This is a genomic window from Nocardia sp. NPDC057272 (genome assembly GCF_042668615.1).
Lineage (GTDB): Bacteria > Actinomycetota > Actinomycetes > Mycobacteriales > Mycobacteriaceae > Nocardia.
In genome coordinates this window covers 1-57,421 of record NZ_JBHUYK010000037.1, presented here as the reverse complement: position 1 = coordinate 57,421, position 57,421 = coordinate 1, and the positions used below count along the sequence as shown (strand labels likewise).

Annotated in this window: 53 protein-coding genes and 2 tRNA genes (1 of these 55 cut by a window edge); 24 read left to right on the top strand and 31 right to left on the bottom strand. The window is 67.5% G+C overall.

Features of this window, described 5'->3' with window-relative positions; all coding sequences use genetic code 11:
* The 23 genes from murA to argS form a co-directional block, all read right to left on the bottom strand.
* On the bottom strand, positions 1–249 hold the start of the coding sequence (murA, locus tag ACFULV_RS31875; RefSeq protein ID WP_378663203.1) for a UDP-N-acetylglucosamine 1-carboxyvinyltransferase. The gene continues 1,032 nt to the left of window position 1, outside the view; the window shows 249 of its 1,281 coding nt (coding positions 1–249); its start codon is at positions 247–249; its stop codon lies off the left edge, out of view.
* A gap of 91 nt (positions 250–340) precedes the next feature.
* A complete protein-coding gene (locus ACFULV_RS31870; protein ID WP_378639398.1) occupies positions 341–919 on the bottom strand; it encodes a cob(I)yrinic acid a,c-diamide adenosyltransferase in 579 nt (192 codons plus the stop codon).
* The gene (locus ACFULV_RS31865; RefSeq protein WP_378639396.1) at positions 916–1,344 is read right to left on the bottom strand and encodes a DUF2550 domain-containing protein; all 429 of its coding nucleotides are present in this window, start codon (positions 1,342–1,344) and stop codon (positions 916–918) included. The genes ACFULV_RS31870 and ACFULV_RS31865 overlap by 4 nt, the downstream gene beginning before the upstream one ends.
* Before the next feature lie 186 nt (positions 1,345–1,530).
* On the bottom strand, positions 1,531–1,908 hold the full coding sequence (locus tag ACFULV_RS31860) for a F0F1 ATP synthase subunit epsilon (RefSeq protein WP_378663200.1): 378 nt from the start codon (positions 1,906–1,908) through the stop codon (positions 1,531–1,533).
* Positions 1,909–1,914: 6 nt separating this feature from the next.
* The gene (atpD, locus tag ACFULV_RS31855) at positions 1,915–3,363 is read right to left on the bottom strand and encodes a F0F1 ATP synthase subunit beta (protein ID WP_056817894.1); all 1,449 of its coding nucleotides are present in this window, start codon (positions 3,361–3,363) and stop codon (positions 1,915–1,917) included.
* 25 nt (positions 3,364–3,388) lie between these two features.
* Positions 3,389–4,360 carry a F0F1 ATP synthase subunit gamma gene (locus ACFULV_RS31850; RefSeq protein ID WP_378663198.1) on the bottom strand — a complete coding sequence of 324 codons (972 nt, stop codon included), beginning with the start codon at positions 4,358–4,360 and terminating at the stop codon, positions 3,389–3,391.
* A 59-nt stretch (positions 4,361–4,419) separates the two neighbouring features.
* Positions 4,420–6,060, bottom strand: a complete 1,641-nt coding sequence (gene atpA, locus ACFULV_RS31845; protein WP_101464193.1) for a F0F1 ATP synthase subunit alpha — start codon at positions 6,058–6,060, stop codon at positions 4,420–4,422.
* Between the two features lie 67 nt (positions 6,061–6,127).
* Complete coding sequence (locus tag ACFULV_RS31840; RefSeq protein ID WP_378663195.1) at positions 6,128–6,940, bottom strand: F0F1 ATP synthase subunit delta; 813 nt, start codon at positions 6,938–6,940, stop codon at positions 6,128–6,130.
* 19 nt (positions 6,941–6,959) lie between these two features.
* Positions 6,960–7,517 carry a F0F1 ATP synthase subunit B gene (locus ACFULV_RS31835; protein ID WP_378635774.1) on the bottom strand — a complete coding sequence of 186 codons (558 nt, stop codon included), beginning with the start codon at positions 7,515–7,517 and terminating at the stop codon, positions 6,960–6,962.
* Between the two features lie 5 nt (positions 7,518–7,522).
* Entirely contained in the window at positions 7,523–7,771 is a 249-nt protein-coding gene (locus ACFULV_RS31830; RefSeq protein ID WP_378635771.1) for an ATP synthase F0 subunit C, read from the bottom strand.
* A gap of 78 nt (positions 7,772–7,849) precedes the next feature.
* Positions 7,850–8,575, bottom strand: coding sequence for a F0F1 ATP synthase subunit A (atpB, locus tag ACFULV_RS31825; protein ID WP_378663206.1), 726 nt, complete (start codon positions 8,573–8,575; stop codon positions 7,850–7,852).
* A 383-nt stretch (positions 8,576–8,958) separates the two neighbouring features.
* Entirely contained in the window at positions 8,959–9,417 is a 459-nt protein-coding gene (locus tag ACFULV_RS31820; protein ID WP_378635768.1) for a hypothetical protein, read from the bottom strand.
* 28 nt (positions 9,418–9,445) lie between these two features.
* Positions 9,446–10,576, bottom strand: coding sequence for an MraY family glycosyltransferase (locus ACFULV_RS31815; protein ID WP_378635767.1), 1,131 nt, complete (start codon positions 10,574–10,576; stop codon positions 9,446–9,448).
* A 13-nt stretch (positions 10,577–10,589) separates the two neighbouring features.
* A complete protein-coding gene (locus ACFULV_RS31810; protein ID WP_101464199.1) occupies positions 10,590–11,255 on the bottom strand; it encodes an L-threonylcarbamoyladenylate synthase in 666 nt (221 codons plus the stop codon).
* A gap of 249 nt (positions 11,256–11,504) precedes the next feature.
* Positions 11,505–12,383 (bottom strand): peptide chain release factor N(5)-glutamine methyltransferase, encoded by an 879-nt coding sequence (gene prmC, locus ACFULV_RS31805; protein ID WP_378663192.1) that lies wholly within the window; start codon positions 12,381–12,383, stop codon positions 11,505–11,507.
* Positions 12,384–12,420: 37 nt separating this feature from the next.
* A complete protein-coding gene (prfA, locus tag ACFULV_RS31800; RefSeq protein WP_062984459.1) occupies positions 12,421–13,491 on the bottom strand; it encodes a peptide chain release factor 1 in 1,071 nt (356 codons plus the stop codon).
* 95 nt (positions 13,492–13,586) lie between these two features.
* A complete protein-coding gene (gene rpmE, locus ACFULV_RS31795; protein WP_067447685.1) occupies positions 13,587–13,823 on the bottom strand; it encodes a 50S ribosomal protein L31 in 237 nt (78 codons plus the stop codon).
* A 221-nt stretch (positions 13,824–14,044) separates the two neighbouring features.
* The gene (rho, locus tag ACFULV_RS31790; protein ID WP_378663190.1) at positions 14,045–16,207 is read right to left on the bottom strand and encodes a transcription termination factor Rho; all 2,163 of its coding nucleotides are present in this window, start codon (positions 16,205–16,207) and stop codon (positions 14,045–14,047) included.
* Positions 16,208–16,474: 267 nt separating this feature from the next.
* The gene (thrB, locus tag ACFULV_RS31785) at positions 16,475–17,401 is read right to left on the bottom strand and encodes a homoserine kinase (RefSeq protein WP_378635758.1); all 927 of its coding nucleotides are present in this window, start codon (positions 17,399–17,401) and stop codon (positions 16,475–16,477) included.
* A gap of 25 nt (positions 17,402–17,426) precedes the next feature.
* Complete coding sequence (thrC, locus tag ACFULV_RS31780) at positions 17,427–18,518, bottom strand: threonine synthase (protein WP_378635756.1); 1,092 nt, start codon at positions 18,516–18,518, stop codon at positions 17,427–17,429.
* Positions 18,515–19,855: a homoserine dehydrogenase gene (locus ACFULV_RS31775; protein WP_358071802.1), complete on the bottom strand. Its 1,341-nt coding sequence runs from the start codon at positions 19,853–19,855 to the stop codon at positions 18,515–18,517. The genes thrC and ACFULV_RS31775 overlap by 4 nt, the downstream gene beginning before the upstream one ends.
* On the bottom strand, positions 19,852–21,273 hold the full coding sequence (lysA, locus tag ACFULV_RS31770) for a diaminopimelate decarboxylase (protein ID WP_378663188.1): 1,422 nt from the start codon (positions 21,271–21,273) through the stop codon (positions 19,852–19,854). The genes ACFULV_RS31775 and lysA overlap by 4 nt, the downstream gene beginning before the upstream one ends.
* 34 nt (positions 21,274–21,307) lie before the next feature.
* Positions 21,308–22,969 carry an arginine--tRNA ligase gene (argS, locus tag ACFULV_RS31765; protein ID WP_378663186.1) on the bottom strand — a complete coding sequence of 554 codons (1,662 nt, stop codon included), beginning with the start codon at positions 22,967–22,969 and terminating at the stop codon, positions 21,308–21,310.
* Positions 22,970–23,058: 89 nt separating this feature from the next.
* On the opposite strand from argS, the gene ACFULV_RS31760 reads away from it, so the two are divergent.
* The 8 genes from ACFULV_RS31760 to ACFULV_RS31725 all read left to right on the top strand — a co-directional run bounded on the left by ACFULV_RS31760 (position 23,059) and on the right by ACFULV_RS31725 (position 30,978).
* Positions 23,059–23,946 carry a DUF3105 domain-containing protein gene (locus tag ACFULV_RS31760; RefSeq protein ID WP_378635748.1) on the top strand — a complete coding sequence of 296 codons (888 nt, stop codon included), beginning with the start codon at positions 23,059–23,061 and terminating at the stop codon, positions 23,944–23,946.
* Positions 23,946–24,668 carry a DUF305 domain-containing protein gene (locus ACFULV_RS31755; RefSeq protein ID WP_378635746.1) on the top strand — a complete coding sequence of 241 codons (723 nt, stop codon included), beginning with the start codon at positions 23,946–23,948 and terminating at the stop codon, positions 24,666–24,668. Before ACFULV_RS31760 ends, ACFULV_RS31755 begins: the two co-directional genes overlap by 1 nt.
* A 113-nt stretch (positions 24,669–24,781) precedes the next feature.
* Positions 24,782–24,854 (top strand) — tRNA-Arg (locus ACFULV_RS31750).
* A 359-nt stretch (positions 24,855–25,213) separates the two neighbouring features.
* On the top strand, positions 25,214–25,840 hold the full coding sequence (locus tag ACFULV_RS31745) for a hypothetical protein (protein ID WP_378635744.1): 627 nt from the start codon (positions 25,214–25,216) through the stop codon (positions 25,838–25,840).
* Between the two features lie 57 nt (positions 25,841–25,897).
* Positions 25,898–27,253, top strand: coding sequence for a metallophosphoesterase (locus ACFULV_RS31740; protein WP_378663184.1), 1,356 nt, complete (start codon positions 25,898–25,900; stop codon positions 27,251–27,253).
* A gap of 93 nt (positions 27,254–27,346) precedes the next feature.
* Positions 27,347–28,369, top strand: coding sequence for an iron ABC transporter substrate-binding protein (locus ACFULV_RS31735; protein ID WP_378663182.1), 1,023 nt, complete (start codon positions 27,347–27,349; stop codon positions 28,367–28,369).
* A gap of 15 nt (positions 28,370–28,384) precedes the next feature.
* Positions 28,385–29,923 (top strand): ABC transporter permease, encoded by a 1,539-nt coding sequence (locus ACFULV_RS31730; RefSeq protein ID WP_378663180.1) that lies wholly within the window; start codon positions 28,385–28,387, stop codon positions 29,921–29,923.
* On the top strand, positions 29,920–30,978 hold the full coding sequence (locus ACFULV_RS31725) for an ABC transporter ATP-binding protein (protein WP_378663178.1): 1,059 nt from the start codon (positions 29,920–29,922) through the stop codon (positions 30,976–30,978). The genes ACFULV_RS31730 and ACFULV_RS31725 overlap by 4 nt, the downstream gene beginning before the upstream one ends.
* Before the next feature lie 104 nt (positions 30,979–31,082).
* Here the strand turns inward: ACFULV_RS31725 and ACFULV_RS31720 are convergent, their stop codons facing one another.
* Positions 31,083–32,516: an RNA-guided endonuclease TnpB family protein gene (locus tag ACFULV_RS31720; RefSeq protein WP_378663176.1), complete on the bottom strand. Its 1,434-nt coding sequence runs from the start codon at positions 32,514–32,516 to the stop codon at positions 31,083–31,085.
* Positions 32,517–32,631: 115 nt separating this feature from the next.
* On the opposite strand from ACFULV_RS31720, the gene ACFULV_RS31715 reads away from it, so the two are divergent.
* The 3 genes from ACFULV_RS31715 to ACFULV_RS31705 all read left to right on the top strand — a co-directional run bounded on the left by ACFULV_RS31715 (position 32,632) and on the right by ACFULV_RS31705 (position 34,406).
* Positions 32,632–32,702, top strand: a tRNA-Cys gene (locus tag ACFULV_RS31715).
* A 38-nt stretch (positions 32,703–32,740) separates the two neighbouring features.
* Positions 32,741–33,328 (top strand): MarR family winged helix-turn-helix transcriptional regulator, encoded by a 588-nt coding sequence (locus ACFULV_RS31710; protein ID WP_378663174.1) that lies wholly within the window; start codon positions 32,741–32,743, stop codon positions 33,326–33,328.
* A 25-nt stretch (positions 33,329–33,353) separates the two neighbouring features.
* Positions 33,354–34,406, top strand: a complete 1,053-nt coding sequence (locus tag ACFULV_RS31705) for a hypothetical protein (protein WP_378663171.1) — start codon at positions 33,354–33,356, stop codon at positions 34,404–34,406.
* Here ACFULV_RS31705 and ACFULV_RS31700 read toward each other — a convergent pair.
* The gene (locus tag ACFULV_RS31700; RefSeq protein ID WP_378663168.1) at positions 34,403–35,197 is read right to left on the bottom strand and encodes an enoyl-CoA hydratase; all 795 of its coding nucleotides are present in this window, start codon (positions 35,195–35,197) and stop codon (positions 34,403–34,405) included. The two genes, ACFULV_RS31705 and ACFULV_RS31700, sit on opposite strands and share 4 nt — an antisense overlap.
* A gap of 140 nt (positions 35,198–35,337) precedes the next feature.
* On the opposite strand from ACFULV_RS31700, the gene ACFULV_RS31695 reads away from it, so the two are divergent.
* Positions 35,338–35,889: a hypothetical protein gene (locus ACFULV_RS31695; protein ID WP_378663165.1), complete on the top strand. Its 552-nt coding sequence runs from the start codon at positions 35,338–35,340 to the stop codon at positions 35,887–35,889.
* Positions 35,890–35,921: 32 nt separating this feature from the next.
* Here ACFULV_RS31695 and ACFULV_RS31690 read toward each other — a convergent pair whose 3' ends face one another.
* The gene (locus tag ACFULV_RS31690; protein ID WP_378663162.1) at positions 35,922–36,881 is read right to left on the bottom strand and encodes a DUF2157 domain-containing protein; all 960 of its coding nucleotides are present in this window, start codon (positions 36,879–36,881) and stop codon (positions 35,922–35,924) included.
* Between the two features lie 135 nt (positions 36,882–37,016).
* Here ACFULV_RS31690 and icmF point away from each other — a divergent pair, with 135 nt between their 5' ends.
* The 3 genes from icmF (at position 37,017) to ACFULV_RS31675 (ending at position 41,836) form a co-directional block, all read left to right on the top strand.
* The gene (icmF, locus tag ACFULV_RS31685) at positions 37,017–40,226 is read left to right on the top strand and encodes a fused isobutyryl-CoA mutase/GTPase IcmF (RefSeq protein ID WP_378663159.1); all 3,210 of its coding nucleotides are present in this window, start codon (positions 37,017–37,019) and stop codon (positions 40,224–40,226) included.
* Between the two features lie 81 nt (positions 40,227–40,307).
* Positions 40,308–41,375 carry an amidohydrolase family protein gene (locus ACFULV_RS31680; protein WP_378663157.1) on the top strand — a complete coding sequence of 356 codons (1,068 nt, stop codon included), beginning with the start codon at positions 40,308–40,310 and terminating at the stop codon, positions 41,373–41,375.
* A gap of 53 nt (positions 41,376–41,428) precedes the next feature.
* The gene (locus ACFULV_RS31675) at positions 41,429–41,836 is read left to right on the top strand and encodes a DUF3224 domain-containing protein (protein WP_378663154.1); all 408 of its coding nucleotides are present in this window, start codon (positions 41,429–41,431) and stop codon (positions 41,834–41,836) included.
* A 38-nt stretch (positions 41,837–41,874) separates the two neighbouring features.
* Here ACFULV_RS31675 and ACFULV_RS31670 read toward each other — a convergent pair whose 3' ends face one another.
* Both ACFULV_RS31670 and ACFULV_RS31665 read right to left on the bottom strand, forming a co-directional pair.
* The gene (locus ACFULV_RS31670) at positions 41,875–42,624 is read right to left on the bottom strand and encodes an SWIM zinc finger family protein (protein ID WP_378663151.1); all 750 of its coding nucleotides are present in this window, start codon (positions 42,622–42,624) and stop codon (positions 41,875–41,877) included.
* Complete coding sequence (locus tag ACFULV_RS31665) at positions 42,625–45,498, bottom strand: SNF2-related protein (protein WP_378663148.1); 2,874 nt, start codon at positions 45,496–45,498, stop codon at positions 42,625–42,627. It lies immediately after the preceding gene.
* A 197-nt stretch (positions 45,499–45,695) separates the two neighbouring features.
* Here ACFULV_RS31665 and ACFULV_RS31660 point away from each other — a divergent pair, with 197 nt between their 5' ends.
* On the top strand, positions 45,696–46,058 hold the full coding sequence (locus ACFULV_RS31660) for a hypothetical protein (RefSeq protein WP_378635708.1): 363 nt from the start codon (positions 45,696–45,698) through the stop codon (positions 46,056–46,058).
* 90 nt (positions 46,059–46,148) lie between these two features.
* Entirely contained in the window at positions 46,149–46,835 is a 687-nt protein-coding gene (locus ACFULV_RS31655) for an HNH endonuclease family protein (protein WP_378663145.1), read from the top strand.
* Positions 46,836–46,852: 17 nt separating this feature from the next.
* Here ACFULV_RS31655 and ACFULV_RS31650 read toward each other — a convergent pair whose 3' ends face one another.
* Positions 46,853–47,626, bottom strand: a complete 774-nt coding sequence (locus tag ACFULV_RS31650; RefSeq protein ID WP_378663142.1) for a helix-turn-helix domain-containing protein — start codon at positions 47,624–47,626, stop codon at positions 46,853–46,855.
* Positions 47,627–47,705: 79 nt separating this feature from the next.
* Between ACFULV_RS31650 and ACFULV_RS31645 the strand changes: the two genes are divergently transcribed.
* Positions 47,706–48,599 carry an alpha/beta fold hydrolase gene (locus ACFULV_RS31645; protein WP_378663139.1) on the top strand — a complete coding sequence of 298 codons (894 nt, stop codon included), beginning with the start codon at positions 47,706–47,708 and terminating at the stop codon, positions 48,597–48,599.
* Positions 48,600–48,619: 20 nt separating this feature from the next.
* Here the strand turns inward: ACFULV_RS31645 and ACFULV_RS31640 are convergent, their stop codons facing one another.
* Positions 48,620–49,426 (bottom strand): sulfurtransferase, encoded by an 807-nt coding sequence (locus ACFULV_RS31640; RefSeq protein ID WP_378663205.1) that lies wholly within the window; start codon positions 49,424–49,426, stop codon positions 48,620–48,622.
* Positions 49,427–49,713: 287 nt separating this feature from the next.
* Between ACFULV_RS31640 and ACFULV_RS31635 the strand changes: the two genes are divergently transcribed.
* Positions 49,714–50,916, top strand: a complete 1,203-nt coding sequence (locus tag ACFULV_RS31635; RefSeq protein WP_378663136.1) for a benzoate/H(+) symporter BenE family transporter — start codon at positions 49,714–49,716, stop codon at positions 50,914–50,916.
* A 22-nt stretch (positions 50,917–50,938) separates the two neighbouring features.
* Here ACFULV_RS31635 and ACFULV_RS31630 read toward each other — a convergent pair whose 3' ends face one another.
* Positions 50,939–51,430, bottom strand: coding sequence for an Lrp/AsnC family transcriptional regulator (locus ACFULV_RS31630; protein ID WP_378663135.1), 492 nt, complete (start codon positions 51,428–51,430; stop codon positions 50,939–50,941).
* 171 nt (positions 51,431–51,601) lie between these two features.
* On the opposite strand from ACFULV_RS31630, the gene pdhA reads away from it, so the two are divergent.
* The 5 genes from pdhA to ACFULV_RS31605 all read left to right on the top strand — a co-directional run bounded on the left by pdhA (position 51,602) and on the right by ACFULV_RS31605 (position 57,257).
* Entirely contained in the window at positions 51,602–52,684 is a 1,083-nt protein-coding gene (pdhA, locus tag ACFULV_RS31625) for a pyruvate dehydrogenase (acetyl-transferring) E1 component subunit alpha (protein ID WP_378663132.1), read from the top strand.
* On the top strand, positions 52,681–53,655 hold the full coding sequence (locus tag ACFULV_RS31620; protein WP_378663129.1) for an alpha-ketoacid dehydrogenase subunit beta: 975 nt from the start codon (positions 52,681–52,683) through the stop codon (positions 53,653–53,655). Before pdhA ends, ACFULV_RS31620 begins: the two co-directional genes overlap by 4 nt.
* Positions 53,656–53,669: 14 nt before the next feature.
* Positions 53,670–54,989 carry a dihydrolipoamide acetyltransferase family protein gene (locus ACFULV_RS31615; RefSeq protein ID WP_378663126.1) on the top strand — a complete coding sequence of 440 codons (1,320 nt, stop codon included), beginning with the start codon at positions 53,670–53,672 and terminating at the stop codon, positions 54,987–54,989.
* A 107-nt stretch (positions 54,990–55,096) separates the two neighbouring features.
* Positions 55,097–55,795: a hypothetical protein gene (locus ACFULV_RS31610; protein WP_378663123.1), complete on the top strand. Its 699-nt coding sequence runs from the start codon at positions 55,097–55,099 to the stop codon at positions 55,793–55,795.
* A gap of 85 nt (positions 55,796–55,880) precedes the next feature.
* Entirely contained in the window at positions 55,881–57,257 is a 1,377-nt protein-coding gene (locus ACFULV_RS31605; RefSeq protein ID WP_378663120.1) for a uracil-xanthine permease family protein, read from the top strand.
* The last annotated feature ends 164 nt before the right edge of the window (positions 57,258–57,421 follow it).

The following is a 57,421-nucleotide window of genomic DNA, read 5'->3' as shown; positions in this document are numbered from 1 at the left end:
GGGGGTATCGATCGTCACCACCGAGTTGTCACCGCTGACGTCGTCGGAGATCGTCACATCGCAGCCGAGGCCGCGCAGCACCTCCGCCATCAAGGGGACATCGAGAATGTCCGGGCAGTTGGTGATGATGGTCGTGCCCTCGGCCAGCAACGAGGCAGCCATCAGCTTCAGCACGCTGTTCTTCGCGCCGCCGACCGCGACCTCGCCGACGAGTCGATTGCCGCCGGAGACCAGAAACCGTTCGCTCACCACGCCAGCTTATCGACCGTCACGCGACGACACGCCCCCCTGCCACGAATGAACAAGAAACCGACCGATTCTCCGCGCCGGAGAGTCGCTTTCAGCGTGGCAGCCCGCCGCCGGGCTGCCACAGGACATCGCCGGCGGGATTGGTCGCCCGGCTGAGGATGAACAGCAGGTCCGAGAGTCGGTTCAGGTATTTCGCGGGCAGCACACCGGTGTCGTCGGGGTGCGCTTCCACGGCCGCCCACGCTGATCGCTCGGCGCGGCGCACCACGGTGCGGGCTGTGTGCAACAACGCAGCCAACGGCGTGCCGCCGGGCAGGATGAACGAATTCAGCGGTGCCAGACCGTCGTTGAACTCGTCGCACCACTTCTCCAGCCGGTCGATATAGGGCTGGGTGATGCGCAGCGGCGGGTACTTCGGTTCGGCGACAACCGGGGTGGACAGATCGGCGCCCGCGTCGAACAGATCGTTCTGGATCTGTCGCAGCACCGCCAGCACAGCGGGCTCGGGCGCACCGAGCGCGACAGCGACACCGAGAGCCGCGTTGGCCTCGTCGCAGTCGGCGTAGGCGATCAGCCGGGGATCGTTCTTGGCGACACGGGAGAAATCGCTGAGACCGGTCGTCCCGTCGTCACCCGTGCGGGTATAGATCCGGGTCAAATGCACGCTCACGACGGGCCTCCACGAGTACGGCGGGCGCGATCGGACGGTCGCGACTCCACCCAGGACAGAAAAGCCGCCATCGAACCGCGGTCGAGCGCGAGCTCGAATTTGCTGTGCGGATCGGTGACGGCTACCACCACGATGTCATCGCTCATGATGTCGAATTCGTCGCCCTGCGGCGCTCGGCGCTCGACGATCTCGAGGCCCTGCCGATGCACCGTGGAGTCGGGTCCGAATTTCAGGCTGGTCAATTTGAAGAAGACGAGGCGATCCTCGTCGTAGCGAATGAGCCCGTGCCGCCAGCCTTGGCCGCCGCGCGCGGGCAGCGAACGTAGGAGTGCGGCCGTGCCCCCGCGGCGCAACATCACCAGCCGATAGGTCGACGCACCGGCTACGAACACGAGCGTCAGCACCAGAATGATCAGGAGAACCATCCCGGTTTGCAATGCCGTACGCCCTTTCGCTCTAGCCGGTGTCAAAGACACCCCCGCCCAGACATTCAATCACGCCCACTACACGGCGCTCCGGCCGGATCATCTATCCCCACGAAAAGGCGGTAAAAACAACTCTGCCGGCGAGGAACCGAAGTTCCTCGCCGGCAGAGAGTCGTACTACTGCGATCAGTCGGTCACGGTCGCTTCGACCGCACGCACCTGGCCCTGGGCCGCGCGCAGCTCCACCTCGGTGGCACTCGCATCGGCCAGCACCTTGCGCGCCGCGTCGACGTCGACCTCGCCCGCCAGTTCCGCGGACTCGGCCAGCACACGCACGGTATCGGCGGTGACCGAGAAGAAGCCACCGTGCACCGCGGCGACGATCCGCTCGCCGTCGGTCGACACGATCGAAACCGTGCCACCCTCGACGAGCTGACCCAGCAGCGGCTCATGGCCCGCCATGATGCCGATCCCACCTTCGGTGGTCTGCGCGCTGACGAACGTAGCCTGGCCGGACCAGAGCTTGCGTTCCACAGCTACGAGATCAACTGTCATCTCCGCCATAGTGGACTACTTCCCGAGGATCTTCTTCGCGGCTGCCTCGACGTCGTCGAGACCACCGCAGGAGTTGAACGCCTGCTCCGGGTAGTGGTCGAACTCACCCTTGCAGACACGGTCGAAGTCGTCGATGGTCTGCTCCAGCGGAACGACCGAGCCGACCTGGCCGGTGAACTTCTCGGCGACGATGAAGTTCTGACCGAGGAACTTCTCCAGGCGACGGGCGCGACCGACGAGGACCTTGTCCTCTTCGGAGAGCTCGTCCATGCCGAGGATGGCGATGATGTCCTGCAGTTCCTTGTACTTCTGCAGGATCCGCTTGACCTCGTTGGCAACCCGGAAGTGGCGCTCGCCGACGATCGAAGCCTCGAGGATACGAGAGGTCGAGGTCAGCGGGTCGACGGCCGGGTAGATGCCCTTCTGCGAGATCGGGCGCGAAAGCTCGGTCGTCGCATCCAGGTGGGCGAAGGTGGTCGCCGGCGCCGGGTCGGTGTAGTCGTCGGCGGGGACGTAGATCGCCTGCAGCGAGGTGATCGAGCGACCCTTGGTCGAGGTGATGCGCTCCTGGAGCTGACCCATCTCGTCCGCCAGCGTCGGCTGGTAACCCACGGCCGAAGGCATGCGACCCAGCAGGGTCGAGACCTCGGAACCGGCCTGGGTGAAACGGAAGATGTTGTCGATGAAGAGCAGCACGTCCTGGTGCTGGACATCGCGGAAGTACTCCGCCATGGTCAGCGCCGACAGGGCCACGCGCATACGCGTGCCCGGCGGCTCGTCCATCTGGCCGAAGACGAGGGCGGTGTCCGGAAGGACGCCCATCTCTTCCATTTCCAGACGGAGGTCGGTGCCCTCACGAGTACGCTCACCGACGCCCGCGAACACCGAGGTGCCCGAGAACTCGCGAGCGATACGGGTGATCATCTCCTGGATCAGAACGGTCTTGCCGACACCGGCACCACCGAACAGACCGATCTTGCCGCCCTTGACGTACGGGGTCAGCAGGTCGATGACCTTGACACCGGTCTCGAGGATCTCGGTCTTGCCCTCGAGCTGGTCGAAGCTCGGCGGCTGACGGTGGATGCCCCACTGCTCGCCGTCCCGGCCGAGGCCGGGGGTGTCGAGGCAGTCACCGAGGGCGTTGAACACGTGGCCCTTGACGATGTCGCCGACGGGCACCGAGATCGGCTTGCCGGTGTCGGTGACAGTCGCGCCACGGACCAGGCCGTCGGTCGGCTGCATCGAGATGGTGCGCACGATGTTGTCGCCGAGGTGCTGGGCGACCTCGAGGGTGAGGGTCTTGGCCACCGACGGGAGCTCGATGTCGGAGTTCAGAGCGTTGAACAGCTCGGGGATGGCGCCACGCGGGAACTCGACGTCCACGACGGGGCCGATGACACGGACGACGCGACCAGCGGTTTCGCCCGCCTTCTTCGCGTTGTCCTGAGTGACAGCTGCGGTCATTAGATTGGTTCTCTTCCTGCGCTACTTAGTCGCGGTCCGAGCTCGACGCCAGCGCATTGACGCCGCCGACGATTTCGCTGATTTCCTGCGTGATCTGGGCCTGACGCACCGAGTTCGCCTCGCGCTGGAGCACATTGGCCAGCTCGTTGGCGTTATCGGTCGCCGCCTTCATTGCGGTGCGCCGAGCCGCGGACTCGGATGCCGCTGCCTCGAGCAACGATGCGTAGATACGCGTGTTGATGTACTTGGGCAGCAATGCCCCGAGCAGCACATCGGCGTCCGGCTCGAACTCGTACTGTGGCGACACCACCGCGTTCGGCGAGTCCGACATGATGTCGTCGCCGAGCTCGTAGTTCTCGTCGACGTAGCTGACCTGGATCGGCGCCAGGCGGCGCACCTCCGGGTTCTGGGTCAGCATCGAGACGAACTTGGTGTACACGATGTGCAGCTCGTCGACACCCTCGATGGTTCCGGTGCCGTCGAGCGAGGGGACCTCGCCGGCGGAACCGGCCATGAAGGCCTCGACCAGGTGCTGGCACGCGGCCGAGGCATCGGTGTACTTGGGCTGCTGGGAGAAGCCGAACCACGACGCCTGGAACGGACGGTTGCGGAACTTGTAGTACGTGATGCCCTTACTGCCCATCACGTACAGAACGGGTTCCTTGCCGTCGCCACGCAGCGTGGTCATGAGCTCTTCGGCACGCTTGAGCACGTTCGAGTTGTAGCCACCGCACATACCGCTGTCACTGGTGATCACCAGGACGGCGGCCCGACGAGCGTTGAGACGCTCGGTCAGCAGCGGGTGCGACAGGTTCTTCGAAGCGCTCGCCAGTTCGCCGAGGACCTTGGTGATCTCCTCGGCGTACGGCTTGGCAGCCGCAACCCTGGCCTGGGCCTTGGAAATTCGCGAGGTCGCGATCAGTTCCTGAGCCTTGGTGATCTTCTTGATCGAATTCACACCACGAATGCGGGAGCGCAATTCGCGCAAACTTGCCACTAGCGGTTCACACTCCCTTCATTCGCCAGATCGGAAATTGCCGACATCATGGACCCGGCTTACTTGTCGACGTGCTTGCGGGTGACCGACAGCGACTCGACCTCTTCGTGGTCCAGCTCGCCCGCGGCAGCCTCGTTCACGATGCGATTGCCGTTCGAATCGAGGAAGCCCTGCTTGAACTTGTCGGTCTCGGCCTTGATCGCGTCGGCGGCCTCGCCGGCGAGCGGCTTCTTGCCACCCTCGAGCGCGTCGAACGAGCTCTGGGTCGCACCGTGCAGGTACTCGAGCAGCTCGGCGGTGAAGCGACGCACGTCTTCGACGGGCACCGACTCGTAGTAACCGGCGTCGACCAGGAAGATCGAGACGACCTGATCCTCGACCGAGACCGGGGAGTACTGATCCTGCTTGAGCAGCTCCACCCAGCGGGCACCACGCTCGAGCTGCGCCAGCGACGCGGCGTCGAGGTCGGAGGCGAAGGCGGAGAACGCCTCCAGCTCGCGGTACTGCGCCATTTCCAGACGCAGCGAACCGGCGACCTTCTTCATGGCCTTGGTCTGGGCGGCGCCACCGACACGGGAGACCGAGGTACCGACGTTGATCGCCGGGCGGACGCCCTTGTTGAACAGGTCGGACTCGAGGAAGACCTGGCCGTCGGTGATGGAGATGACGTTGGTCGGGATGAACGCCGAGACGTCGTTGGCCTTGGTCTCGATGATCGGCAGACCGGTCATCGAGCCCGCGCCCATCTCGTCGGACAGCTTCGCGCAACGCTCCAGCAGACGGGAGTGCAGGTAGAAGACGTCACCGGGGTACGCCTCGCGGCCCGGCGGACGACGCAGCAGCAGCGAGATGGCGCGGTACGCCTCGGCCTGCTTGGTCAGGTCGTCGAACACGATGAGGACGTGCTTGCCCTGGTACATCCAGTGCTGGCCGATGGCCGAACCGGTGTACGGAGCCAGCCACTTGAAGCCGGCGGAGTCGGAGGCCGGGGCCGCGACGATGGTGGTGTACTCCATCGCGCCGTGCTCCTCGAGCGCGGTCTTGACGCCCGCGATGGTGGAGCCCTTCTGGCCGATCGCGACGTAGATGCAGCGAACCTGCTTGTCGGCGTCGCCGGTCTCCCAGTTCGCCTTCTGGTTCAGGATCGCGTCGATCGCGACGGCGGTCTTGCCCGTCTTGCGGTCGCCGATGATCAGCTGACGCTGGCCGCGACCGATGGCGGTCAGCGCGTCGATCGCGGTGATACCGGTGGCGAGGGGCTCTTCGACCGGCTGACGTTCCAGCACGGACGCGGCCTGCAGCTCCAGCACGCGGCGCTCGTCGGACTCGATCTCGCCCAGGCCGTCGATCGGCTGGCCGAGCGGGTTGACGACGCGACCGAGGAACTTGTCACCCACGGGGACGGAGAGCACGTCGCCGGTGCGACGGACCTGCTGGCCCTCTTCCAGCGAGGCGTACTCGCCGAGAATGACGGCACCGATGTTGGTGTCCTCGAGGTTCAGCGCGACGCCGAGAACCCCGCCGGGGAACTCGAGCAGCTCGTTGGCCATCGCCGAAGGCAGGCCGCTGACGTGCGCGATACCGTCGCCGGTATCGGTCACGACGCCGACTTCTTCGATGGAGGTTTCCGGGGTGTAGCTCTGGGTGTAGCTCTCGATCGCGCTACGGATCTCGTCGGAGGAGATCGTCAGCTCCGCCATGTTGTTCCTGCTCTCGCTGTGGTCTCGAATGTCGGGGATGGGGGAAGTGGAGTCAGGGCCTTGTCGATTACGACAGAGCCCGACGCAGCTTCTCCAGTCGGCCGGTGGCGCTGCCGTCGATCACGTCGTCTCCGACGCGCACGACGACGCCGCTCAGCAGCGTCGGGTCGACCTGCACGTGCACGGTGACCGCCTTGCCGTAGATCCGCTGCAGGGAAGCCGACAGCTTCTCCTTCTGCTGATCGTTCAGCTCGACCGCCGAGTTCACGTGGGCGACGATCTGGTCACGACGGGCCGCCGCCAGATCGGACAGGGCGTCGAAGGCGACGCCGATGTTGTTGGTCCGCAGCCGGGTCGCCGCCTGCTCGGCCAGCGCCAGGGTGACCGGCTCGACCTTGCCGGTGAGCAGCCGCTCGATCAGTTCGCGGCGCGCGTGCGCGGGCTTTCCCTGATCGGACAGTGCCTGCTCGAGCTGCGGGTTGTCGGCGATGATGCGTCCGAGCCGGAACAGCTCGTCCTCCACCGCGTCCTGTCGGCCACCGACGGCGGCAGACTCCAGCAGAGCCTCCTGCCCGAGCAGCACCAAGGTTTCGACCAGGTCGCGGGTGCGTGACCAGTCCTGCGCCACCGCGGTGGTCAGCACTGCCTGCGTGGCAGCGCTGACCTTGCCGCCGAAGACCCGTTCACTGAGCTCAGCGCGCGCCGAACCCGGTACCGAGGCGTCCGCGAGCGCCACACGCAGCGAACGCTGGTCGTCCAGCACGGCGACAACGGCGAACAGTTCCGACCCCGTTGTGGCCGCGACAGTTTCGCTTCCGGTCAGAGCGACCCGAAGCGCCTCGCGAGACCGGGTACTGGCCTCGCGGCTCGCTGCGTACATGCTTCTCACTTTCGCGTCGCTACCTTCCGACCCCGATGGCGTCGGTGTCGTCGAGTTCGCGGAGGAACTTGTCGATCGACGCCGCCTGCTTGGCTTCGTCCGAAACAGACTGACCGATGATCTTCTCGGCCAGGTCGACGGCCGTACGGCCGACCTCGGAACGCAGCTCCGTCAGGATCTGCTGGCGCTGGGCTTCCAGCTGGGAGTGACCGGCGGCGACGATGCGGTCGCTTTCGGCCTGGGCATCCGTGCGCATCTGCGCGAGGATCTGCTGACCCTGGGTGCGTGCTTCCTCGCGGATGCGCGCGGCCTCGAGCCGGGCTTCGGCAAGCTGCTGCTGGTACTGCTGCAGCGTGTGCTGTGCTTCTTCTTGAGCTGCTTCGGCCCTGGCGATACCGCCCTGGATCTTTTCAGCACGCTCATCGAGCACCTTGGTCAGGCGCGGTGCCACGAACTTGTAGAACAGGACCGCGATGATGGCGACGCAGATCGCCGACCACACGATGTCGTATGTGGCTGGGATCAGAGGATTGACGGTCTCTGCTTCCTCTGCAGCCAGCAGTGTGTACTGAGGCATGGGAATCAGAAAATGAAGCCGGCGACGAGGCCGAGCAGGGCAAGGGCCTCGGTCAGCGCGATGCCGAGGAACATGGTGGTCCGGAGCTGACCGGCCAGCTCGGGCTGACGGGCGATACCTTCGATCGTCTTACCCACGAGGATGCCGATGCCGACGCCGGGGCCGATCGCGGCCAGACCATAGCCGATGGCACCGAAGCCCTTGTTGGTGGAGGTGGTGTTGACGGCTTCCTGGGCCAAGTACGAGAGGCTCATGAGTCTTCCATTCCTTTCTGTTGCTCACCCGCCGGACGGCGTGGTGCAGCAGGGGTTTCGTGTAAGTGGCTAGTCGGATCAGTGTGAATCGACGTGCTCGGCTTGTCCGATGTAGATCGCAACCAGCAGCGCGAAAACGTAGGCCTGCAGCAGGACGACGAGCAGCTCGAAGAGCGTGAACGCGATGCCCGCGAGGAGCGAGAACGGTGCGAAGACCTTCATCCAGTTGTCCGCGTCGAACAGGAAGAACTGCGTCGCGGCGAAGAACATCACCAGCAGGATGTGACCGGCGAGCATGTTGGCCATGAGTCGGACGGTCAGCGTGAAGGGACGCAGCAGGAAGGTCGACATGAACTCGATCGGGATCAGAAGCACATGGAGCGCAGCCGGAACACCCGGAACCACGATGCTGCTGCGCATGTACTTGATGAAGCCGTACTTCCTGATGCCGACGTAGTTGAACGCGATGTACGCGATCACGGCCAGGACCAGCGGCATGGCGATCCGGCCGTTGGTGGAGATGTTCAAGCCGGGAACGACGCCCGAAAAGTTCAGGAAAAGGACCGTGAAGAAGATCGTCGCGATCAGCGGGAAGAACTTCCGCCCGGATTCCTTACCCAGCACCTCGTCGCAAATCTGCTCCTTGACGAAGACCAGACCGAACTCGGCGATGTTCTGCAGCCGGCCGGGAATGATCCGCGGGCTCCGAAATGCTGCGAGCATGAATCCGAACAGCACCGCGGTCATCAAGACGCGAACGAGCACCAGGCGGTCGATCTCGATGAACGTGCCCTCGAACAAGATCGCTGGAGGGAAGAAGTCGATTAGTGATGGCGTATGGAACTCGCCCGCCCATGTTGTGGCGCTCAGCGTTCTCTCCCGTGTTCGGGCCGCGGGAACATCATCCCGTCGGTTCGATCGGACATTGACGATCAGGTGCTATCAACTCAAACGCTCGAACGTGGCCACAACGGGCTCCGCGGCAAAAGTCCGCATAGCACCTGCGCGGTGTCGGCGACATCGTCGATATGCCTCCGCCGGGCAATCAGCCCGGACTCGGCAGTAAGCATAGCGGCACCAGGCGGGATCGCGACGATCCCCCCAAGTAGTGGGGTTCGGCCCCAGCTTGGCTGCTTGCTTACCAACACTTTACCAAGCTATCTACGACAGTGTGTAGCTGGGTGGGATTATTCCTGCTCGGAAGCCGTTTCGCCGTCCCCCGCGCGTGTCGTCACGTACGGAACCTTCTGGCGCGCAACTCCATACACCTCGGCACCCAGCACGATGACCAGAGCACCGACAACGGTGAAGAACAGCGCGGGCCTGCTGTAGAAGTCGAACTGCCGCAAAACGGCGATGACCAGCAGTCCGACCAGCATCTTGCCCACCCAGCCCGCCAACATCGCCAGGCCCGCGGTGCTCGGCGGCAGCTTCGCGCCGAGCAGGACGACCACGACTGTCGTCAGGATGAACGCGCCGCCGATCGCCGACCCGAGCACCGCGCCCCATATTCCCGGTGCGCCCGCCACCGCACCGGCGATGGCGATCGAGAGCACGACCAGCACACCGAGGCCGATCAGGCCGTAGCGCAGCGCGGCGCGCAGGGGGGCGTCGGGGCCTGGCACGGTTTCGGGTGTAAAGCTCACGCGCCGAACTTTACCTTGCGCGCCGTTGTCAGCTCTTTGCCGACTCGGTCCTGCGTACCGACGGGATCGCGGTCACCAGCAGCGCGAACACCAATCCGCCCGCTACCAGCAGAACAACGAGTCGCCGATCCATCAGGGAAGTTCCCACCGCGCCGAACGCGAGTACGCCGACCCATAAATAGATCAGCAAGACCACGCGACGGTGCGAATGTCCGATCTGGAGCAATCGGTGGTGCAGATGCATTTTGTCCGGTGTGGAGAAACTCACGCCGGCGCGCACCCGGCGCACGATCGCCAGCAACAGGTCGAGGACCGGAATGAACATCACCGCGCCGACCAGCAACAGCGGCGACAGCAAACCGACAATGTCGCGCGGGCCGTAACCCTGTAGGGGAATTCGGCCGGAGGCACCGGTGGATACCGCGGCCAAGATCAAACCGATCATCATCGAGCCGGTATCGCCCATGAATATTCGCGCGGGCGAGAAATTGTGCGGCAGAAATCCGAGACAGGCGCCGGCCAGCGCGGCGGCCAGCAACGCGGGCGGATAGGTGTCGACCGAACCGCCCTGGTCGTAGAGCAAACCGATGGAGAACACGAAAACCGCGCTCGCGCAGATCAAACCGAGACCGGCGGCGAGACCGTCCAAACCGTCGACGAAGTTCATCGCGTTCACCAGGGTGACGGTGATGCCGACGGTCACCAGGCCACCCTGCAACGCGTCGAGCACAACGGTGGTGTCGTTGAAGGGGTTGTAGATCACGTACCAGCTCAGGCCCATCACGGCCATCACGCCCGCGGCGGTGATCTGACCGACGAATTTGGTGAGCGCGTCCAAGCCCCACCGATCGTCCACGATGCCGACCAGCACGATGATCGTCGCGGCGACCAGCACCGCCGGGATATCCGGGGCGTAGTCGAAACCTCTTCGCAGCGCGGGCAACTGGTGCGCGAACAGCACCGCGGCGACGACGCCGACATACATGCCGACACCACCCATCCGCGGCACCGGCTTCACGTGCACATCACGCTCACGTGGCACCGCCACGGCACCGAACGCGATGGCGAGCACCCGCACACCTCCGGTGGCCAGGAAAGTCACCGTGGCGGAGACGAGCAGCACGAGCAGTAGCTCGCGCAGGGGAACGACTGAGCTCATCAGCGGCGTGCGATCACCGCTGTGCGGAGCTGATCAGGGCTTCCGGCACCATCCCGAGCACCTCCGCGATATCGGCCACCGACACAGCACCCTCCCGCAACACCCGCGGCTGATCCGCGGTGAGGTCGACGATCGTCGAGGCCACAGCGTGTTCGGCCGGACCGCCGTCGAGATACACGCTCGCCAGCGACCCCAGCTGCTCGCGCGCCTGCGCGGCGGTGGTCGCGGGCGGCTGCCCCGACACATTGGCGCTCGACACCGCCAGCGGCCCGACCTCACGCAACAATTCGAGCGCCACGGGATGCAACGGCATCCGCAACATCACCGTGCCACGGGTATCACCGAGATCCCACGCGAGCGAAGGCGCGGCCTGTACGACAAGACTCAGCGCACCGGGCCAGAACGCGCGGATCAGCTCCCGGGCCTGCGGACGCACCGAGAAAACCAGACCGTCGATCGTGTGCCACGACCCGACGAGCACCGGCACCGGCATATCCCGCCCGCGCCGCTTGGCGGCCAGCAGATCACTCACCGCGGCGGAATCGAACGCGTCGGCGGCGAGGCCGTAGAGCGTGTCGGTCGGCATCACGACCAGACGACCGGACTTCAACGCGCTGGTAGCCGCCGTAATCCCCGCGGCCCGCGAATCGCTCTCGGCACAGTCATAGACGGTACTCACGCTGTTCCGCCTCTCCGAATATTTAGCCGGTCTTAGGTGCGGCAAGAGTGTAGCTCTCGAGCCGACGGCCGGATGTAGGGGGACTTTTGGCCGTCCCCGGCGAGCTACTCCTGCCCGTGCGCGGATCAGTAGTGGCATCAGATGCCCGGAGTGTGCTGGGTGGCACCGCGCTCGCCCGACCATGCGATTCGTCGGCGTTCGATGTTTGCCGGTCACGAACAGCAGACGCGGCGTCGCCGTCGAACTCGGTCAGGGATGATCCGTGCCCGCGACGACGAAGCGGGGCTTGTCGGCCAGGTCGGTGTGTTCGACGATGCCGGTGAAGCCGGCTGCCGCGAGCAGAGCCGCCACTCCCCCGCCGTTGGTGTCGTCGTGCTCGATGGCGGTCGCGCCGCCGGGGCGCAGCAGACGGGCGATGGTGGGGACCATCGCCCGAATGATGTCGAGGCCGTCCTGGCCGCCGAAGAGGGCGCGGTGAGGGTCGTGGTCGGCAACCTCGGGGTCGAGGATCGCCGCGTCGGGGATGTAGGGCGGGTTGGCGACGACCAGGTCGACGCGGCCCGTCAGCGGGGTGAGCAGGGCCGGGTCGGTGACGTCGTCGGCATACAGGGTGATCGGGGTGTCGCCCTCGGCGATGCGGGTGCCGGCGTTGCGACGGGCCCAGGAGAGGGCGTCGGGGTCGAGTTCGACGGCATGGACCTCGGCGTCGGGGCGAGCGTGCGCGATGGCCAGCGCCAGGGCGCCCGAGCCTGTGCACAGGTCGACGACGATCGGAGTGTGGTCGTGGGTGAGTGTCCCGAGATAGCCCAGCGCCCACGCGAACAGCAGCTCGGTCTCCGGGCGCGGGACGAACACGCCGGGGCCGACAGCGAGGTCGATCTCGCCCATCGCCGCCGTTCCGGTCAAGTGCTGCAAGGGAATTCGCGCGGCCCGCTGCTCGATCAGCGCGCGGTACCGATCGGCGACCTCGAGCTCGACCATCGGGATCAGCGCCAACCGCATGCGCTCGGTGCCGAGCACATGGGCCGCGAGGTTCTCCGCGTCCGGCAGTGGCGAACCGACGCCCGCCTCGGCCAGGCGCGCGGCGGCTTCGACGATCAGCGGACGCAACCGGAGTCGTTCGGTCACTGGATCACCCCGTGCACTCGAGCGCCCCGCATGCCGATTACTCGGCAGCCATTCGGGCGTCGCGGTCGGCTTTGCCGAGCGCGTCGAGCAGCGGGTCGAGGTCACCGTCGAGGACGGCATCCAGATTGTGTGACTTGAAACCGATGCGATGGTCGGCGATCCGGTTCTCCGGGAAGTTATAGGTGCGGATCCGCTCGGAGCGGTCGACCGTACGGATCTGGCTGGCGCGACCGGCCGCGGCTTCCTGGTCGGCCTGCTCCTCGGCCAGCGCTTGCAGCCGGGCGGCGAGTACCTGCATGGCGCGCGCCTTGTTCTGTAGCTGGGAGCGTTCGTTCTGGCAGGTCACCACGATGCCCGAGGGCAGGTGGGTGATGCGGACCGCGGAGTCGGTGGTGTTGACGCCCTGACCGCCCTTGCCGGAGGACCGGTAGACGTCGATGCGCAGGTCGGTCTCGTCGATCTGCACCTGCTCGACCTCGTCGGGCTCGGGGTAGATCAGCACGCCCGCGGCCGAGGTGTGAATGCGGCCCTGCGATTCGGTCACCGGCACGCGCTGCACCCGGTGCACCCCGCCCTCGAACTTGAATCGCGACCACACCCCGTCGCGCGCGGCGTCCTTGCTCTTGATCGACAGCGTCGCGTCCTTGTATCCGCCCAGGTCGGAATAGGTGACATCGAGCGTCTCCACCTTCCAGCCGTGCCGCTCGGCGTACCGGATGTACATGCGCGCCAGATCGGCGGCGAACAGCGCGGATTCCTCGCCGCCCTCGCCGGACTTCACCTCGAGCACCACGTCGTCTCCGTCGTGCGGGTCGCGCGGCGCGAGCAAGTCGGCGAGAGCCTGTTCCAGCTCCACCAGCTGCGTCTCCAGGCCGGGCACCTCGGCGGCGAACGACGCGTCGTCGGAGGCCAGTTCGCGGGCGGCTTCCAGATCGTCACGCACGGTCTCGAGTTTGCGATAGGTGCTCATCACCGGCGCCAGCTCGGCGAACCGCTTGCCCACCCGTCGCGCCGCACCCGCGTCGTTGTGCAACGACGGATCGGCGAGCTGCATCTCCAGGCCGGCGTACTCGGCCAGGATGTCGTCGATAGCGGACGGCTGCGTCACAGAGAGTTCCTTATGTGTGGGAAAGCGATTACCTCGGGCAGAGAAACCACCGACGCCCGGCCTGCTGATGCAGTACCGGGCGTCGGGAGAGGTAACTAGGAGGCGTCTTCGGCCTTCTTGGCACCCGCGCGCTTGCCGTAGCGAGCCTCGAAGCGAGCCACGCGGCCGCCGGTGTCGAGGATCTTCTGCTTGCCCGTGTAGAACGGGTGGCACTGCGAGCAGACCTCGACCGAGATCTGGCCGGACTCCTTGGTGGAGCGAGTCTGGAAGGTGTTGCCGCAACCACACACAACGGTGGTCTCGACATACGTGGGGTGGATTCCTGCCTTCATGGGCGTCCTCTCGATAATGGTCGCCGGGTCGTAGCCCCATGGAGTGGAGTACGTGAACCGGAACCGACTAGGCGGGATGTCTGCGAACTCGCAGACACACAGTTGTCCAGTATGCCAGAGCAGACCGCACCCTCCCAGAACACCCCCCACCTCCGCTTTGTTCCCTGGGGAAACAACAAGGGCCCCGCCGAAGCGAGGCCCTTGCCGGTGGTTCTAGACGATCACTCGTCGAGAGCGCTCGGTGCGGTCTTGGAGACCGTCATCAAGAACTCGAGGTTGTTCTTGGACTTGCGCAGACGATCCATCAGCAGATCGATCGCCTGGTGCGAGTCCAGACCCGACAGCACGCGCCGCAGCTTGTGCACCACAGCCATCTCGTCGGGCGAGAGCAGCAGCTCGTCGTGGCGGGTGCTCGACGGGTTGATGTCCACCGCGGGGAACACGCGCCGCTCGGCGATCTTGCGGTCGAGCTTGAGCTCGGCGTTGCCGGTGCCCTTGAACTCTTCGAAGATCACCGTGTCGCCGGTGGAACCGGTCTCCACCATCGCCGTGGCGATGATGGTGAGCGAGCCACCGTTCTCGATGTTGCGGGCCGCGCCGAGGAAACGCTTCGGCGGGTACAGCGCGGTCGAGTCGACACCACCGGAGAGGATGCGGCCCGACGCAGGCGAGGAGTTGTTGTACGCACGACCCAATCGGGTGATCGAATCGAGCAGCACCACAACGTCTTTGCCCATTTCCACCAGGCGCTTGGCACGCTCGATGGCGAGCTCGGCGACGGAGGTGTGGTCACCCGGCGGGCGGTCGAAGGTGGAGGCGATGACCTCACCCTTCACCGAACGCTGCATATCGGTGACCTCTTCGGGACGTTCGTCGACCAGGACAACCATGAGGTAGCACTCGGGGTTGTTGATCGCGATCGCGTTCGCGATGTCCTGCATGATCGTGGTCTTACCCGCCTTGGGCGGAGACACGATCAGCGCACGCTGGCCCTTACCGATCGGCATGATCAGGTCGATCACGCGCGTGGTGAGCTTGTTCTGCGCGGTTTCCAGGCGCAGCCGCTCGTTCGGGTACAGCGGGGTGAGCTTCTGGAAGTCCGGACGACGACGCGCCGCTTCGAGCTCGCCACCGTTCACGGTGTCCAGGCGAACCAGCGGATCGAACTTCTGCCGCTGGTTGTTCTGCTCGCCGTCACGCGGGGCGCGCACCGCACCGGTGATCGCGTCACCGCGGCGCAGGCCGTTCTTGCGCACCAGGTTCATCGACACGTACACGTCGTTGGGGCCGGCGAGGTAGCCGGAGGTCCGCACGAACGCGTAGTTGTCGAGGACATCGAGGATGCCCGCGACCGGCTGGAGCACATCGTCTTCGCGAATGTCGTAATCGCGCGCCTCGGACTGGCCGCCACCGGCGGGACCACCATCGCGGTCACGACCACGACGACGCTCGCGGAATCGACGACCCCGGCGACCGCGGCCGCCTTCCTCGTCGTCACCACCGCGGTCGTCGCGGGGTCCGCGATTGCCGCCGCTGTTGCCGTTCTGGCTCTGGTTCTGGTTGCGCTCGTTCTGATTACGGTCGCCACCGGTGCGCTCGCCACGGTCGTTGCCGTTGCGGTCGCCGCCACCGGTGCGCTCGCCGCGCTCGGCGCCGTTGCGGTCGCCACGCTCGCGGCGACGCTCGCCCTGGTCGCCACCCTCGGCCTTGTCGGCCTGCTTGGTCTCCTCGGCGCGGTTCTCGGCCGGGGCGCGGTTCTCGGCGGGGGCGTTGTCGCCACCACCGGAACGGGCCTGGTCACGTCCACGACGCTGCCGACCGCGGCCACGCTGACCGCCGTCGCGACCGGAATCCTCGCCGGCGTCGGCGGGGGCGTCGGTCTTGACCTGCTCGGTCGCGGCCTGCTCGGCCGGAGCCTCGACGGTCTTGGCCTCGGGAGCCTTGACCTCGACGGGAGCCTGCTTCTCGACGGGAGCCTGCTTCTCGACGGGCGCGGCCTGCTTGTCGGCCTTGGCGGACTTCTCCACCTTCGCGGGCGCGTCGTTCTTGACGGGCGCTTCGTTCTTGGCAGGCGCTTCGTTCTTCGCGAGCGCGTCGTTCGCGACGGGCGCGGCGGCGGGCTTGTCCCCCTTGGCGGGCGCTCCGGATTGATTTTCCTTGATAGCGGCGATGAGATCGCCCTTACGCATTCCGGAGGTACCTCGGATACCGAGCTCCCCCGCCAGTGCGCGCAACTGCGGCAACAGCATTCCAGTCAGCCCCGATCGTGCGACGTCGGTTTGTTCGCTCATTTTCGAAATCTGTCCGGATTCACTTTCGCGGCTGCCCGAGTTCGTAGGGTTGGAATCCACCCCGGGTGTCGCGAGCAGGTCCGTTTCTGTCACGGAAGTCCTTTCCTTCCCTCGAATGCCGTGTGCTGATTCGAGGGTTCCGTTCCGTAGACCGGCAACATATGCCGAGCTCGGATTATGCGTCCATGTTCGACGCCTGTGCCGTACTACCCGCCGCGGGAGGACCGGAGGCCTTCGCCACCAGAAGACAGTGGTGAGGGGAGCGATTGCCCTGATGAAGCACCGGCGTCTGATGCGCACGATGTACGGACTTGCTCAGAATAGCTGCCTATTGCGAACAACGGCAAGGCAGGCACGCCGTCAGTCGATCGATACACCTTCGGCAATGCCGGGTTCGACCACGCGCAGACCGTCCGCTTCAGCCTGTTTACGCAGGTCATCGGGGAATTCCTCGGTGGTGAGGGCAAGAACGGTCGGGCCCGCGCCCGAGACGGTCGCCGCGATACCCGCGGCGCGCAACAGCTCGATCCACTTCGTGGTGAGCGGTAGCGCGGGGGCACGCTGGGTCTGGTGCAACCGGTCGGCGGTGGCCGACATCAGCAGATCGGGACGTTCGGTCAGCGCGACGACGGCCAGCGCCGCCCGGCTGACGTTGAACGCCGCGTCACCGTGGGGCACCTGCTCGGGCAGCAGCCCCCGGGTATGCGCCGTGGAGGAGCGTTCCTGGGGGATCAGCACCACCGGGCGCAGCGCCGACGCCGGGGTGAGCCGCACCGCCCGGTAGGCGCGGGCCCGCTCGGCATCGGTTTCGGTCCACGACACCACGATTGCGCCGAGTACGCTGGCTGCGGCATTGTCGGGATGGCCTTCGAACTCCGAGGCGAGCTGCACCAGCCGTTCGTCGTCGACGCGCAGCTCGGGGTCGAACTTCGCGGCCAGCCCGACGCCGGCGGCCAGCCCGCCGACCACGGCCGACGCGCTGGAGCCCAGGCCACGCGAGTGCGGAATCACGTTGCGGCACACCACGTCGAGACCGTCGGCCCACACACCCAGCGATTCCAGTCCACGCTCGATCGCGCGGACCACCAGATGTGTTGGGCCCCAAGGCACGTCGTCGGCGCCTTCACCCTCGACACGGATATCGAGACCCGATTCGGTGGTGCGTACCACGATTTCGTCGTAGATGCCCAATGCCATTCCCAGACAATCGAATCCGGGACCGAGATTGGCCGTGGAGGCGGGAACACGCACGGTCACTTCGAGACCGGCGGGCAACGTCGCTGTCATCAGCGTGGGCTCGGATGCGGCCAACTCAGGCCAGCTCGAGTTCACGGGCGATCGCGACCGGGTCGACGGCGATCGGCTTCACCTCGGGCATTCCGGCCAGCGCGTTGTCGGGGTCCTTGAGACCGTTGCCGGTCACGGTGCACACGACGGTCAGGCCCGAATCCAGCCAGCCTTCCTTGCGCGCGGCCAGCAGACCGGCCACGCTCGCGGCCGACGCGGGCTCCACGAAGACGCCCTCCTTCGCGGCGACGAGGCGGTAGGCGGCCAGGATCTCGTCGTCGGTGGCCGCGCGGAACGCGCCACCGGACTGCTCCTTGGCTTCCATCGCACCGTTCCACGACGCCGGGGCGCCGATCCGGATGGCGGTCGCGATGGTCTCCGGGTCCTTCACCGGCGCGCCGTTGACCAGTGGTGCGGCACCGGCGGCCTGCACGCCGAGCATGCGCGGCAGCACCGAGGTGATGCCGTCGGCGTAGTACTCGCGGTACCCACGCCAGTAGGCGGTGATGTTGCCCGCGTTACCGACCGGAAGCACGTGCACATCGGGCGCCTTGCCGAGGACGTCGCAGATCTCGAACGAGGCGGTCTTCTGGCCTTCGATCCGCGCCGGGTTCACCGAGTTCACGAGGCCGACCTGCGGGAACTCCGCGGTCACCTTGCGCGCCAGCTCGAGACAGTCGTCGAAGTTGCCCTCGACCTGGATGATCTTGGCGCCGAGCATCACGGCCTGGGCCAGCTTGCCCATCGCGATCTTGCCCTGCGGGATCAGCACCGCGCATTCCATGCCCGCGCGGGTGGCGTACGCCGCGGCCGAGGCCGAGGTGTTGCCGGTCGACGCGCACAGCACGGCCTTCTGGCCGCGGTACTTGGCGTCGGTCATCGCCATGGTCATGCCGCGGTCCTTGAACGAACCGGTCGGGTTGGCACCTTCGACCTTGAGATACACCTCGCATCCGGTGAGCGCGGACAGGTGCGGCGCGGGGACCAGCGGGGTACCGCCCTCGAACAGGGTCACCGGCTCCCAGTCGGCCGCACCGGCCAAGCGGTCGCGGTAGGCAGCGATCAGACCGGGCCAGCGCGAGTGCACGCCGGTCTGGGGGGCGATGCCGTTCGTCATTCTTCGGTGCCTTCCAATCTGAGAACGCTGGTCACAGCGGTGACGGATTCCATGTCCGCCAATACGGCGACAGTATCTGCCAGCGACGACTCCACCGCATGGTGGGTGACGACCACGAGCCGGGCGCCGTCGCCGTGGCCCTGCTGACGCACGGTCGAGATGCTCACCCCGTGCTGGGCGAAGGTGTCGGCGACCGCGGCGAGCACGCCGGGACGGTCCTCCACCTGCAGGTTCACGTGGTAGCGGGTGGGGGTGTCGCCGATCGGCGCGATCGGCAGCTCAGCATAGACCGATTCGCCGGGCGCACGACCACCGTAGAACTTGTTACGCGCGGCCATCACCAGGTCACCGAGCACGGCCGACGCGGTGGGGGCGCCACCGGCACCCTGCCCGTAGAACATCAGGCGACCGGCGTTGTCGGCTTCCACAACGACAGCGTTGAACGCGCCGTTCACCGAGGCCAGCGGGTGCTTGCGCGGGATGAGCGCCGGGTAGACGCGCACCGAGACGCGATCCTTGCCGCCCTCTTCCAGCGTCGGCTCGCCCGGACCGGCCGAGACGCGCTCGCAGATGGCGAGCAGCTTGACCGTGCAGCCGACGGCCGACGCGGTCTCCAGGTCTTCGGCGGTGATCTTGGAGATGCCCTCGCGATAGACATCGGCCGCGGTCACACGGGTGTGGAACGCCAGCGAGGCCAGGATCGCGGCCTTGGCGGCAGCGTCGTAGCCCTCGACGTCGGCGGTGGGGTCGGCCTCGGCGTAGCCGAGCGCGGTGGCCTCGGCGAGGACGTCGTCGTAGGCGGCGCCGGTCTCGTCCATCGCGGAGAGGATGAAGTTGGTGGTGCCGTTGACGATGCCGACGACCTTGTTCACCCGGTCACCCGACAGCGACTGGATCAGCGGCCGGACCACCGGGATCGCACCGGCGACGGCGGCCTCGAAGTACAGGTCGGCGCGGCTGCCCTCGGCGGCGGCGGCGAGTTCGCCGGTGTAATCGGCCAGCAGCGCCTTGTTGGCGGTGACGACGGACTTGCCCGCGTTGAGGGCGTCGCCGATCAGCTTGCGGGCGGGGTCGATGCCGCCCATGACCTCGACGACCAGGTCGACGTCGTCGCGAGCGACGAGCGCGGAGGCGTCGGTGGTGAGCAGCTCGGCGGGCAGACCGCGGTCCTTGCTGATGTCGCGCACCGCGACACCGCGCAGCACGAGCGGCGCTCCGACGCGCGAACGCAGGTCATCGGCGTGATCGCGCAGCACGCGAACCACCTCGGTACCGACAGTGCCCATCCCGAGCACGGCTACGCCGAGCGGACGTCCCGCGTCTTTGGTGCCGTTCATTCTTCCACCTCCAGGCTGAGCAGGTCCGCCACCGTTTCCCGGCGCAGAATCAGTCGCGCCGCACCGTCACGCACCGCGACCACGGCGGGCCGGGTGAGCAGGTTGTAGCGGCTCGACATCGAGTAGCAGTACGCACCGGTCGCCGCCACGGCCACCAGGTCACCGGGGGCCGCATCGGCGGGCATCCACGTGTCACGAATGACGATATCGCCACTCTCGCAATGCTTTCCGACCACGCGCGCGACGACCGCATGGGCGTCCGAGGAGCGCGAGACCAGACGGCAATCGTAGTCGGCCTGGTACAGCGCGGGGCGGATATTGTCGCTCATCCCGCCGTCCACGCTGACGTAGCGACGGCGCGCGCCACCGTCGAGTTCGACATCCTTGATGGTGCCGACCTCGTACAGGGTGACGGTGCCGGGACCCGCGATGGCGCGACCCGGTTCCACAGCGATGGTCGGCTCGGGCAGCCCGGCACGGGCGGCCTCGGCCGCGACCAGCGCGCGCAGGTTGGTGGCGAATTCGCCCAGCGGCGGCGGGTTGTCGCTCGGCAGGTACGAAATGCCGAGACCACCGCCGAGATCCAGGGTCGAGATCTGGGCGGTGCGGTCGATGCCGAACTTGTCGATGGCCTCGCGCAGCAGGCCGAGCATGCGGCGCGCGGCGATCTCGAAGCCGTCGAGTTCGAAGATCTGCGAGCCGATGTGGCTGTGCAGACCGACCAGACGCAGGTTGTCGGCCTCGAAAACGCGCGCGAGCGCTTCCATGGCGTCGCCGCCCGCGATCGAGAAGCCGAACTTCTGGTCCTCGTGCGCGGTGGAGATGTACTCGTGGGTGTGTGCCTCGACGCCGACGGTCACGCGGACCAGCACGTCCTGCACCACGCCCGCCGCACCGGCGACCGCTTCGAGCCGCTCGATCTCGTAGAGCGAGTCGACGACCACGTGCCCCACACCGGCCGTGACGGCCGCTTCGAGCTCGGGCACCGACTTGTTGTTGCCGTGCAGCGCGATGCGCTCGGCCGGGAAACCCGCGTTCAGCGCGACCGCGAGCTCGCCGCCGGAGCACACGTCGAGAGAAAGGCCCTCGTCACGGATCCAGCGCGCGATCTCGCCACACAGGAACGCCTTGGACGCGTAGTGCACGCGGGCGTTCGGCCCGAACGCGGCGACCATGTCGCGGCAGCGCGAGCGGAAGTCGTCCTCGTCGATCACGAACAGCGGCGTGCCGTACTGCTCGGCGAGCTCGGTGACGGGCACGCCCGCCAGCCGGACCACACCGTCGTCACCGCGCGAGGCATTGCGCGGCCAGACGTTCTCGGGGAGGTCGATCATCTCCCGCGGGTCGGTCGGGCGCTCGGCCAGACTCGGCGCGTGCGGGATCTCTGCGTGCCGGGGACCGGCCGGGTGTGCACTCATCGCGGTGCGTCCTTCCTGAAAAGCTTGCCGGTGTTCACATGCGCTCCGGTGCGCTCACGCCGAGCAGGGCGAGGCCGTTGGCCAGCACCTGACGGGTCGCCTTGACCAGTTCGAGGCGAGCCGCGTTGAGCGGGGTGACGGCGTCGTCGCCCTTGGGCAGCACACGCATGTCGTCGTCGGACTGGAACGGGTGGTAGACCCCGGCCAGTTCTTCGAGGTAGCGGGCGATGCGGTGCGGTTCGCGGGTGTCGGCCGCGGTGGCGACCACGCGCGGGAAGTCCCCGAGGGTGCGGATCAGATCACCTTCGCGACCCGAGGTCATCAGCGCGAAATCCGGTTCGACAGAAGCGAATTCGGGGTACTTCGCGGCATTGCCGATGATGCTGCTGGTCCGCGAGTGCGCGTACTGGACGTAGTAGACCGGGTTCTCGCTGCTCGCCTTGGTCCACAGGTCCAGGTCGATGTCGATGCTCGAGTTCACCGAGGAACGCACCAGCGAGTAGCGCGAGGCGTCGACACCGATCTGCTCGACCAGGTCGTTGAGAGTCACCACGGTGCCCGCGCGCTTGCTCATCTTCACGGCGACGCCGTCGCGCACCAGGTTCACCATCTGCCCGATCAGCACCTCGACGGTGTCGGGGTTGTCGCCGAACGCGGCGGCGGCGGCCTTCAACCGGCCGATGTAGCCGTGGTGGTCGGCGCCGAGCATGTAGATGGCCAGGTCGAAGCCGCGGCCACGCTTGTTCTGGAAGTAGGCGATGTCACCGGCGATGTAGGCGGCGTTGCCGTCGCTCTTGAGGACCACGCGGTCCTTGTCGTCGCCGTATTCGGTGCTGGCGATCCACCACGCACCGTCCTTCTCGTACAGATTGCCCGAGTTCTTCAGCTGTTCGACGGCCTGTTCGACGGCGCCGGAGGCGAACAGTTCGCTCTCGTTGAAGTACACGTCGAAATCGGTGCCGAACTCGTGCAGGTCCGCGCGGATCTGGGCGAACATCTGCTGCACGCCCTCGCTGCGGAACACCTCGTGCCGCTCGTCGGCGGGCAGGGTGAGCACATCGGGATGCGCGGCGACGATGCTCGCGCTGATCTCGGCGATGTACTCGCCCGCGTACCCGTCTTCCGGAGTCGGTTCGCCCAGCGCGGACGCGACCAGCGACTTCGCGAAGCGGTCGATCTGCGCGCCGTGGTCGTTGAAGTAGTACTCCCGGGTCACGTCGGCGCCCTGAGCGGCCAGGATGCGACCCAGCGCGTCACCGACGGCGGCCCAGCGGGTACCGCCCAGGTGCACCGGACCGGTCGGGTTCGCGGAGACGAACTCGAGGTTGATCTTGGTACCCGCCAGCGCGAACCCGGTGCCGTAGATCTCCCCCGCGGCCAGGATCTGACTGACGATGGCGCCCTGCGCCGAAGCGGCGAGACGGATGTTCAGGAAGCCGGGCCCGGCGATCTCGGCCACATCGATACCCTCGGTGGCCGACAGCGCCTCGGCCAGCCAGCCTGCCAGCTCGCGAGGGTTGGTTCCGACCCGCTTGGCCACCTGCATGGCCACATTCGTGGCATAGTCGCCGTGTTCGGGGTTGCGCGGACGCTCCACTGTGACCTGCTCGGGCAGGACCGACGAGTCCAGTCCGCGTTCGACAAGCACCTTCGCCGCGGTGGTACGAAGGAGATCTGCAAGGTCAGCTGGAGTCACGAGTCTCTATCCTATTGGCTGGGCCCCTTGCAACCACGACCGCCCGCCACGAACCCACCGATCCACACGTCGAAAGAGCACAACGAGCGATGCCTAGCAGGACCAGCGCCACATCAGCCAAGGCCGTGCGGGCCGCGGGGAAGTCGTCTCCGTCCCGCAAGACCCGCAAGGGCAACCTTCCGGGCAAGAAGCGCGACACCCCATGGGTGCTGCTCGGCGCGGGCGTCGCCATCGTCGCGCTGATCGGGCTGCTGGCCTACAGCCTGGTGCCCAAGTACATGGACCAGGCCGCGATCCGCGAAGCCCAGACCGACCTCAAGGAATGGGTCCCCTCCAAGGAGAACCAGGACCCGTCGGCGAAGATCGACGGCGTCGTGAAGTCGGAGTACCCGGCCGGTCTGCACGTGACCGCCAGCCAGCGCGTGGCCTACGACAAGGCTCCCGCCTTCGGTGGCCCGCACGACGGCGCGTGGGCGAACTGCACGGGCACCGTGTACGCCAAGCCGATCCGCATGGAGAACGCGGTGCACTCGCTCGAGCACGGCGCGGTCTGGATCGCGTACAACCCCGACAAGGTCGACGCGGCCGGTGTCGAGAAGCTGTCGAACTTCGTCAAGGGCCGTCAGTACTCGCTGATGTCGCCGTACCCGGGTCTGGACTCGGCGATCTCGCTGCAGTCGTGGGGACACCAGCTCAAGCTGGACAACGCCGACGACGCGCGGATCAAGCAGTTCATCTCCGCCCTGCGCGAGAACCCCTACGCCTACCCCGAGGTCGGCGCGAGCTGCTCTAACCCGATCTTCGACGCGAACAACCCGCCGCCGTTCGACTCCTCGCCCTACGGTCCCGAAGCGGTCCCGATGGACGGCAAGGGCCTGACGCAGGACCAGACCGAACTCGGTGGCGGCGGCACGGGCTCGGGCATCCCCGGCCTGCCGAACATCCCGATGCCGGGCGGCCTGCCCGCGGGTCAGTAGTGAGCGCGGACGAGAGCGCGGTCGAACCCGACGACACCGCGCCCGAGTCGAGCGCCCGTCGCCCGGCCGGGGCGGTGCTCGTTCTCGGCGCGATCGGTCTGCTGCTGCTCGGCGCGGTGGCGGGCGTGCTGTTGCGGATGCCGCTGGAGAAGAACGCCGAACCGGAGCCGAGCGCGGTCGACATCGGTTTCAGTCAGGACATGTCGGCGCATCACGCTCAGGCCGTCGACATGGCCGGGGTGGCGCTGATCGCCTCGACCGACAACGACGTGCGTCGCCTCGCCTACGACATCCTGACCACTCAGCAGAACCAGATCGGCCGCATGCAGGCGTGGTTGCAGCTGTGGGGCGAGTCCAACCAGAACGTCGACGGCTACATGGGCTGGATGAGCGACGACCACGGCAACACCGGCCACCACGGCGGTTCCACCGCCGAGCCGGCGATGCCGGGCCCGATGCAGTCCATGCCCGGTATGGCGAGCCAGGAAGAGATGACCGCGCTGCGCCAGTCGACCGGCCCCGCGCTGGACACGATGTTCCTGCAACTGATGCTGCGCCATCACCAGGGCGGCGTCCCGATGCTCGACTACGCCGCCGAGCACGCCGACACCACCGCGGTCCGCACCCTGGCCGCCACGATGTCGAAAACCCAAGAGGGCGAATCGCAGCTGATGACCACCATGCTCGCCGCCCGCAACGCCACCCCCCTCCCCCTCAGCTGACAACCACGGCCGGACCGGCCCCAACCCCCGGTCCGGCACAGTTTTTGGCGCACCGCACTCGATGCGATACGCTGTCGCTGCCCGATCGCCTCACCGCGACCGGCATCTATCCCGCCCTCGTAGCTCAGGGGATAGAGCGTCTGCCTCCGGAGCAGAAGGCCGCAGGTTCGATTCCTGCCGAGGGCACCGAAGAAGGCCCCGACCGCCTGGTCGGGGCCTTTCTCGTTCGCGAGCCAGGACGAGGTTCTGATCAGCCATTTCCGCCGCCGCCTCCGCGTATCCAGCCAAGTCCGCAGCGTCCGTCGACAAGGCGGTGGTCAAGATCGCGGCATAGTAGGGCGGAGTAGTTCCGCGGGCGAAGGGCAAGCCCTCACTCGACGCCGTCATGGCTTCATCTTCCCTCCACGAAGGCAGCCAACCCCGGGTGAGGTCGAGTGGAACGCGAAGGTTATGGTTCGCCTCGTTTGTTCGATATTCAGGTTTGATCTCGCACGGTTCCATAGGTTTTGGGGGTCAACGCCCCCGATGACATCAGGAGCGTTGCCATGACGAATCCGCCCGAGGGACAACAGCCTCCCTTCGGTCAGCAGCCGCCCGTCGATCCGGGGATGCCGTCCGGGCCGCCGGGGTATCCGCATGCGGGGTTCGGGGCCGGGGGGCCGCCGGGGCCCGAGTATCCGGGTGGGCCCGATGTGTTCGTGCCGCCGCCCGCGCCGAAGAAGAAGCGGACCGGGTTGTTCGTGGCGTTGGGGATCGTCGCGTTGGTGGTCGTCGGTGTGCTGGTGACGGGGGTCGTGCTCACGTTGCAGGGGCGTACACCGTTGTCGTCGGACGAGAAGCAGATCGATGTCGCGGTGCGCGACTTCTACGACACGCTCGATGCCGACGGTTTCATCGCCGCCGCGCAGCTGGCCTGCCAGGCGGATCGTACGGAGATCGACAATCTCACCCCCGAGCAGCGGGCGCAGTTCGAGCGGGCGACGGTGCAGGTGACGATCGACGAGGTCAAGGACATCGTCATCACCGGCGACGACGCGAAAGCGACGGTCACCGGTCAGCTGACGCTGTCGGTGGAGGGCGAGGAGCCCGATACCGAGTCCAGTACCGAGGAGCACCTCACCAAGGAAGACGGCACCTGGAAGATCTGCTCGGCACCGGCCAACAAACACTGACCGAACACCCGGTGACGCCTCCCGGTATCGCCCTGAGCCGCCGTTACGCTCGACACCATGGGCTGCTGCGGAGCGTCGCGCCGAACCGTACTGGCCGCCGCGGCGGGCGCGGCGCTCGCCGCGGCGATACCGGGTTCCGGTGCGGCGCACGTCGATCCGCTGATCGCGCTCGACCTGGAAATCGTCACCGTGACCGATCGTGGCGTGGTGCTGACCTGGACCACGTTCGGTCTCGATCCGGGAGGCCGTCCGTTCCCGGTCCCCGCCGATACCGAAGTGCGCCTGGCCCCGGCGGATTCGCCCCGCGAGCCGGTCACCGTCTACCACAACGACTCCAGAACCCCGTTCCACTACGCTGAGATCGGCGACCTCGAGCCCGGCCGCCCGTACCGATTCCAGGCCCTGTCCAACGGAATTCGCGCGCTCCCCGCCCCGGCGCTCACCACGGCGGCACCCGGCGCTCCCGAAGCGCGTGGCGAATTCACCACGCTCACACCACCTCCCGGACGCCTGCTACACACCATCGCCCTGGCCAACGACGTGCACTACGGCGAAACGGTGAGCGGCATCGTGATCGCCGGTTTCCCACCCGGATACCAGAGTGACCCGCCCTATCCACGGTTCATGCTCGACGGCCTCCTCGCTGATATCAGCGCCCGCGACGCCTCGCTCCTGCTGTTGGCCGGCGACCTCACGAACGAGGCCACCGTCGACGAATCGCGTTCTGTCCGAGCACATCTGGACACATGGGGGACTCTCGGCACCGATTACCTGGTCGCCCGCGGCAACCACGACCGCCCGCACGACTATCCCGACTGCGCCGACTGCTGGGGCGATCACTTCCTGCCCCGGCAGCAATTGACCGAGCACCACCTCGGTGACCTGCGCATCCTCGGCCTCGACACCAGCGCCCCGGATGCCGCGGGCGGCACCGTGGACCGCCTGCAACTCGACGCCCTCACCGAAACGCTGCGCGCCGACCCGGACCGGCCGACCATCGTGTTCGGCCACCACCCCGTCACCGCCGAGGCGGGCTTCACCAATATCGGCGGCCCCGGCTTCGTCCTCGACCGCGCGGTCGCCCTCGAACTACAGCGCCTCTACCAGCGGGCGCCGGGCGTGTTCCTGCACCACAGCGGTCACACCCACCGAACCAGGCGCACCCGGCCCGACCTGCCCTGCGCGGTGGAATTCCTGGAAGTCGGTGCGGTGAAGGAGTATCCGGGTGGTTACTGCCTGCTCCACGTCTACGAGGGCGGCTACCGGGTGAACTTCTACAAGACCCGATCCGAGGATGCCCGCCGCTGGAGCAGCCTGACTCGCGGCCAGTATTTCGGCACCGCACCGGACTATCTCCTCGGCACGATCGAGGACCGCAATCACGCCGTCACCCGCGATCTGTCCGGACTCTGATTCGCCGGTCGTCCGCATCCGCGCACGTCACGCGGAGTATCTTCCTTAGGCAAGCCTCATCATAGGATGGGGACCCTTGGTGGAAGGACGCGAATGACCTCGCGCAGTTGGAAACCTCTGGCCGGACTGATGGCGGTCGCGGTGGCGACACTCGGCCTCAGCGCCTGCTCCTCGTCCTCGGGCAGCGCCGACGAGATCACCGTCTACAACGCCCAGCACGAGTCGCTCACCAAGGAGTGGGTCGCGGCGTTCACCGAGGAGACCGGCATCAAGGTCACTCTGCGCCAGGGTGGTGACACCGCGCTGGGCAATCAGCTCGTCGCCGAGGGCGCCAACTCCCCCGCCGATGCCTTCCTCACCGAGAACTCCCCGGCCATGGCGCTGGTGGAGAACGCGGGCCTGTTCGCCGATGTCGACAAGGCCACCCTCGACCAGGTGCCGGAACGGTACCGTCCGTCGACCGGTAAGTGGACCGGAGTCGCCGCTCGCGCAACGGTTTTCGTCTACAACAAGGACAAGCTCAACACCGCGGGGCTGCCCGCCTCGCTGCTGGATCTCGCGCAGCCGCAGTGGCAGGGCCGCTGGGCGGCGGGCACGTCCGGCGCCGACTTCCAGGCGATCGTGGCCGGTTTGCTCGCCCTGAAGGGCGAGGACGTCACTCGTGCCTGGCTGCGCGGCATGAAGGCCAACGCGACCAGCCTGCAGAACAATGTCGCGACCATGAAGGCGGTCAACGCGGGCAATCCCGACGGCGGCGTGATCTACCACTACTACTGGTACCGCGACCAGGCCAAGACCAAGGAGGGCAGCGCGAACACGGCGCTGCACTACTTCAAGAACCAGGATCCCGGCGCCTTCGTCAGCGTGTCGGGTGGCGGGGTGCTGAAGTCGAGCAAGAAGCAGGAGTCCGCGCAGAAGTTCCTGGCCTTCATCACCGCGAAGAAGGGCCAGGAGGTGCTGCGCGACGGCGATTCGATGGAGTACCCGGTGGCGAGCGATGTCGCCGCGAACCCCGCGCTGCCGCCGCTGGCCGACCTGCAGGCGCCGGCGATCGACCCGAGCAAGCTCGACGCGAAGAAGGTCACCCAGCTGATGACCGAGGCCGGGCTGCTCTAGGTGCGCACCACCCTCGTGAGGTCGGCACCCCGGGTCGGTCGGCCCGGGGTGTTCAGCACGCTCGTCGCGCTGGTACTCACGGCGGCGACGTTCGTGCCGCTGGGCTATATCGTCTCGGTGCTGTTCGACACCGGGCTGAGTGAGGCTGCCGCGCTGGTGTTCCGGCCGCGGGTAGGCGAGCTGCTGAAGAACACCGCGCTGCTGGTGGTGTGCACGGTGCCGGTCTGCGTGGTGATCGGGATCGGGCTGGCGTGGCTGGTCGAGCGCACCGACGTGCCGGGACGGGCGTGGTGGGGGCCGGTGCTGGTCGCCCCGCTCGCGGTGCCCGCGTTCGTCAACAGTTATGGGTGGGTGAGCGTTTTCCCGTCGATGCACGGGCTGTCGGCCGCGGTGATCGTGGCGACGATGTCATATTTTCCGCTGGTGTACCTGCCGGTCGCGGCCACGCTGCGCCGACTCGATCCGGCGATCGAGGAATCGGCGCGCGCGCTGGGCTCGGGGCCGGTAGCGGTGTTCTGGCGAATCACGCTGCCGCAGTTGCGATTAGCGATTCTCGGCGGCGGCCTGCTGATCGGCCTGCATCTGCTCGCCGAATACGGCGCGTTCGTGATGTTGCGGTTCGACACCTTCACCACGGCGATCTTCGAGCAGTACCAGAGCAGTTTCGCCGGACCGGCGGGCAGCATGCTCGCGGGGGTGCTGGTGCTGTGCTGTCTGGCGCTGCTCGGTGGTGAGTCGCTGCTGCGCGGCGACGCGCGCTACGCCCGGCTGGGTGGTGGTGCGGCGCGGGCGGCGCGGCCGATCGCGTTGGGTGGGCTGCGGGTGCCATTGTTCGGGGTACTCGTGGCGGTGGTTGCCGGGTCGCTCGGCGTGCCGCTGTGGACGATCGGGCGCTGGCTGTGGCTGGGTGGTTCGGCGGTGTGGGATTCCGTGGAAATCGGTGCGGCGCTGAGCCAGACGATCGGCCTGGCGGCCGCGGCCGCGCTGGTCACCACGCTGTGCGCGTTCCCCGTCGCCTGGATCGCGGTGCGTTCGACGAGCGCGTTCGCCCGGCTGATCGAGGGCGCCAACTACATCACCAGTTCGCTGCCCGGCATCGTGATTGCGCTCGCCCTGGTGACCGTCACCATTCGCTGGACACCGCCGCTGTACCAGACGGTGTCGCTGGTGGTGATCGCCTACGCGCTGATGTTCCTGCCCCGTGCGCTGGTGAGCGTGCGAGCCGGGCTGGCGCAGGTCCCGGTCGGCCTCGAAGAGGTGTCGCGGTCGCTGGGCGAATCGGCCTCGACCACCTTCTTCCGGGTCACCCTGCGGATGACTGCGCCTGCCGCCGCGTCGGCCGCCGCACTCGTCTTCGTCGCGGTATCAACAGAACTCACCGCGACGCTGCTGCTGGCGCCCACCGGCACGCGCACCCTGGCCATGCAGTTCTGGGCGAAGTCGGGCGAACTCGATTACGCGGCCGCGGCGCCGTACGCGTTGATCATGATCATCGCCGCCGTCCCGGTGACCTATCTGCTGTTCACCCAGTCACGAAAGGCGGCCGGAATATGAGTCGGCTTGTTGTCGAAGGGGTTTCGAAGAGTTTCGGTGGCACCACGGTGCTCGATCACATCGACCTCGACGTACCGAACGGCACGGCAACGGCGGTGGTCGGCGCGTCGGGCTGCGGCAAGACCACCTTGCTGCGGGTGATCGCCGGATTCGAGGGCCCGGATACAGGTTCGGTGCGGCTCGGCTCGGACACTGTTGTCCACCAAGGTATTTGCGTACCGCCGCAGCGTAGGAGAATCGGTTACGTGGCCCAGGACGGCGCCCTGTTCCCGCACCTGAGCGTCGCCGACAATATCGCCTACGGCCTGCACACCGGGCTGCGCGGCGCCGTCGACCGCCTGCGCCCACACCGCGACCGCCCCCGTGTCATCGAACTCCTGGCCATGGTCTCCCTCGACCCCGACTACGCCGACCGCAAACCCCATCAACTCTCCGGTGGCCAGCAACAACGTGTCGCCCTGGCCCGCGCACTCGCCCGCAAACCGGATCTCATGCTGCTCGACGAGCCGTTCAGCGCCCTCGACACGGGCCTGCGCGCCACCACCCGCGAGGCCGTGGCCGACACGCTGCGCGCCGCGGGCATGACCAGCATCCTGGTCACCCACGATCAGGAGGAAGCGCTCAGCTTCGCCGAGCAGGTCGCCGTCATGCGCGCGGGGCGGTTCACCCAGGTCGGGCCGCCGCAGCAGGTCTACCACCGGCCCGCCGACCTGTTCACCGCCCGCTTCCTCGGGGACTGCGTGCTCCTCGACGCCCTCTGTGAAGCCGACACCGCCAAGTCGGTCCTGGGGCCCGTCCCGGTGCAGCCGGGCGCCCCCACCGGCGAAGTGACCCTGATGATCCGCCCCGAACAGCTCGCCGCCCAGGTGATCGCCGACGACGAACCGCACTCCGGTCACGTCACCGCTGTCGACTTCCGCGGCCCCGACGTGATCGTCACCATCGACCTCGCCGAGGGCGCGGGCACCGTCCGCGTCCGGCGCACCGGCATCGACGCACCCGCCACCGGCAACCGCGTCCGCCTCACCGTCCACGGCCCCGCCGTCGCCTACTGACATTGTGATCACGCTGATCCCAAACCTCAGCGCGGCTGAGTGGTTTACAGCATGTCCGGAAACCAGAGAGTTTCCGGACACCGCCTTTCTCGGGCGTCGTCGGTTCACGCCACAATTGTTGCGTGAACGTCTGTTTCCGCGTCAATCGGAACGGTTTCACCAACACCCACAAAGTGTCGGTCAGCGCCTTCCCGTCGGCGGACATTGTTTACCCGGCCTCCTGCTCGGGGGTCCGGGGATCGTGAAAAGTCCTGTGCAATCGCCGGCCATTGGGCGAGGTTGATCGCCGCGTTATGGTCACGATCAGCACGAAATCCACACTTGCAGAGGAATACTCGATCGGCCAACGACAAGACGGGGTTGATCGCCCCACAGGCCGAGCACCGCTTACTCGATGGATACCAGCGATTCGCGAGGGTGACCGTGCCACCACGCCATGCCTGCTTATAAGTCAACAGCCGAGCGAAGTCAGACCATCCAGCATCGCTGATCGCGCGTGCCAAGCGATGGTTGCCTAGCATCCCCACCACGTTCAGGTCTTCGACAACAATCCGGTCGTGGGTTTTGACCAGCCTGTTAGCGATCTGATGGGTGAAGTGACGGCGAATATCGGCGACTCGATGGTGGTGGCGTCGCAGCCGGGCGGCTGCCTGTCTGTGGTTATGAGAGCCTTTCTGTTTCCGAGACAACGATTTCGCCAGACGGCGTTGCTGGGCAAGTTCAGTAGCCAAGGGCTTGGGAGCGGTGGCGACGCGCGCGACTTCGGCCCCGCCGGCGGTTGCCGCGACGGCGAAAACGGTCAACCCTCTGTCGATCCCGACCCAACCACCGTCATCGTCGTGTTCCCGCGGCCGGTGATGGTGAGCCGGGTGCAGATCGGATGCCTCTGCAGCCAGGCTGATCCACCATCGTCCCGCCCGGAAAGAGACGGTGGCGTAGAGGATCTTCGCCCGCCCTTTGGCGAGCATCCGCCGCAACCGGCGGGTGTCCTCGCGCACCCTGACCGCACCGATCCCTGGCAGGGTCACCGACCGTGCGATCAGGTCGTCACCGATTCGGATCGCCGTCCATCCTGTCCTGGCACATTTGTTGCGGATCCGAAACGCCGGGACAGTGTTGGTCTTTTTCTTGAATCGAGGAAACCCGATCCGCCTACCTGTGCGTTTACCCGTCCTGGAGTCCGAGAACGCGGCCAGGGCGCGACCGCAGTCGACGGCGGCTTCCTCGAAGACTTGCTGGCATACCTGGGTACGCCACGCCAACCCGGTCACGAGGACCTCGGCGACCCCGTCCGTGTCGACAGCGAAGACCCGTCCAGCGCCTTCGGACTTCTTCCAGGTGTTGAACGTGTTGATCAGATCGAACCGGGTCCACGGCACTGGATGTTCCCGAGAGATCTTGCGTTCGGTGAGCGCGACCTTCACAAAAGCCAGGCTTTGGTTGAACGCAAACCGAGCCGCACCGGCATGACGGGCGAGCACGACGGACTGCTCGACCGTGGGATCGAGGCAGTATCGAAAAGTCGTGTGACGGCTCATCACCGACGAGTGTGACACAGGCCACCGACATCAAGTTTCGCTGGATTGATCGTTGAGATCACGCTGATCCCAACCCTCGCCGCGAGCACCGGAGCACGGCACTATCAATGGCGAGGCGGGCGTGGCTGAGTGGTAAGGCAACGGTCTGCAAAGCCGTCTACGCGGGTTCAATTCCCGCCGCTCGCTCTGTGGGAAAGCGGCTGGGTCGTGGAATGATCGTTTTCATGTCACGGCCCAGACCGCTTTCCCAGGACCCTATCGCCGAGGCTTACCGGCAGTGGGTCGCCCACGGCTGGGAGTCGGTCGCCGATGGGATGGCCCTGGTGACCTCGCTGGTTCGGGCGCAGCAGATCGTGATGGCGCGCGTCGACGAGGCGCTCAAACCGTCCGGGCTGACGTTCTCCCGCTACGAACTCCTGCAGCTGCTCAGTTTCAGCCGCACCGGCGCGCTGCCGATGGCCAAGGCGAGTGCGCGTCTGCAGGTGCATCCGACGAGCGTGACCAATACCGTCGATCGGCTCGAAGCCGCGGGGCTGGTGGTCCGCGTCCCGCACCCCAGTGACCGACGGGCAACTCTCATCGAAATCACCAGCGCGGGAAGGAAATCCGTGGCCGAAGCCACGGCGGCACTGAACGCCGAGGTGTTCGCCGAACCCGGCCTGCCCGCCGACCAGGGCCGCGACCTGTTACGACTGCTGGCACAGTTCCGTCACGACGCGGGCGATTTCGAGGTCGACGACCCGGAAAACCTCGCATTCCACGCGACCTGGCAATCGACCGGAGAATCTTCTGCCGATCCCCTTGGCAGCTAGCCCGAAAAGGTTCACGATGTAGCGCATGGTGCTGATCCTCGGGGTGTCGGCGGGCGCGGGTGGAGCCCGTGCGCTGCTGACCCATTCCGATCAGCCCCACATGCCGCCCATCGACCGGATCCACGTACCGCGCCGGGCGGGCGGATCGGTGGAGGAATCGGTACTCACCGCGATCCATCGCATGCGCGCCGCGGCCGCCGAACGCGACGAGTACATCTCCGGCACCGCGGTCACCTGCCGCAGCGAGTTACAGGCCGATGCGATCAGAGCGGCAGCGGGCCAGGCCGACTTCGCGATCGTCGACGAACCACTGGCCCAGTTGCGCTATCTGCGTTTCAGCGGCCTGCTGCCCGCCACCGACTCGGTGATGCTCTACGACCTGGGTAGTTCCGGTTTGACCATCACCCACGCCGATTGCCGTACCGAAACCATCCTCGCGGGCAAACGCAGCACCGTCATCAGCGGCAACGGCTACGACGCGCTGCTGCGCCGACAACTCGCGCGCAGTGGCGTCTCGGCCGACGCGCACGCCAGCCGCGAACATCGGGAATCGTTGAGCCGCACCAGAGTTGTCACCGCCGCCGATGCCGACACCGGCGGCCGCGCCGTGCTCACCCGCAGCGATCTGGCCGCCCTCTGCGAAGCGGGACTGCATCATTCGGCGTCGTTCGTTCGCCTGCTGATCGAGGAGACCGGGGTGCAGCCGGGAGCGCTGGCACTACTGGGCGGCTGCACTCGCAACCCGAGCCTGCGCGCGGATCTGGCCCGGCTGATCGGCCTGCCGATCGTGTACGACCCTGAGCCGGAATATGTTTCGGCGCGCGGCGCGGTGCTGCTGTGCGCCCGTCGCCCCTCGGCGCGGTTACGGATGCCGCGTGGAGGCGCGGGGGTCATCGGAGTGCCGCCGCGCCAGGGTCGCCGAAAACTTCTCGCCGCGGTCGCGGTGACGGCCACCCTCGGTGGCACGGTCGCCGGCCTGCTCAGCAACGACAACCCCTCGGCGCGGTCCCCTGAACAGGGCACCGCGCCGAGTACCGCGCACTTCATCGACGGTGCGCCGCGCTGGAAACCGAACTAGCGGTTGGTGAAGTTCGGCGGCCGCTTCTCGACGAAGGCGGCCATGCCTTCCTTCTGATCCTCGGTCGCGAACAGCGAATGGAACACCCGGCGTTCGAACAGCAGCCCCTCGGCGAGCGTGCTCTCGAACGAGCGGTTCACCGCTTCCTTGGCGATCATCGCGACCGGCAGCGACATCGACGCGATGGTCTGCGCGGCCTCCAGCGCGGTGTCGAGCAGTTCGTCGGCGGGCACGACCCGCGAGACGAGCCCGGAGCGCTCGGCTTCCTCGGCACCGATCATCCGGCCGGTCAGGATCAGATCCATCGCCTTGGCCTTGCCGATCGCGCGGGTGAGACGCTGCGAGCCGCCGATGCCGGGGATGACGCCGAGGGTGATCTCGGGCTGGCCGAACTTGGCGTTGTCGGCGGCGATCAGGATGTCGCACAGCATCGCCAGCTCACAGCCGCCACCGAGCGCGTACCCGGAGACGGCGGCGATGGTGGGCTTGCGGAAGTTGGCCAGGCGGTCCCAGCGGGCGAAGTAGTCGGCCAGGAACATGTCCATGTACGACTTGGGCGCCATCTCCTTGATGTCGGCGCCCGCCGCGAAGGCCTTCGCCGAGCCGGTGATCACGACGGCGCCGATGGAATCATCGCGGTCGAGCTCGTCGAGCGCGGCGATGACGTCGTCGAGGACCTGGGCATTGAGAGCATTGAGTGCCTTGGGCCGGTTCAGGGTGATCCAGCCGACCCCGCCCTTACCGTCGGTGCCGCCCTTGCGCTCCAGCAGAATCGTCTCGAATTCGGTCACAGCCACCCTCTTGTCAATCAACGGTCACGGATGGTGCAGACCATACCGAGCCGCGCCGCTCTCCGGTGACCTGGATCTGAACTGTGGCACGCCGTCTGTGACGCATTCCACCGCGCCCGATTTGCGGCACAATCGTCGCCATGGGCAGCGACCACTTCGTGCGGATCACCCGCCTGCGCGCACTGATCGACCACGAGAACACCGGCGCGGGCGAGCGCGCCACCGCGGAACGGATGCTGGACCGATTGCTCCGAAAAGCCGCGGACCACACTGCTTCGGGCGGCGCGCCGGACCGCGTCTACGGTTCGCGGCACCACCGTGCGGGCAGGCACGCGAGCACCGCCTCGATCGTGGAATCGGTCCGCGAGGACATCGCCTTCGCCCGCACTTTCGTCGCCGCGGGCGCGCCCGGCGAGGTCACCGTCCACAGCCCCCTCGCCGCGGCTCCCGCCGAGCTCACCGTGGCCGTGACGACCCCGTTCGCCGACCAGATCGTCGTCACCATCACCGACATACCCCCCGCGTGGGGCTGGGAACCCGACGAATTCGACCGCATCACCGCCACCGAGGACCTACGCCGGCTCGCCGACGAACTCGCCGAGATCATCGACAGCTACAACCACGACGGCGCCGATGTGGGTCCCCGCTTCTTCCGCACGATCCGCGCCCAGGAAACCACCCTGATCCGCTGACCTGAACCGAGCCGCCCGAGGCCCACCGCAGGTCATCGCTGCTTGCCGACCACGACCACCACCCCCGCGGTGAGCACCAGCGCGCCGATCCCCAACACCACGCAGGCGACGACCGGCCCACCAGCGGTGTAGTCGGCCACCACCTGCACGACCGCGATCGCGATCCCCGCCGCCCCGCCGAGCACCAGCACGGCGTCGCGGCGCAGCACGTACAGCACGAAGCAGAGCACCCCGATCAGCGCGGTCAGGCAGGGTCGCCACAGCGATTCGCCGAACGTCACCGATTGCGCCCCGATCACCGCGATCACCCCGCCGAGGACATATCCGGCCCATTCGGCCACCAGCAGGCGAGCCGACGCGAGTCCGAACCACAGCGCACCGAATGCCATCAGCGCGATCCCCTGCCACGGCGACCGGACATCGACCAGCTCCGAGGTGACGCTCAGAATGCTCGCGACACCGAAGCAGGCCACCGCGACCGTTCCGAGCACGCTCGGCACCAGCAGATATCCGAGAACGGCGGTGAACAGTCCCGCGATCGAGGCCGCGACGGCCGTCGCGTCGCCATGATGCCCGTCGAACGCCGTCGTCACCGCACCGGTCACCGACACCGCCGCCAGCACGAGCAGCACCGCCGCCAGCCGCACCCGCCCCGCCGACGCGATCGGCACCCGGCGGAACACGCCCACACATCCTTCGGCCAGTACCACCGCTCCCCACATCGCGCACCCGGCGACCACCACCAGCAACACCACCCGCCCCGATTGCGCCACCTGCGCCCACGCCTTGTCGATGAACAGCCCCAAACCCGCGGCCACCAGCGCGGCCCCCAGGTACGCCACGATCTCGGCGGCCACCCGCCCCCCGCTCGCGCGCCCGGCCCGCTCCTGCTCGTCGACCGCCCGTAGCACCGCTCCCCGCTGCTCCCCACTGATCACTGCGGACGCCACCAGTCGCTCCAACGCCACATCCACCCGGTGCTCGCGAACCATCCGTCGAGTATGTCGACCTGCGGTGATGATTCCGCCGCAAGCCGGACGGGGCGTTTCGCGGCCAAGTGACGCGGTTCACAGTAGAATTACTTTGATGTCCTAGTATCGGGCGATCTATCAATGGCGGAGGCAGTCATGAGCCTGCATGTTCCGGTGAATCCCGTGCGATTCGTGACCTCGGCGGCACTGTTCGACGGGCACGACGCGGCGATCAACATCATGCGGCGGATTCTGCAGGCCCAAGGCGCCGAGGTGATCCATCTCGGGCACAACCGGTCGGTGCGCGAGATCGTCGACGCGGTGATCGAGGAAGACGTGCAGGGTGTCGCGGTGAGCTCGTATCAGGGTGGGCACATCGAGTTCTTCGAATACCTGGCGCGGGCACTGCGCGAGGCGGGCGCCGGTGAGGTGCGGATCTTCGGCGGTGGCGGCGGGGTGATCGTCGCCGAGGAGATCGAGCGGCTCGCGGCGAGCGGCGTGCGGATCTTCTCCCCCGAGGACGGCCAGCGCCTCGGCCTGCCGGGCATGATCAACGAACTGATCCAGCTCTGCGATGTCGACCCCGCGCGCACCGCCCCCGATCTCGACGCGCTCTACACCGGCGATCGAAACGCCCTGGCGCGCACCATCACCTGCCTGCAGCAGGGCTCGCTGCCCGAATCCGATCGGGCGGCGATCCTCGCGGCCGCGACCACACGGCGTGTTCCCGTGCTCGGCATCACCGGCACCGGCGGGTCCGGAAAGTCCTCCCTCACCGATGAATTGGTGCGCAGGCTCCGCACCGACCAGCAGGACAAGCTGCGCATCGCCGTGCTCGCGGTGGACCCGACCCGCAGGCGAGCCGGCGGCGCCCTGCTCGGTGACCGGATCCGGATGAACGCCCTCGACGGCGATCACGTGTATTTCCGGTCACTGGCCACCCGCGGCAATCACGAACTGCCCGACGATATCGACGCCATGATCGCCGCCTGCCGGGCCGCCGGTCACGACCTGGTCATCCTCGAGACACCCGGCATCGGACAGGGCGACGCGGGCATCGTCGACCACGTGGATGTGGCGCTGTATGTGATGACGCCGGAGTTCGGCGCCGCGTCCCAGCTCGAGAAGATCGACATGCTCGACTACGCCGATGTCGTCGCGATCAACAAGTACGAGCGCCGTGGCGGGGCCGACGCGGTCCGCGATGTGGCGCGCCAATTGATCCGCAACCGTGCGGAATTCGGCGCGAGCCCCGCGGACATGCCCGTCTTCGGCACCAGCGCGGCGACGTTCGACGACGACGGCGTCACCGCCCTGTACCAGCACCTCACCGGCCTGCTCACCGAACACGGCCTGACACTCGAGCCCGGCGCCTTGCCCCGCGTCGACACCTCGGTCTCCACCCGCTTCGCCCAGCTCGTGCCCCCGTCACGGGTCCGGTATCTGGCCGACATCGCCGACACGGTCCGCGGCTACCACGCCGACACCCAGCGCGAAGCCGCTGCCGCCCAACGGATTCAACGACTGGCACTGGTACACGACGAGCTCCCCGACGACACGGCCGTCACCGACCTGCTCACACAGGCCCGTCCCGCCCTCTCCGCGGCCTCGACCGCGGCACTGGCCGAATGGCCGGCGGTCGCGGCGAGCTACCGCGGCGACGAGCAGGTGGTGCGTATCCGCGACCGCGAACTGCGCACGCCGCTGCGCCGCGAATCCCTGTCCGGGACCAGCATTCCCCGTGTGGCCCTCCCCCGCTGCACCGACGACGGCGACCTCCTGCGTTTTCTGCGCGCCGAGAACCTGCCCGGCCGATTCCCGTTCACCGCGGGCGTTTTCCCGTTCAAGCGCGAGAACGAGGACCCCGCCAGGATGTTCGCGGGTGAGGGTGATCCGGCCCGCACCAACCGGCGATTCAAGGTCCTCAGCGCCCATGCCGAAGCCACCCGCCTGTCCACCGCGTTCGACTCCGTCACCCTCTACGGCCACGACCCGGCCGAACGCCCCGACATCTACGGCAAGGTCGGCACCTCGGGAGTCTCGGTGGCCACCGTCGAGGACATGCGCACCCTGTTCGACGGTTTCGATCTCGGCGCCCCGACCACCTCGGTCTCGATGACCATCAACGGCCCCGCGCCGACCATCCTCGCCTTCTTCCTCAACACCGCGATCGATCAGGCGCTGCAGCGCTTCTCCGATGCCGAAGGGCGCGAGCCGACATCGGCGGAAGCCGCCGATATCCGGGCACGCACGCTGTCGACCGTGCGCGGCACGGTGCAGGCCGACATCCTCAAGGAGGACCAGGGCCAGAACACCTGCCTGTTCTCCACCGAATTCAGCCTGCGCATGATGGCCGACGTCCAGGAATGGTTCGTACGCAACGACGTCCGGAACTTCTATTCGGTCTCGATTTCGGGATATCACATCGCCGAGGCAGGCGCGAATCCCATCAGCCAGCTCGCTTTCACCCTCGCCAACGGATTCACCTATGTGGAGACCTACCTCGCGCGCGGGCTGGCGATCGACGACTTCGCCCCGAATCTGTCGTTCTTCTTCTCCAATGGCATGGATCCCGAGTACACGGTGATCGGCCGGGTGGCCCGCCGGATCTGGGCGATCGCGATGCGCGACCGGTACGGTGCGGGCGAACGCGCCCAGAAACTCAAGTACCACGTGCAGACCTCGGGTCGTTCACTACACGCGCAGGAAATGCAGTTCAACGACATTCGCACCACCCTGCAGGCGCTGATCGCCGTCTACGACAATTGCAACAGCCTGCACACCAATGCCTTCGACGAGGCGGTGACCACCCCGACCGAGGATTCGGTGCGCCGCGCGCTGGCGATTCAGCTCATCATCGCCAAAGAATGGGGGCTCGCCGTCAACGAGAATCCGCTCCAGGGCAGTTTCATCGTCGACGAACTCACCGATCTCGTCGAAGAGGCCGTGCTGGTCGAATTCGAGCGGATCAGCGAACGCGGCGGAGTGCTCGGCGCGATGGAGACCGGCTATCAGCGCGGTCGCATCCAGGACGAGTCCATGCGTTACGAGCAGCGCAAACACGACGGATCCCTACCGATCGTGGGAGTGAACACCTTCCGTGGCCGCGACGACGGCACCGAACACGCCCCGCTGGAACTGGCTCGCGGCACCGAAACCGAACGCCGCTCCCAGCTGGACCGGCTGCACAGTTTCCAGGCTGATCACGCCGAGGAATCCCATCGCGCGCTGGCGCGGCTGACCGAGGTAGCGCACACCGACGGAAATATTTTCGAAGTGCTCATGGACGCGGCGCGGGTGTGCACATTGCAGCAGGTCACCGATGCCTTCTTCGCGGTGGGCGGACAGTATCGGCGCACTGTGTGAGCCGCGTAATCCGTCGCGGCGCGCCGTTGGCGTGTGACAATCGCCGTGAGCTCTGCCAGCGGCGGCGATGGGACGCACAGCATGGATCTGACCGACTTCGACATCATCGATGCCCATATTCACCAGTGGGATCCGCATGCCACCCCACGCGAGTTCAGCAAGCTCGCGAAATTGATGCGCTATCTGCCTTTACCGGTCGATATCGCGGCGAAGCTGGCCCCGCTGCGTGACCGCCAATTCGTCGGCGAGCCCAGCGCCTACCTCCAGCCTTATCTACCCGCCGACTACCGCGCGGACCGGGGAAATACGCCGGTCGAATCCGTGGTGGAAATCGAGGTGCAGTGGACGGGCTGGAAGCCCGACGAGACGCGCTGGGTGGCGAGCCTGCCGTTCGGTGTCGACACGCCCGCCTTGGCCACGATCATCGGCTCGGCCGACCCCGCCGGCGCGGATTTCGGCGCGGTGCTCGATGCGCATCAGTCCGCGTCGCCGCTGTTCCGTGGTATCCGGACGATGGTCGCCCACCACCCCGATCCCGCCGTGAAGTCCTTCGCCGCCCACGACGGCGCACTCACCGCCCCGGCGTTCCTGCACGGCTTCGGGCAGCTCGCCGAGCGGGGGCTCTCGTTCGACGCCTGGGTGTACTCGGGGCAGCTCCCCGAGGTGACGGCGCTGGCCGAACGGTTCCCCGAGGTACCGATCGTGCTCGATCATCTGGGGACGCCCGCGGGCATCTTCGGGCCGGTCGGCAAGGACACCGGGCACACCGCCGGACAGCGGGAGGTCCTGTTCGATCGGTGGCGCGAGGACCTCACCGATCTGGCCGCGCAGCCCAACGTGGTGGCCAAAGTGAGCGGGCTGATGATGCCGGTGCTCGGACATCCGGTGCCACGACGCGGTGCTGCGACACCTGTCCCCACACTGCTGAGACGGGTGGGGCCGCTGCTGGCGCACGCGCTGGCGGTGTTCGGCGCCGACCGGCTGATCTGGGGGTCGAACTTTCCGGTCGACAAGCCGATCACGAGCCTCGGCGGCGCGGCCGAGACCGTGGCCACCGCGCTGAGCGAGGCGGGCGCGAGCACCGACGACCTGCGGAAGGTGTTCGGCGGCAATGCCGTCCGGTTCTACCGGATCGAGCCCACCGCGTGAATCGCCGCGTCCGCGAGCCGGTTTCTGTCGGTGGCCGGGTTTAGCATCGGCGCATGAAAGCCATCGGCACCTTCGAGGTCACCGCGTTCGATCCCACCGAGCTGACGCCGCAGCCGCCCATCGTCACCGGGATGCCGGTCGGCATCTCGACCATGACGAAGGCCTACGCGGGCGAGATCGAAGGGCTCTCGGCCACGCTGTTCACCGCCGCCTTCGACATGAGCACCGGCGCGGGCACCTATCTCGCGATGGAGTCCTTCGAGGGTGCGCTGAACGGCAAGGCCGGTGCGTTCAACTTCGTCCACTCCGCCACCACCGGTGGTACCGACCGCACCGACGAGTTCTTCCACATCGTCCCCCGCAGCGGCACCGGGGAACTGACCGGCATCACCGGTACCGGCGCGCTGTACGTGGATGCCGAAGGCGGACACCACATCTGGTTCGAGTACGAGCTGGGCTGATGCCAGGGTTCAACAGCAGACCGGGCCGCACCGTCGACTCAGTCGTCGAATTCGGTATAGAGCGAACGCAATTCGCGTAAACCGGTTGCCGCGGTCGGTTCGTCCTCGGCCGACATCCGCAGCGCGCGACGCAGCGGAATCGCGTCGAGGTCGTCGATGACGGCGTGGAATTCGACGCGGGGCAGCTCGGGTAGGACCAGCTCGTCGCCGTAGGGGTCGTCGGAATCGGCGGTGCGCGTGGACTTCTCGACACCGCCGATGAGGGTGTCCAGGTCGAGGCCGCGCAGGGTGAGGATCTCGCTGGGCTGCTCGTCCAGGCGCTCGGCGAGCAGATAGCAGACCGCCGCCACGTGCTTGCACGGCCAGCCCATGTCCGGGCAGCTGCAGGTGAAGTCCAGTTCGGAGGCCGTGGTCGGCAGCAGGTGCGGGCCGAGCGCGGGTGGGAGCGCGCCCGAGGCGATCTCGGCCAACATGCCGGGCGCCTCCCTGATCTCGGCGAGCAGCAGGTCCACCTCGTCCTCGCGCAGCGGCCGGATCGACAGCACCGAGGTGAACGGGCTCGGTTGGCTGCCCTGCACCTCCGCGGTCACCGCGCCGCGTTCGATCCGGTAGTTCACCACCTGCCCGACCCTGGCGTAGGTGCGTCCGCGCGAGAGCCTGCCCGCGTCGGCGACCTTCTCCACCGCGTCGAGCAGCGATTTGCCCCACCAGGTCCGGCCGAAACCGCCGCGAGCCTGGGCGCCGCCGCGCACCGGTTTGCGCGGACCGAACTGGCTGAAGTCGGCCATCTACTCACCCACCGCCTCGGCGCCGAGGGTGAACAGCTCGCGCAGTTCGTCGGTGCTCATCTCGGTGATCCAGTTCTCGCCCGCGCCGACCGCCAGATCGGCCAATTGCTTCTTCCCGTTGATCATTTCGTCGATCCGCTCTTCGATGGTGTCGACGCACACCAGCTTGCGGACCTGCACCGCGCGCTGCTGGCCGATCCGGAACGCGCGATCGGTGGCCTGGTTCTCGACGGCCGGATTCCACCAGCGGTCCAGGTGGATCACGTGATTGGCGGCGGTGAGGTTCAGCCCGGTGCCGCCCGCTTTGAGCGAGAGCAACATCAGCGGCGGGCCGTTCTCCCCCTGGAAGCCGGTCACCATATCGTCGCGGCGCTGCTTGGCCACGCCGCCGTGCAAGAACGGGATCGGGGTGCCGAACCGTTCGGTGAGGTAGGGCAGGATCAGGTCGCCGAACTCACGGAACTGGGTGAAGAGCAGGGCCTTCTCGCCGTCGGCGAGCACCGCGTCGAGCACGTCCTCGACCAGCGCCAGCTTGCCGGAGCGGTGGCCGCCGCGTCGCAGGATCGGCGAACCGTCGCCCAGATAGTGCGCGGGGTGGTTGCAGACCTGTTTGAGGCGGGTCAGCGCGCCGAGCACAGCGCCCTTGCGCGCCATGCCCTTCGCGTCTTTGAGTTTCTCCAGCATGTCGTCGACGACGGCCTGGTAGAGGGCGGCCTGTTCGACGGTGAGGTTGGCCCGCACCGTCATCTCCAGCTTCTCCGGCAGGTCGCTGATCACCGCCGGATCGGTTTTGAGCCTGCGCAGCACGAACGGATCGGTGATCAGGCGCAGCCGATCGATGGCCTGCTGATCGCGTTCGCGCTCGATCGGCACCGCGAACTTGGCGCGGAACGATTGCGGGCTGCCGAGCAGTTTCGGCATGGCGAAGTCGAACAGCGCCCGCAGTTCTTCCAGCCGGTTCTCGACCGGAGTTCCGGTGAGCGCCAGCCGATGTCGCGCGGTGAGCGCCCTGGCCGCACGCGCCTGCCGGGTCACCGCGTTCTTGATGTGCTGGGCTTCGTCGAGCACGATCCGCTCCCACTGCTGTTCGTTCAGCAGCGTGATATCGCGGGCGAGCAGTGCGTAGGTGGTGATCACCAGATCCGAATCAGCCACCGCCGCAGCGAATTCCGAGCCCTGGAGCCGACCTGGACCGTGATGCACGAGCACCCGGAGGTCCGGCGCGAACCGTTGCGTCTCCCGCTGCCAGTTGCCGACCACCGACATCGGACACACCAGCAGCGTCGGTCCGACCCGCGCCGCGGCGTCGTAGGTCGCGAGGGCGGCGAGCTCGTCGACCACCGCGGGCTGCGTCTTCTCACGCGCCACGGCAGCTGCGCCGACCTCGCGCTCGTGTACGAGCAGCGCCAGCACCTGCACAGTCTTGCCGAGGCCCATGTCGTCGGCCAGGATCGCGCCGCAGTTCAGCCTGCTCATCGTGGCCAGCCAGCTCAGGCCACGTTCCTGGTAGGGCCGTAGCTGGGCTTTCAGGCCGACCGGAACCGGAACCGGCTCGGGTTCGCTTTCCCTGGCGAACAATTCGGCCGCCCAGCCGTCGGCGGTGACCTCGGTGACCGGGACATTGTCGACCCGCTCGGCGGCGAGTTCACCGATCATGTCGGCCAGGGTGATCGGGCTGTCGTCGGCATGCTGCGCGACGTAGCGGGCAGCGGCGGCCAGTGCTCGATGGTCGGCCTGCACCCACTCGCCGCGCAGCTGGACCAGGTCGGATTTGCTGCTGATCAGCCGTTCCATCTCGGCCTGGGTGAGCACCAGATCGCCGAGCGCCAACTCCCACCGGTAGGAGAGCAGGCCGCTGAGGCCGACGGTGGATTCGGCGGCGGCGGGACTGCTCACGCGCAATCGCATGCTCGGTTCGGCGATGTTCCAGGCCCGTGGCAGGAGCAGCCGAATACCGGCTTCCTGCAAGGCATGTGCACCGTGGGCCACCAGGTCGGCCACCACCTCGGTGGGGAGCAGCAGGTCGAGGCCGCGCGGATCGGTGGGGAGGTCGCGCAGGCGCGGGTAGGCCTTGCGCGCCTGGCCGAGCTTCTCGGCCGCCGTGCGCACGAGCACCGGATCATCTTCGAAGACAACGGGTTTGGGTGCGTCGTCGACCGGGCGCAGGCACACCTGGAGTCGCCACAGCGCCACCGATTCGTCGGCCGTGCCGAATTCGCCGTCGGGTTCGCACAGGCGCAACACCAGCTCCGGCTCATCGGCGGCATAGCCTTCCCGCCACTGCGTCAGCGTTTCCGACAGGCGGTAGGAGCCGACGTCCAACGGCGTGTCGGCGACCAGCGCGGCCAGCAGCGGGTGCGTCATCGTGCGGTGCGCGAGATATTCGCGGGCAATCGGGTCGGTGAGATGTGCGCACAGGTCGTCCAGCACGGCGGCGGGCGGGCCCGCCACCCGCAGCGCCGGCGGCATCGCGGCGGCCAGCTCGGCCAGCCACGCCCGTTGACGTTGTCCGCCGACGAGCCGCCAGCGCACCCACCACTGGCCGTCGGCCCGCTCGATCTGGGGCACCACGCGTCCGGCCCGCACCCACCGTTCGATGCCGCGCGCGACGTGCGCGAGGAACCGCAGATCGCCGGAGATGTGCTCGCGCGGCAGTCGGCTGCGCAGCACAACGGCCGCCGTCGGTGGCGCGAGCGCGTGCGCGCGCACCTCGGCGGTACCGGACTGTCCCTCGGCATCGACGACGAGCACCTGGGCCCGGTGCCGGAACCTCGCGCGATCCAGGATGTCGCCGAGCACCGACCCCACGGCGACCGGCTCCGCGTCGTGCCACAGCAGTAGGCCCGATTCGGGGGACCACAGACCGTGCAGCATGAGCTCCATCCAAGCAGGCGGCACCGACACCGATCACGGCCGCCATACCCCTGGATTTCTCGCCGCAACGAGAACATAATGAAATAACCCCAGGTCACGGGCCGGAACACCCACCGGCGACAACTCCATATGGACCCAGGCGGACCGGACGATCCGGTTCGACCGATGACCCCTTGTAATTCGTGCGGAGGGCAGCGATGACGATTCTGCTCCAGGTTCTCGAGCAGAGCTACACACCCAACACCCCTTGGGAACGGCGCAAATTCACCTTCATCGACACCACGAAGATCCTCGGCATGCGGCTGGACGGCCAGGCAGGCGTCTGGCTCGATCTGTCGCGGCCAGGCGAATCCCAGCGCCTGGCGCACACCATCGACCCCAGCGAATCCATCACCTTCCTGCTCACCGTCTTCGCCAAGATCGCCGAATGCGAAGACCGTGGCGGTTCGTGGCTGGTCGGCCATGACGGCGCCCACGTCTCCTCGATAGCAGCCACCCGATTCCCGCCCAACCCGGCCGAGCAAGCCGCGGACGACCTGCTGGCCCGGGCGTGGTTATAGGCCGCATCGTCGACTGAGGCGGGCCTTCCCCGAGCCCGGCGCCGCTCGAAGCGCGATTGTTGTCGGTACCACCGGCTACAACATGCGGGTATGGGGAAACCGGCGTGGTTGCTCGTCACAGTGCTCGCGGTTGCCGGGTGCGCGGTGATCGGACCGGAACAGCCGGTCACACCCGCACCCGGTAGTCCGACGCGCGCCGAGCTCACCGCTTTGCTCGACACGGTGCGCGTGATCGCCGCGCGTCCTCGGCCCGGCGGCTACGAACGTGGGTGCAAGGCGGGTCAGGCCTGCGTGTTCGGCCCGGCCTGGACCGATGATTCCGACGCCCCCGGCAGCCACGACGGCTGCGATACCCGCAACAACGTGCTGGCGATGCAGCTGCGCGAGGTGGTGCATCGGGGCCACTGCGTGGTGGTGGAAGGCATCCTCACCGACCCCTACACCGCCACCGACATCCGCTTCAGCAAGTCCGACGGCGGCCGGATCCAGATCGACCATGTCTACCCACTGGCCGCCGCCTGGGATATGGGCGCCGCGACCTGGACCCCGGACAAACGTCGCCGCTTCGCCAACGACCTCGCGGTGAACCTCCTCGCGACGGGCGCCGCCACCAACCAGGCCAAGGGTGACGACACCCCCGCCGCATGGCTGCCGCCCGCGCGACCCAACCACTGCTTCTATGCCGCCAAGTACCTCACCGTGGCCCTCGACTACGACCTGCCCATCACCGCCGCCGACAACGCGACTCTGCACGACATCGCCCGCGGCTGCCCGTGAGGACCGCGAGAAGGCGTTCAGTCCAGGACGTTGATCCGCGCGCCGGTGCTGAGCAGATCAGTCGCGGAGAGCCCGCACATGGCGTGGAAAGTGTCGCTGAAGTGTGAGGGGCTGGCGAATCCGGCGTCGGCCGCGGCGGTGGTGAGGTCGGCACCTTTGGCGACAGCCCGGCCGACGGCGAGCATGCGCGCCCAGACACGATAGCGGCGGAAGGTGGTGCCCGCGTGTTCGGTGAACAGGTGCAGCAGCCGGGATTTCGACAGCTGTACTTCGGCCGCGAGTTCTTCCGCGGTGATCGATCGGGTCGGGTGCGCGCGCACGATCGCGGTCGCGGCGGCAATCCTCGGATCGAGTCGGATCCGCGCCGGCCCGCACGCGATGTCCATCACCTCGGCCGGGTCCATGTCGTCGCGGGCGGCGAGGCGGATCAGGGCGGTTTCGTGGTGGTGGTGGACGCCGAATTCGTGCACGCGCTCGGTTATCTGCTCCCAGCACCCGTGGGCGCGGGGCGACCCGGGGTCGATGTAGCAGAACAGCATTCGGGTCTGCTGCGCGACTACCTGGTGCAGCGTGCGTGGGGGTATCAACGCGCTGCGAACGGTGCGCCGACCGAACGAATCGGCGTGCAGGGCGAACGGGCCGTCGACGCCGACAGCGAGGCAGTGCACCGACCCTGAGTGGCGGTCGAGCCGCAGCGAAGGCCCCCGGTAGACGGCGTGGCCTATCCACAACCACACGTCCGCGCTCGCTGCCGACGGGTAGCACGTTTCTGGAAGCGGTCGCTGACCCATGCCCGCCATGCTTGCACGAGATCAACCGGGATGAACGAGCACCGCATCGTGCTCGCGCTGCGATCGAACAGGAAACGTGATGAGTGTTGTCTCCGAACTCGGCGAGTCTCGCCTTGTGCACCTGCCCCAGGGCACTATCCGGATCTACGAACGCGGGCAGGGTGAGCCGGTGCTGTTCGTGCACGGCTTGTTCGCCAATGCGGCGGCATGGCGCAAAGTTGTTCCCCGACTGGCCGATTCATATCGGTGCATCACCGCCGACTGGCCTTTCGGAGCGCACCGGATACCGATGACTCCCGATGCGGATCTGACCCCGCTGGGCATCGCCGAGACGATCGCCGATGTGATCGAGACTGTCGATCTGGATGCAGTGACGCTGGTCGGCAACGACGGCGGCGGCATGCTCTCCCAGCTCGTGGTGACCCACCGGCCCGAACGAATCGCCCGGCTGGTGCTGACACCGTGCGACGCCTACGAGAACTTCCCGCCACCGCTGTTCGACTACCTGTGCTGGATGGCCCGCACACCGGGGGCTGGATCACTCACAGGCTTGCTCCTTCGGTTCCCCACGGTTCGGCAGACGTACGCACGCTCGCGGTTCGGATTCGGTGGCCTGTCGAACAACCCGATCTGCGGCGAGCTGATAGACCACTACCTGCACGGAATGACACACGATCGCGCGATCGTGCGCGACAGTCTCAAATTCCTTCGCGCCGTGGACAACAAGTACACCCTCGATGCTGCCGCTCGCTTCAGGTCGGCCACTCTTCCAGTGCTCATCGCATGGGCGGAGCAGGACCGATTCTTCCCGTTCGAACACGCGCGACGACTCGCGGAAGACTTTCCGAACGCCCGCCTCGCATCGATCACGAACTCGCTGACCTGGGTCGCCGAAGACCAACCCGCTCGCACCGCGGCAGTGATCGATCAGTTCATCGGCACGACACCCCTGCACGCCGACCGGCCCTCGTAGGCGAATCGCACCGCAGGCGCTCATTCTCCGGTCGCCACGGCCCGTTTCGGATCGTTCGACCACTGCGAGTACGAGCCCGGGTAGAGGGCGGCGTCGATGCCCGCGACGGCGAGAGCCGCGATCTGATGGGCGGCGGTGACGCCGGATCCGCAGTACACCGCGACCGGGCCTTCGCCGAATCCGGCGAAACGTGCGCGCAGCTCTTCGGCGCTCCGGAAATGCCCTGTGCCGTCCAGGTTTTCGGCCGTCGGCGCACTGATCGCGCCCGGTATGTGTCCGGGACGCGGATCGATCGGTTCGACCTCGCCGCGATACCGCTCGCCCGCGCGAGCGTCGAGCAGCACTCCCGACCATTTCGCGGCGGCGTCGGCGTCGATCACCGGCAGACCGCCTGGCCGTACCACCAGGTCACCGTCGAGGGGGTCGGCTTCGGCGCCCGTCGCGATCGCGCCACCGGCCGCGATCCACGCGGGCAACCCGCCGTCGAGGATGCGCACGTTGTCCACACCGGCCCAGCGCAGCAGCCACCATGCCCTCGCGGCCGCCGTTCCCCCGGTCGCGTCATAGACCACCACCGGATCCCCCGCGCTCAATCCCCAGCTGCGCGCGCATTTCTCGAAGGTGCCCGGGTCGGGTAGCGGATGCCTGCCACGGGCGGGCGATGGCGCGGCGGCCAGTTCGGTCTCCAGGTCGACGAACACCGCGCCCGGGATGTGTCCGTCGAGATAGTGCTGCGGGCCGTTGGGATCGCCCAGCGCCCACCGCACATCGAGCAGATGAATCGGCTTGTCGGCCAGCTCTTCCCGCAGCTCGCCCGAGGAAATCAACACCGCGCCCAATCCCACTCCTACTCCGAGCCCCCGCCTGCGAAACCGTTCTCGACACCCTACGCATCGAACCGGCGCAGCGGCACCCGTGCACGCAATTTCGCGGCCGAACGCCAACCCGGACGGCCTGCCACGATGGCCGGCATCGATGCCCGCAGGACGTATCGCCGGGGGGAGCGTTCGCGGGCCGATCACCCAACTGGACCGGCTCACACTCAGCGCGAATCAGTCCACTTTCGTGAGACTGGCAGGCGACGACCCCCGCTTCGTCGGGCATTATCGGCACAATGTCGCAGGTCTCCACCACTTCGCCCGATATCGCCGACAAACCGGCGGGCATCGCACAGCCGCTCGGTGCGGGCGCTATCACCGCACTGGTCGGCTTCACGAGCTCGTTCGCGGTGGTGCTGAGTGGTTTGCGCGCGGTGGGGGCGAGTCCGGCGCAGGCCGCGTCGGGCCTGCTGATCCTGTGCTTCACCCAGGGCATCGGCATTCTGCTGCTGAGTGTGCGGTACCGGATCCCGATCACGCTGGCCTGGTCCACGCCGGGTGCCGCCCTGCTCGCGAGCACCGGACTGGTCGCGGGCGGCTGGCCGGGCGCGGTCGCGGCCTTCGCGGTGACCGGCGTGCTGATCGTGATTACCGGGTTGTGGCAGCGGCTCGGCTCGCTGGTGGCCGCGATCCCCGTGCCGATCGCGCAGGCGATGCTGGCCGGTGTCCTCGTTCCGCTGTGCCTGGCCCCGGTGCAGGCGCTGCGCACCTCGCCCGCCGTGGTCGTCCCGGTCATCGTGGTGTGGCTGGTCCTGCAACGGTTCGCACCCAAGTGGGCGGTGCTCGTCGCCTTCGCCACGGCGGCCGTCGGTACGGGCATCGACATCGTGGTGAACAACCGGCACCTGGAATTGTCCGCCATGGTTCCGACTGTGGAATGGACTGTCCCCCAGTGGCATTGGCAGGCCGTCGTCGGCATCGCCATCCCGCTCTACATCGTCACCATGGCCTCGCAGAACATTCCGGGCGTCGCGGTGATGCGCTCGTTCGACTTCCAGGTCCCGTGGCGTCCCGCCATGCTCGTCACCGGTATCGGCACCATCCTCGGCGCGGCAGCGGGCGGCCACGCGATCAACCTCGCCGCGATCAGCGCCGCCCTCGCCGCCGCACCGTCGGCGAGCCCCGACCCCAAACGGCGGTGGATCGCCGCGGCGACAGCGGGCGCCAGCTACCTCGCCCTCGGCCTCGCCTCCGCCGCCCTGGTCACTCTCATCGCCGCCGCGCCGGAGGGAACCATCGAAACCGTCGCGGGCCTTGCCCTGCTCGCCACCCTCGCCGCCGCCCTGACCGGTGCGCTCAGCGACCCCGCCCACCGCATGGCAGCCCTGGTCACCTTCCTCGTCGCCGCCTCCGGCACCACTCTCTTCGGCATCGGCGGCGCCTTCTGGGCCCTGGTAGCCGGCCTCGTCGTGCGCCGCTTCCTGCCCACCGGCACCTGAGGGTCCGGCGGCAGGGCCGAGTTCAGTTCGGGCCTGCCAGCCGGTCGAGCAACGGGCCGGTCCGCGGTCCCACCAGCTCACGCATGACCAGGGCCATATTGGTGCGCTCCACGCCGGGGATCTTCAGGATTCGGCCCGCGATGCGGTAGAGGTCGTCGGCGTCGCGGGCGACGATGCGGACGGTGAGATCGGTGGCGCCGGTCATCCCGCAGACCTCGGTGACCTCGGCAACATCAGCCAGCTCGTCCACCACGCTGTCGAGTCGGTGCTGGTCGACCACGACCGCGACGAACGCCGCCAGTGGGTAGCCGAGGGCGCGCGGTTCCACCCGGCGTTCGAAGCTGCCGAGCACCCCGCCGCTGTCCCAGCGCGCCAGACGCGCCTGCACTGTGTTGCGCGACAGGCCGAGGCGCGCCGCGAGCTCCACCCCGGTCGCACGGGGGTTGGCGATCAGCTCGCGCAGCAAACGCGCGTCGGTGGCGTCGAGTGTCACGTCAGGTTCGCGACTGGTCATACAACGCAGTATGACAGCGCACCACCCCCGCAGACCATGCATTCTGCTCATGTGCGCGTGTACCACTTGCGCACACCGCATTATGGTGGATGCTGAGTGATACACATCGCACTCAGCGGAGTGGCGTACCTGCATCGGCCCACAAGGCGCGGTAGCGAGGAGGCGATCACGATGTCGCAGAAGCAGACCTACCCGGTCCAGCTGGTTCAGCCCGACGGCCGTCGGGTGTTCGACAGGGAGCACGGCGCGCTGGTCGCCGACATCGATGCCGAGCGGTTGCGGCAGCTGTATCGGGACATGGTGATCACCCGCCGGATCGATGTCGAAGCGACAGCGCTGCAACGCCAGGGCCAGCTCGGATTGTGGCCGCCGCTGCTCGGCCAGGAAGCCGCGCAGGTCGGCTCGGCGCACGCGCTGCACCCCGACGACTACGTGTTCTGCTCCTACCGCGAAACCGCGGTCGCCTACTGCCGTGGCGTCCCGCCCGAGCAACTCACCGCCCTCTGGCGCGGCGTCTCGCACCACTGCTGGGACCCCCACGAGGTCAAGATGACCAATGCCAATATCGTCGTCGGATCCCAGGGGCTGCACGCGACCGGTTACGCCTTCGCCGCCCACCTCGACGGCGCCGATATCGCCACCATCGCCTACTTCGGCGACGGCGCGACGAGCCAGGGCGACCTCGCCGAGGCACTCGGATTCGCCGCGGCGTGGAGCGCGCCGGTCGTGTTCTTCTGCCAGAACAATCAGTGGGCGATCAGCGAACCGGTGGCCGTGCAGAGCCATACCCCGCTGGTGCGCCGAGCCGATGGCTACGGGATTCCGGGCGTACAGGTCGACGGCAACGATGTGCTCGCGGTCCTCGCGGTCACCCGCCAGGCCGTCGAACGCGCGCGCACCGGCGGCGGCCCCACCTTCATCGAGGCGATGACCTACCGGATGGGCCCGCACACCACCGCCGACGACCCGACCCGCTACCGGACCGCCGCCGACACCGAGTACTGGGCCCAGCGCGACCCCATCGAGCGCGTGCGTCTACTCCTCGACGGCGAAGGCGACCTCTCCCCCGAATTCACCCGGCAGGTCACCGACGAGGCCGACGAGGTCGCCCGCCGGCTGCGCACCGCGACAATCGAGATGCCCGACCCCGATCCCGTGCGGATGTTCGACAACGTCTACGCGACCGAGCATCCACTGATGACCGAAGAGCGCCAACAGCTCTCGGCCTACCTCGCCGAAGGAGCGCAGTCATGATCACCACCTTCGCCGGCGCCCTCAACGTCGGCCTGCGCAGTGCGATGGAAGACGACGCCAAAGTCGTCCTACTCGGCGAGGACATCGGCCGGCTCGGTGGCGTGTTCCGCGTGACCGACACCTTGCAGAAGGATTTCGGCGACAATCGCGTCATCGACACACCGCTGGCCGAATCCGGCATCGTCGGAACGGCTTTCGGGATGGCGTTGCGCGGATACCGTCCCGTGGTGGAGATCCAGTTCGACGGTTTCGTCTATCCGGCCTTCGACCAGATCGTTTCGCAGGTGGCCAAGATCCACAACCGTACCGGCGGAAAAGTGACGGCACCGTTGACGATCCGCATTCCGTTCGGCGGTGGCATCGGCGCGGTCGAGCACCATTCGGAATCACCCGAGGTGTATTTCGCGCATACCGCGGGCCTTCGCGTTGTATCACCGAGTACGCCCGCCGACGCGTATTCGATGATTCGCCAGGCGATCTCACTGGACGACCCGGTCATTTTCTTCGAACCGAAACGTCGCTATTGGGACAAGGCCGACGTAGATTTCGAAGGCGAACCGGATCTGCCCCTGCACAAGGCCAGGGTCTGCACCCGCGGCGCCGACGCCACCGTCGTCGCCTACGGCGGCACCGTTGCCACCGCACTCACCGCGGCGAAGATCGCCGCCGAGGAAGGACATTCGCTCGAGGTGATCGACCTGCGCAGTCTCTCGCCGATCGACGTCGACACGATCGCGGAATCGGTGGACAAGACCGGCAGGCTGGTCATCGTGCACGAGGCGCCCGTGTTCGCCGGGCTCGGCGCCGAGATCGCGGCCCGCGTCACCGAACGCTGCTTCTATCACCTCGAGGCGCCGGTGCTGCGCGTCGGTGGCTACGACATCCCCTACCCCCCGGCTAAGCTCGAAAAGCACCACCTGCCCGACCCCGACCGCATTCTGGCGGCGGTCGACCGCTGTCTAGCCGCGTGATGAAAGGTGCCCTCGTGCCGGAACCAGCCGCCGACGACGACGGTCATGTTCTCGAGTTCCGCCTTCCCGACCTGGGTGAAGGCCTGGCCGACGGCGACCTGGTGTCCTGGACCGTCGCGGTCGGCGACACGGTGGAACTGAACCAGACCATCGCCGAGGTGGAGACCGCGAAGGCGGTGGTCGCGCTGCCGTCGCCGTTCTCCGGGGTCGTGGTCGAACTGCTGGCTCAGCCCGGTGACACCGTCCCGGTCGGCGCACCACTGATCCGGGTGCGCAACGATCTCGAGGTGTCGGCCCCACCGACCGCGGAGCCTCACACGAACGTGCTGGTGGGGTATGGGCCCGAGGCCGAATCGACCTCGCGGAGAAGGAAAGCCACGCCGTCCATGGCCTCGAGCACGCCGAGCTCCCATCGCGCCGCCGCGACCCCCGCGGCACGCAAACTGGCCAAGGAACTCGGCATCGACCTGTGGTTCGTCGCGGGCTCGGGGCCGGAGGGCGCGGTCACCGTCGACGACGTGCGCTCGGCCGTGCCGGTGACCCAGCCGCGCACCCCCGCCCGCCTCGGCGATGTCGTGCCCGCTCCGTCGAACGGCCACGTCACCGACGGGGACGGCCTGATCGAGCCCACCGCCCGCGAAGAACGCACGCCCATCGCGGGCATCCGGAAGCGCACCGCCGCCGCGATGCAGGCCAGTTCGCGCACGATTCCCCAGGCCAGCACCTTCGTCACCGTCGACTGCACCGCGTCGATGGAGCTGCTCGACCACCTGCGCACCACCAAGTCCTTCGAAGGACTCACGCTCACGCCACTGGCGCTGGTCGCCAAGGCCACGCTGGCGGCGATCGCGGAGTATCCGGGGATCAATACCGCGTGGGACGAGCAGAACCAGGAGATCGTCACCAAGCACTATGTGAACCTGGGGATCGCGGTCGCCTCGGATCGCGGCCTGATGGTGCCCAATCTCAAGGAGGCTCAGTCGCTGAGCCTGCGCGAGCTGTGCCGCGAGATCAGCTGGGCGGCCGACACCGCCCGCTCCGGCAATGCCACCCCGAACGACCTGCGCGGCGGCACCTTCACCCTCACCAACGTGGGCGTCTTCGGTGTCGACAGCGGCGTCCCGCTGGTGAATCCGGGCGAGGCCGCGATCCTGTGCCTCGGCTCGATCCGCAAGCGCCCCTGGGTCTTCCGTGACGAACTGGCCGTCCGCTGGGTCACCACCCTCGGCCTCAGCTTCGATCACCGCATGGTCGACGGCGAGCTCGGCGCCCGCTTCCTCGCCACCACCGAGGGTTTCCTGGAGGACCCGTTGACGCTGCTCAGCCGCATCTGAGCACGCGTCGGGACCCGGCCGTATAGTTCGGGCCGGTGCGCGTCCGACCGGACCGCGCACCGTGCGAACGAATTTCGGCAGGTGTATCCGAGGAAAAGGGGGGCGTCATGGGGTATCCGTATGGGCAGCAGCAAGGTCAGGGCTATCCGCCGAACGGCCAGCAGGGCTACCACCCGTACGGCCAAGCCGCACCCGGGTACGGAGCACCGGGCCCCGGCGTTCCCGGGTACGGCGCTCCTGTGCCCGGCTATGGCGCTCCCGGATACGCGACGCCCGGCCCCGGTGCCCCCGGATACGGCTATCCCCAGCCTGCCGCCTCGGGCGCTACCGGGATCATCGCTGCCGTTCTAGCCCTTCTGCTTTCGCTGGTTTCCCTTGTTGGTGCGGTGGTCAGCTATAACGCCACACGCGCTTACGAATGCTCCGGCGAATTCGTCCAGAAGCCGGACGGCAGCTTCGAGTGCTCGAGCACGTCCGTCTCGCCGCTGGTGATGACCTTCGTCGTCACCGGCGCCGCGCTGGGCCTGTTGCTCCTCACCGGCTCTATCCTGCTGTTCCTCCGCAAGACAGCGGGCCGGGTGATCGTCATTGCCGTGGCGGCGCTCAGCGCACTCGGCAGTCTCGTCTCCCTCGCGACCTCCGCGTCATCCTCGGTGACATCCGGCGCGAGTGTGGCCATCGGGCTCGTCCAAGCCGCGGTCGCGGTCTTGATGCTCAGCCTTGCCGCGGCATCGTCGACCGGGCGCTGGATCCGGGCAGCACAGCAGCGACCGAACTACCCGCAGGGCGGTTACCAGCGGTATTGAACCCACCGGGTGATATATCCGACCCGCAACTCCGACGAAACACGGCGCTCACTCACGGTAAAAAACGGGGACTACAACCTGTTACATGAGTGAGGCGCATCCCGTCGACACCCGGTTGCCGTTCGCTCGGCAACTGGCCTTCGGCATCCAGCACGTCCTGATCATGTACACCGGCTGCATCACCGTGCCGCTGGTCTTCGGCGCGGCCGCGGGGCTGGACCGGGCGACGATCCCGCTGTTGATCAGTGCGGATCTGCTGGTCGCGGGCATCATCACGCTGGTGCAGAGCCTCGGTGCCGGCAAGCTGGCCGGTGCGCGGTTGCCGATCGTCTGCGGCGCTACGTTCGTCGGGCTCAACCCGATGATCCTGATCGCCAAGGAGTACGGCCTCGACGCCGTGTACGGGTCGATGCTGATCGGCGGTGTGGCCGGTGTCGCGCTGGCCTGGCCGTTCGCGCGGGTGGTGCGGTTCTTCCCGCCGCTGGTCACCGGGACCGTGCTGACGGTGGTGGGCGTCTCGCTGATCGGGGTCGCCGGGGGCTTGATCATCGGGACCGACCCGAAGTCGGCCGGCTTCGCCTCGCCCTCCAATATCGGGCTGGCGGCGGTGGTGGTGCTGATCGCGGTGGGCTTCGTCTGCCTCGGACGCGGCGTGTGGTCGCAGCTCGGCGTGCTGATCGCGCTGGTCGCGGGCATCGTGATCGCGCTGCCGATGGGACTGATCACCACCGCCGGGATCGGTACCGCCGACTGGGTAGGGATCCCGCAGCCGTTCCACTTCGGGTCGCCACAGTTCCCGGTGACCGCCGTGGTGGCGATGAGCATCGTGATGGCCGTGGTGTTCGCCGAGTCGACCGCGAGCATGCTGGCGATCAGCGAGATCACTGGAAAACCGCTGAGCAGGGGCGATCTCGCGCGCGGCCTGGTGGGCGACGGCCTGTCGGGTGTGCTCGGCGGCATCTTCACCGCGTTCGTCGACACGATCTTCAATCAGAACGTCGGCGCGGTCGCCACGACCAGGGTCTTCAGCCGGTATGTCACCGCGGTGAGCGGCGCGATCCTGGTGGTACTCGGACTGGTGCCCCGCATCGGCGAGGTGGTGGCGGTGATTCCGAAGCCTGTGGTCGGCGGGGTCGGGCTGGTGCTGTTCGCGACAGTCGCCGTCGTCGGCATCACCACGCTGCTCAAAGCCGATCTGACGGACCGGGTCAGCGCGACCGTCGCGGCCACCGCCATCGGCATCGGCCTGCTGCCGGTGTTCACCAAGGACATGTTCGACAAGTTCCCCACCTCGGCCCAGATCCTTCTCGACAGCGGCGTCACCCTCGGTGCGGCCACCGCGTTCCTGCTGAACCTGGTCTTCAACCACACCCGCCTGGGCACCCTCGCGCGCGGCTCGACCACACCACCACCGCCACCGGCTTCCCTGCCCACCACGCCGAAACCCGCCGCCGCGATCTGATCGACCCGAGAGCACCAGGCCGGCGGTCACCGCGCAGCCGGCGCCACATTCCCAGCCCACACATCCCGACCCCGAGGAGGGATCGCCGACGAAGTCGGCGGTTCGCGCCCGTCCCGTCGATCAGGCGCCGTTGCGTAGGCGACGAAGGAGCAAGCAACGGTGCC

Bases quoted from the DNA above. Each gene is read 5' to 3' on its own strand.
- ACFULV_RS31865 (WP_378639396.1), bottom strand. From the start codon at position 1,344: ATGGTTCTCCTGATCATTCTGGTGCTGACGCTCGTGTTCGTAGCCGGT.
- ACFULV_RS31860 (WP_378663200.1), bottom strand. From the start codon at position 1,908: ATGGCGGAGATGACAGTTGATCTCGTAGCTGTGGAACGCAAGCTCTGG.
- atpD (WP_056817894.1), bottom strand. From the start codon at position 3,363: ATGACCGCAGCTGTCACTCAGGACAACGCGAAGAAGGCGGGCGAAACC.
- atpA (WP_101464193.1), bottom strand. From the start codon at position 6,060: ATGGCGGAGCTGACGATCTCCTCCGACGAGATCCGTAGCGCGATCGAG.
- ACFULV_RS31840 (WP_378663195.1), bottom strand. From the start codon at position 6,940: ATGTACGCAGCGAGCCGCGAGGCCAGTACCCGGTCTCGCGAGGCGCTT.
- ACFULV_RS31835 (WP_378635774.1), bottom strand. From the start codon at position 7,517: ATGCCTCAGTACACACTGCTGGCTGCAGAGGAAGCAGAGACCGTCAAT.
- ACFULV_RS31830 (WP_378635771.1), bottom strand. From the start codon at position 7,771: ATGAGCCTCTCGTACTTGGCCCAGGAAGCCGTCAACACCACCTCCACC.
- ACFULV_RS31815 (WP_378635767.1), bottom strand. From the start codon at position 10,576: ATGAGCTCAGTCGTTCCCCTGCGCGAGCTACTGCTCGTGCTGCTCGTC.
- rpmE (WP_067447685.1), bottom strand. From the start codon at position 13,823: ATGAAGGCAGGAATCCACCCCACGTATGTCGAGACCACCGTTGTGTGT.
- thrB (WP_378635758.1), bottom strand. From the start codon at position 17,401: ATGACAGCGACGTTGCCCGCCGGTCTCGAAGTGACCGTGCGTGTTCCC.
- thrC (WP_378635756.1), bottom strand. From the start codon at position 18,518: ATGACGAACGGCATCGCCCCCCAGACCGGCGTGCACTCGCGCTGGCCC.
- ACFULV_RS31775 (WP_358071802.1), bottom strand. From the start codon at position 19,855: ATGAACGGCACCAAAGACGCGGGACGTCCGCTCGGCGTAGCCGTGCTC.
- lysA (WP_378663188.1), bottom strand. From the start codon at position 21,273: ATGAGTGCACACCCGGCCGGTCCCCGGCACGCAGAGATCCCGCACGCG.
- ACFULV_RS31760 (WP_378635748.1), top strand. From the start codon at position 23,059: ATGCCTAGCAGGACCAGCGCCACATCAGCCAAGGCCGTGCGGGCCGCG.
- ACFULV_RS31745 (WP_378635744.1), top strand. From the start codon at position 25,214: ATGACGAATCCGCCCGAGGGACAACAGCCTCCCTTCGGTCAGCAGCCG.
- ACFULV_RS31740 (WP_378663184.1), top strand. From the start codon at position 25,898: ATGGGCTGCTGCGGAGCGTCGCGCCGAACCGTACTGGCCGCCGCGGCG.
- ACFULV_RS31735 (WP_378663182.1), top strand. From the start codon at position 27,347: ATGACCTCGCGCAGTTGGAAACCTCTGGCCGGACTGATGGCGGTCGCG.
- ACFULV_RS31725 (WP_378663178.1), top strand. From the start codon at position 29,920: ATGAGTCGGCTTGTTGTCGAAGGGGTTTCGAAGAGTTTCGGTGGCACC.
- ACFULV_RS31720 (WP_378663176.1), bottom strand. From the start codon at position 32,516: ATGAGCCGTCACACGACTTTTCGATACTGCCTCGATCCCACGGTCGAG.
- ACFULV_RS31710 (WP_378663174.1), top strand. From the start codon at position 32,741: ATGTCACGGCCCAGACCGCTTTCCCAGGACCCTATCGCCGAGGCTTAC.
- ACFULV_RS31705 (WP_378663171.1), top strand. From the start codon at position 33,354: ATGGTGCTGATCCTCGGGGTGTCGGCGGGCGCGGGTGGAGCCCGTGCG.
- ACFULV_RS31695 (WP_378663165.1), top strand. From the start codon at position 35,338: ATGGGCAGCGACCACTTCGTGCGGATCACCCGCCTGCGCGCACTGATC.
- ACFULV_RS31690 (WP_378663162.1), bottom strand. From the start codon at position 36,881: ATGGTTCGCGAGCACCGGGTGGATGTGGCGTTGGAGCGACTGGTGGCG.
- icmF (WP_378663159.1), top strand. From the start codon at position 37,017: ATGAGCCTGCATGTTCCGGTGAATCCCGTGCGATTCGTGACCTCGGCG.
- ACFULV_RS31680 (WP_378663157.1), top strand. From the start codon at position 40,308: ATGGATCTGACCGACTTCGACATCATCGATGCCCATATTCACCAGTGG.
- ACFULV_RS31675 (WP_378663154.1), top strand. From the start codon at position 41,429: ATGAAAGCCATCGGCACCTTCGAGGTCACCGCGTTCGATCCCACCGAG.
- ACFULV_RS31670 (WP_378663151.1), bottom strand. From the start codon at position 42,624: ATGGCCGACTTCAGCCAGTTCGGTCCGCGCAAACCGGTGCGCGGCGGC.
- ACFULV_RS31665 (WP_378663148.1), bottom strand. From the start codon at position 45,498: ATGCTGCACGGTCTGTGGTCCCCCGAATCGGGCCTACTGCTGTGGCAC.
- ACFULV_RS31660 (WP_378635708.1), top strand. From the start codon at position 45,696: ATGACGATTCTGCTCCAGGTTCTCGAGCAGAGCTACACACCCAACACC.
- ACFULV_RS31655 (WP_378663145.1), top strand. From the start codon at position 46,149: ATGGGGAAACCGGCGTGGTTGCTCGTCACAGTGCTCGCGGTTGCCGGG.
- ACFULV_RS31650 (WP_378663142.1), bottom strand. From the start codon at position 47,626: ATGGGTCAGCGACCGCTTCCAGAAACGTGCTACCCGTCGGCAGCGAGC.
- ACFULV_RS31645 (WP_378663139.1), top strand. From the start codon at position 47,706: ATGAGTGTTGTCTCCGAACTCGGCGAGTCTCGCCTTGTGCACCTGCCC.
- ACFULV_RS31635 (WP_378663136.1), top strand. From the start codon at position 49,714: ATGTCGCAGGTCTCCACCACTTCGCCCGATATCGCCGACAAACCGGCG.
- ACFULV_RS31630 (WP_378663135.1), bottom strand. From the start codon at position 51,430: ATGACCAGTCGCGAACCTGACGTGACACTCGACGCCACCGACGCGCGT.
- pdhA (WP_378663132.1), top strand. From the start codon at position 51,602: ATGTCGCAGAAGCAGACCTACCCGGTCCAGCTGGTTCAGCCCGACGGC.
- ACFULV_RS31620 (WP_378663129.1), top strand. From the start codon at position 52,681: ATGATCACCACCTTCGCCGGCGCCCTCAACGTCGGCCTGCGCAGTGCG.
- ACFULV_RS31610 (WP_378663123.1), top strand. From the start codon at position 55,097: ATGGGGTATCCGTATGGGCAGCAGCAAGGTCAGGGCTATCCGCCGAAC.
- ACFULV_RS31605 (WP_378663120.1), top strand. From the start codon at position 55,881: ATGAGTGAGGCGCATCCCGTCGACACCCGGTTGCCGTTCGCTCGGCAA.